Source organism: Streptomyces sp. NPDC047130, assembly GCF_040643475.1.
In the GTDB taxonomy this organism is placed as follows: domain Bacteria; phylum Actinomycetota; class Actinomycetes; order Streptomycetales; family Streptomycetaceae; genus Streptomyces.
In genome coordinates, this window is the sequence record NZ_JBEYUK010000027.1 from 1 (window position 1) to 57,671 (window position 57,671).

Here is a 57,671-nt window from a genome sequence, read left to right on the forward strand (position 1 = left end):
ACGAGGACGGTGCCGAAGGCGGCGTGCTCACCCAGCCAGGGCTGGTCCGTGAGGGAGAGGCGTCCGGTGAGGAGGTGGCCTTCACCGTCGGCGAGGCCGAGGGCGGCCCCGAGCCAGGGGTGGTCCGAGACCTCCAGGCCCACGGTGCGGACGTCGCCGGACGGCTTCGCCGTCTCGATCCAGAAGTGCTCGCGCTGGAAGGCGTAGGTGGGGAGGGCCACGAGCTCGCCGGTGCCAGCACCCAGGACCTTGTCCCAGTCCAGGTCATAGCCCTGGACGTGGAGGAGACCGAGGTTGCGCAGGAGCTGTGCCGGCCCGCCGTCACGACGGCTGAGGGAGCCGACCACGATGCCCCCGCGTTCCGCGCCGGCGTCGGTCAGCGGCATCGCCAGGACCGGGTGCGCGGACATCTCGACGAAGACGGTGTGGCCGTCGTCGAGGAGCTTGGCCAAGGCGCGGTCGAAGCGCACCGGCTGACGCAGGTTGCGGCACCAGTAGTCGCCGTCGAGCTCCATGCCGGAAGCCACGTCGCCCGTGACGGTCGAGTAGAGCGGCATGGTCGCCCGACCCGGAACCAGTCCCGCGTACTGCTCGGAGAGCCCGGGCAGGAGCGGGTCCATCTGGGCGTTGTGGGAGGCGTAGTCGACGTTGATCTTCCGGGCGTAGACGCCCTGCTCGCCCAACCGGTCGACCAGCCGCACCACGGCCTCGGCCTCGCCGGAGACGATGGTGGAACCAGGTGTGTTCACCGCGGCCACGGACAACGCGCCGTCGAACGGCGCGATGAACTCCTCCACCTCGCTGACCGGTCGTTCGACCAGCGCCATGCCGCCTTCGCCCGCGCAGGCGAGGACGGCCTGCGAGCGGCGGGCGACGACCAGTGCACCCTGTTCGAGGGTGAGGGCGCCGGCGACGACCGCGGCGACGACCTCGCCCTGGGAGTGCCCGACCACCGCGGCCGGCTCGACCCCGAGCGAACGCCACAGCGCGGACAGAGCCACACCCATGGCGAACAGCGCGGGCTGGACGACATCGACCCGGTCGAAGCCGGGGTGGCCGTCCTCGATCCCCTCCAGGACGTCGCGGACCGACCAGCCGGTGAACGGCAGCAGCGCCGCGTCACACGCCTCGACCGCCTCCCGGAACACCTCACTGCTCGCCAGCAGTTCCCGGCCCATGCCGACCCACTGCGAACCCTGACCCGGATAGACGAAGACGACCTTGCCGCGCCGTTCCGCGAGCCCGGTCACCACCGCGTCGTGCGCCTCACCCTCCGCCAACGCCCGCAGAGCAGCGCTCAGTTCGGCCGAATCGGCCGCGACGACGCTCGCCCGCGTCTCGAAGTGGGCGCGGTGCCGGGCGGCCGTGACCGCCACGTCGGCGACGGGCGTCCGCGGGTGCCGTGCGAGCCAGTCGGCCCAGCGGCCCGCCTGCTCGCGCAGGGCGGCCTCGTCCCGGCCGGAGACCACCACCGGCAGCGGGTGGCCGTCGTCCGTCTTCGGGTCCGGAAGCTCCGCGGTGGGCGGCTCCTCCAACACCACGTGGGCGTTGGTGCCGCTCAGCCCGAACGACGACACGCCCGCGCGGCGAACACGCTCCGCGTCCTGCTTCCAGGGGCGGGCCTCCTGCAGCAGTTCCAGCCCGCTGTCCTTCCACTCCACGAGCGGGCTCGGCTGTTCCGCGTGGAGGGTCTTGGGCAGCGTTCCGTGCTCCAGGGCGAGGACCATCTTGATGACGCCGACGACTCCGGCGGCGGCCTGGGCGTGGCCGATGTTGGACTTCGACGAACCAAGCCAGACCGGCCGGTCCTGCGGGCGTCCGGGGCCGAAGACCTCGGCCAGGGCGCCGGCCTCGATCGGGTCGCCCAGCGACGTGCCCGTGCCGTGCGCCTCGATCGCGTCGATGTCCGCCGGAGTGAGCCGGGAGGCCTCGAGTGCGGCCTGCACGACCCGCTGCTGCGACGGCCCGTTCGGGGCGGTCAGGCCCTGGCTGCGGCCGTCCTGGTTCACGGCGGAGCCCCGGATCACGGCCAGGACGCGGTCCCCGTCCCGCTCGGCGGCGGACAGCCGCTTCAGCGCCAGGACACCCACACCCTCGGCCCATCCGGCACCGTCCGCCGAGGCCGAGAACGACTTGCAGCGCCCGTCCGCCGCCATGCCCTTCAGCCGCGAGAACTCCACGAACAGGGAGGGAGCGCTCATCAGGGTCACGCCGCCGGCGAGCGCGAGGTCGCACTCGTCCTGGCGGAGTGCCTGCACGGCGAGGTGTACGGCCACGAGCGACGAGGAACAGGCCGTGTCCACCGTGATGGCGGGCCCTTGGAGGCCGAGGGTGTACGCCACCCGGCCCGAGACCACGCTCGATGCCTTTCCGGTGCTCACATAGCCGTCGAGAGCGTCGAGGTCCCGGCCCAGGTCGCCGTAGTCCGAGCTCATGGTGCCCAGGTAGACGCCGGTTCGGCTCTCCCCCAGCGACGAGGGGCGGATGCCGGCGCGCTCCAGGGCCTCCCAGGAGGTCTCGAGGACGAGCCGCTGCTGCGGGTCCATCGACAGGGCCTCACGCGGCGATATTCCGAAGAACGCGGCGTCGAAGTTCTCGATGTCGTCCAGGAAGCCGCCCTCGCGGGCATAGCTCTTACCGACGGCCTCCGGGTCCGCGTCGAACAGGTTCAGCCCGTCCCAACGCGACGGCAGACCACCCACGGCATCACCACCCGCCGCCAGCAGCTCCCAGAAGGCCTCCGGCGTGTCGATCCCGCCCGGCAGCCGGCACGCCATCGACACGATCGCGATGGGTTCCCGCTGTCGTGCCTGGCGGGCCTCCAGTTCCGACGCCCGCTTCTGCAGGGCCCGGATCGCGGGGAGTGCGGCTTCCATTGCGTTCTGGTTCGACATCGACACCTTCGAGCCTCTCTGCACTGTCACCGCGGGAGATCGGGCGTCCCGGGGAGCAGACCAGGGACACCACCACCCAACCGTTCGCGACTTGAGCGGCAGTCGACATGACCTGGTGTTCGGCAGAGGTGAGGCAGGGGCCGACGGGTGTCCGGCCCCTGCCTCGTCAGTGCTTGCGCGTCGGTGCCGCCCGGTCAGTCCAGGTCGAGACCCGACGCCTCGAACAGCGCGTTCAGTTCGGCGTTGATGTCGTCCACCGAGCGTTCCTCGCCGCCCGCCGTGGCCCCGACGGGCACGGCCGCGGTCGCGGCGTCCGCGGCGCCGGGGGTCTGCTCGTTGGCCAGCTCGACGAGGCGGTCGAGCAGGCCGCTGGTGCGGAGCCGGTCGGCGGAGAGCCGTTGGAGCGCCCAGCCGAGCAGCGCCTCGGGGTCGTCCGGGCCGGCCGTCGTGGCCGCGTCGGCGGTGCCGGAGCCCGCCGCGGGCAGCTTCAGCCGGTCGAGGATCAGCCCGGCGATGTGCTGCGGGGTCGGGTAGTCGAAGGCGAGGGTCGCCGGCAGCGACAGACCGCTCTCCGCGGCGAGGCGGCGGCGCAGCTCCACCGCCATCAGCGAGTCGAGGCCGAGGTCCTTGAGTACCTGGTCCGGCGCCGGCGAGGCGGACTCCGCCATGCCGAGCACGGTGGCGACCTCACGCAGGACCATGGCCGTGACCAGGTCCGCCCGCTGCTCCGGGGGAGCCGCCAGCACCTGCTCGCGCAGGCCGCCCTGGCCGGTCGTGGCGTCGCCCGTTCCTCCCGCGCGGCGCAGCCGGGGCCTCACCAGGGCCCGGAAGAGCGCGGGAACGTCGTCCCCGCGGTCCGCCTGCCGCTGGACGGCCCGCAGGTCGAGCTTGACCGGGACGAGGGTGTCCGCGGGTCGGGCCAGCGCCGCGTCGAGCAGGGCCAGTCCGGTCTCGAACGGCAGCGGCGCGATGCCTTGGCGTCGCATCCGCTCGAGTTCCACCGCGCCGAGGTGGGAGGTCATGCCGACACCGGCCTGGTGCCACAGGCCCCAGGCGAGGCTGGTGACCGGGCGGCCCTCCGCGCGGCGGCGGGCGGCGAACGCGTCGAGGTAGGCGTTGGCCGACCCGTAGACGCTCTGCCCGGCGGTGCCGAAGGTGCCCGCGGCGGAGGAGAAGAGGACCAGGGCGGCGAGGTCCAGGTCACCGGTCAGCTCGTCGAGGTGGTGGACGCCGGTGACCTTCGGGGTCATCACATGGGAGAGCCGCTGTGCGTCCTGGCCGAGGACGGTGCCGTCGTCCAGGACGCCGGCGAGGTGCAGGACCGCAGTCCACGGGTGATCCTGCGCAGCAAGACCGAGCACTTGCGCAACGTCATCTCGCCGAGCGACATCACAGGCCACCACTCGTACGCACTGTGCACCTTCTTCTTCCAGTTCGCGGATCAGTTCGGACGCGCCGGGTGCGTCGGGGCCCCGGCGGGAGGTGAGCACCAGGTGGCGCGCACCGTGGTGGCGTACCAGGTGCCGGGCGGTCTCCCGGCCGAGTTCGCCCGTGCCGCCGGTGATCAGGACGGTGCCCTCCGGGTCGAGCGGCCGCGGGGCGGCACCGTCCGACGCGCCGTCCGACACGTCGTCGGCCACGGCGCTGGTCGCTGCGTCCGACACGGCCTCGGCGCGGGTCAGGCGGGCGGCGAGCGGTTCGCCGGCCCGGACGGCGAGCTCGGGCTCACCGGTGGTGGCGAGGGCGCGGACGAGTCCGTCCCGGTCGGTGTCGTCGGGACCGAGGTCGACCAGGCGCAGCCCCCGCTCGGGGTGCTCGGCACGGGCCGAGCGCAGCAGTCCCCACAGAGGCGCGTGGGGCAGTCCGTCGAGCCGGTCGTCCGGTACGGCGGAGACGGCGCCCCGGGTCACCCAGACGAGTTCCGTCGCCGTGAGCCGTTCGTCGGCCAGGAGCGTCTGGAGCTGGGCGAGGGCGTGCTCGGTGGCCCGGTAGGCGGCCTCCGGCCCGCTGTCGAACGGGGGGCGGCCGGTGGCGTCGATGACGATCCGCGCGGGTGCCCCGCTCTCCGTGCCCAGCAGGGCCGCCAGTTCGTCGGTGTCGGCGAGGCAGGGCACGCCCAGGAGCCCGGCGAGCGCGCCGGTGCCGCCGAGGACGGTGGACGCGGCCGGTCCGTGCGGGCGGGACGACGGCACCGGCCGGAACTCCAGGCGGTGCAGTCCGTCCGCGGCCCCGCGCGCGGCGCGCAGTTGCGCCGCGGTGGCCCGGCGCAGGTGGAGAGCGCCGATCCGGGCGACGGGCTCGCCGGTCGTGTCGCACGCCCAGAGCCGGATCCGGAGCCCTTCCTCCGAGCGCCGGTCGCCCGATTCGGGCGGCAGCACGTCGATACGGACGCGCAGTTCCGCGCCGCCGGCGGCGTACAGCTCGACGTCGCTCCACTCGAAGGGCAGCAGTGCGCCCTCCGGCTCCGGATCGCCGGGCGCGGCGGTCACGGCCCGCATGATGTGCAGCGCCGTGTCCAGCAGCGCCGGGTGGAGCAGGAAGGTGTCGGCGGAGGCCGTCGCGGGGAGCTGGACGGTGCCGTAGGCGGTGTCGCCCTTGCGCCACAGCCCGGTCAGCCCCTGGAAGAGGGAGCCGTAGTCGATGCCCTGTGCGGCGAACCGCTCGTAGAAACCGTCGAGTTGTACGGGCTCGGCCGCTGCGGTGGTCGTCGGCCAGCCGCGCAGCTCGGCGAAGGCCGGGTCCGTGGTGGGAGCGGTGACCGGCGCGGCGGCGTCCCGCAGCTCTCCGCTCGCGTGGCGGGTCCATTCGGCGTGTGCCCCGTCGGCGCTGCTGTGGACGGCGATCGTGCGCCGGCCGGTGGTGTCCGGTGCGCCGACGGTGACCTGGATGCGCACCGGGTCGTCGACCACCAGCGGTTCGGCCAGCGTCAGTTGGGCGACACCGGCCGCGCCCGCCTCGTGGGCCGCGGCGGTGGCGAGCTCCAGCAGACCGGTACCGGGGACCACGGCCGAGCCGAAGACGGTGTGGTCCTTCAGCCAGGGCTGGTCCGTGAGCGACAGCCGCCCGGTGACCAGATGCCCCTCACCGTCCGCGAGCGGGGTGACGGCGCCGATCCAGGGGTGCGAGGAGGCCTCGAGCCCGAGCGACCCGGCGTCGCCGGACGGCTTCGGGGTCTCCAGCCAGTACTGCTCGCGCTGGAAGGCGTAGGTGGGCAGGGCCACGAGACCACCGCCGGTGCCACCGGTGCCGAGGACCTTGTCCCAGTCCAGGTCGTGGCCCTGGACGTGGAGGAGACCGAGGTTGCGCAGGAGCTGCCCCGGCCCGCCGTCACGACGGCTGAGGGAGCCGACGACGATGCCCCCGCGTTCCGCGCCGGCGTCGGTCAGCGGCATCGCCAGGACCGGGTGCGCGGACATCTCGACGAAGACGGTGTGGCCGTCGTCGAGGAGCTTGTCCAGGGCGCGGTCGAAGCGCACCGGCTGACGCAGGTTGCGGCACCAGTAGCCGCCGTCCAGCTCCTGCCCCGAGGCGACCTCGCCGGTGACCGTCGAATAGAACGGGATGGCCGCCTGCCCCGCGACCAGCCCCTCGAAGTGCTCGGCGAGGGCCGGCAGGAGGGGGTCCATCTGGGCGTTGTGGGAGGCGTAGTCGACGTTGATCTTGCGGGCGTAGACGCCCTGCTCGCCCAGCTGGTCGACCAGCCGCACGATCGCTTCGGCCTCGCCGGAGACGATGGTGGAGCCGGGTGTGTTCACCGCGGCGACGGACAGCGCGTCGCCGAACGGGGCGATGAACCCCTCGACCTCCGCGACCGGTCGTTCGACGAGGGCCATGCCGCCCTGGCCGGCGCAGGCGAGGACGGCCTGCGAGCGGCGGGCGACGACCAGCGCGCCCTGTTCGAGGGTGAGGGCGCCGGCGACGACCGCGGCGACGACCTCGCCCTGGGAGTGCCCGACCACCGCGGCCGGCTCGACCCCGAGCGAACGCCACAGCGCGGACAGGGCCACACCCATGGCGAACAGCGCGGGCTGGACCACGTCGACCCGGTCGAAGCCGGGGTGGCCGTCCTCGATCCCCTCCAGGACGTCGCGGACCGACCAGCCGGTGAACGGCAGCAGCGCCGCGTCACACGCCTCGACCGCCTCCCGGAACACCTCACTGCTCGCCAGCAGCTCCCGGCCCATGCCGACCCACTGCGAACCTTGACCCGGATAGACGAAGACGACCTTGCCGCGCCGTTCCGCGAGCCCGGTCACCACCGCGTCGTGCGCCTCACCCTCCGCCAACGCCCGCAGCGCGGCGATCAGTTCGGCCGAATCGGCCGCGACGACGCTCGCCCGGGACGGGAAGTGGGTGCGGTGACGCGCCGCGGTCACGGCGACATCGGTGACCGGTGCCTCCGGGTGCTCGGTCAGGAAGGCCGCCCAGCGGCCCGCCTGCTCCCGCAGCGCGGTCTCGTCCTGTCCGGACACCACCACCGGCACCGGACGGACCTCCTCACCGGCCGGGGCCGACGGCTCCCGGACCGGCGGTTCCTCGACGATCACGTGCGCGTTGGTCCCGCTCAGTCCGAACGACGACACGCCCGCCCGGCGAGGACGGTTGCCGTCCCGCTGCCAGGGCTCGAGCTGGTCGACCACGCGCACGGGCAGGTCGTCCCAGGCGATCGCGGGATTGCGGGGGGTGCTGCGCACGGTCGCGGGCAGCGCGTCGTGCCGGAAGGAGGCGAGCAGCTTGCAGACGCCCGCGATGCCCGCCGCGGACTCCAGGTGCCCGATGACGCTCTTCGCCGTGCCGAGGCCGAGGGCGCTGCCCGGCTCACGGCCCTTGCCGTAGACGGCGGCGAGCGCCTGGACCTCGATCGGGTCGCCCAGCGAGGTGCCGGTGCCGTGGCACTCGACGTAGTCGACGTCGGCCGGGGAGAGGCCGGCCGAGTCGAGGGCGGCGCGGACGACCTTCTGCTGGGAGGAGCCGTTGGGGGCGGTGATGCCGCTGCTGGCCCCGTCGTGGTTGACGGCGGTGCCACGGATCACGCCGAGCACCGGGCGGTTCTGGGCGAGGGCGTCCGACAGGCGCATGACGGCGATCACGCCGACGCCCTCACCGCGGCCGTAGCCGTCGGCGTCGGCGGAGAAGGTCTTGCTGCGGCCGTCCGGAGCGAGGGCGTGCGAGCGGCTGAGCGCCACGAACGCGCCCGGGTCGGCGAGCACCTGCACACCGCCCGTGAGGGCCAGTTCGCACTCGCCGGCCCGCAGCGCCTCGCAGGCCAGGTGCAGGGCGACCAGGGAGGAGGAGCAGGCCGTGTCGACGGACAGCGCGGGTCCCTGCAGGCCCAGGTGGTAGGAGAGCCTGCCCGCGTTGAAGCTGGAGAGGCTGCCGGTGAGGGTGTAGGTGTCGGCGCTGCCGCCCTGCCGGTACTTGCCGTACTCGCCCGCTCCGGCGCCGACGAAGACGCCGGTGCGGGAGTCCCGCAGGTCCCGCGGGCGGATCCCGGCATCCTCCAGGGCGTTCCAGGCGGCTTCCAGGAGCAGCCGGTGCTGGGGGTCCATGGGTTCGGCCTCGCGCGGGCTGATGCCGAAGAAGGCCGCGTCGAAACCGGCGACGTCGCGCAGGAACGAGGCGTGACGGGTGTAGGTGCGGCCCTCCGCGTCGGGGTCCGGGTCGTAGAAGGCGTCGATGTCGAAGCGGTCGGCGGGCACCGTGCCGACCGTGTCGCGGCCCTCGGAGAGGACGGCCCACAGGCTGTCCAGGTCGACGGCGTCACCGGGCATGCGCAGGCCGGTGCCGACCACGGCGAGCGGTTCGTCGCCGCGCGCACGGACGGCGGTGGCCCGCGGGGCGTCGGCGGTGGCGGCGGCCGGGGCGAGTTCCTCCAGCAGCCACCGGGTGGCCGAGGCCAGGTCGGGCCGGTCGAAGGCGAGGGTGCGCGGGGTGGTGACTCCGGTGCGCCGCTGGACGCGGGCACTGAAGTCGACGGACATCATCGAGTCGAAGCCGAGGTCCTTGAAACCCCGTTCCGGGTCGAGCGAGCGCGGGTCGCCGACGCCGAGCACGGCGGCGGCCTCCACGGCCAGCAGGTGGCGCACGTGCTCCTCGCGGGCGTCCTCCGGCAGGTCGAGCAGGGTGGAGCGCAGCGAGGTGTCCGGCTCGGCGGGGGCGACCGGGGTGGCCTCGGGGATGCCGCGCAGCAGGGGACGGTTGCGGCCGTCCGTGTAGGCGGCGGAGGCCTGCGGCCAGTCGACGTCGGCGACGACCGTCGTGGTCCGGATGTGCTGGGCGGCGAGGGCGGCGTCGAGGGCGGCCAGGGCCTGCCGTACGGGCAGCGGGGTCAGGCCCATGCCGCGCAGCTGGGTCTCGGCGGCGCCGTGGGTCATGCCGCCGTCCGCCCACGGTCCCCAGGCGAGGGAGATCGCGGGCAGTCCTTCGGCGCGGCGCCGGGCGGCCAGGGCGTCCAGGGCGGCGTTCGCCGCCGCGTAGTTGCCCTGGCCGGTGTTGCCGAGCACACCGATGACCGAGGAGTACAGCACGAAGGCGTCGAGGTCGCGGTGCCGGGTGAGTTCGTGCAGGTGCGAGGCCGCGGTCAGCTTGGGGGCCGCGCCGACCGCCAGCGCCGCCGCGTCGAGCCGGTTGAGCAGGCGGTCGTCGAGGACGCCCGCGGTGTGGAAGACGGCGCGCAGCGGGGTGTCGCCGTCGTCGATCCGGTCGAGCAGGCCGGCCAGGGCGGTCCGGTCGGTGACGTCGCAGGCGGCGAGGGTCACGCGGCAGCCGGCGGCCTCGATCTCGGCGGCGAGTTCGGCCGCGCCGTCGGCGGCCGGGCCGCGGCGGGACACCAGGACGAGGTGTTCGGCGCCGCGTGCGGCCAGGTGGCGGGCGAGGTGCCCGGCGAGGGCTCCGCTGCCGCCGGTGATCAGGACGGTGCCGCGGGGCTTCCAGGGCCGGGCGGTGGTGTGCCCGGCGCGGCGCAGCCTGCGCACGAGACGTCCGGCCGGCCGCAGGGCGGTGTGCTCCTCGGCAGCGGGGGTGCCGTGGGCGGCGAGGGTGGCCGTCAGCTGACGGACGACGGCCGGGTCGAGCGGGCCGGCGGGCGCGGTGCCGGCGGGCAGGTCGACGAGTCCGCCCCAGCGGTCGCCGTGCTCCAGGGCGACGACGTGCCCGAGCCCCCAGACGGCGGCCTGCTCGGGGGCGGGCGCCGGGTCGTCGGGGCGGGCGGCCACCGCGCCCTGGGTGAGGAGCCACAGCGGTGCCCGCACCCCGGCGTCCGACAGGGCCTGGACGAGCGTGAGGGTGTGGACGGCGCCGTTGCTCACGTCCGGGTGCGCGGGATGGGGGGCGGTGTCGGCGGCGGTGAGGGCGAGGACGGCGTCGAAGGTCTCGTCGCCGCGTGCCGCGGTCAGGGCCGCGGCGAGGGCGGCGCGGTCGTCGTCGGTGGTCAGCACGCGGGTGCGGGCGCCCGTGCCGGCCAGGGTCGTGGCGAGGTGGTCGGCGAGCGGCCGGGCGGCGGGCGGAGCGGCGATCAGCCAGGTGCCGTGCGCGGCGGGCGCGGTGCCCGGTACGGCGGACGGTTCCCAGGACTCCTCGTACATCCGGTCGACGGTGCCGGCGGACGTGTCCCGCTGCTCGCGCCAGGCGGCGAGGTAGGGCAGGGCGGTGGCGAGGTCGTCGGGGTCGTCGGCGCCGAGCAGCTCCGCGAGCCGCTCGGTCCCGCCCGCGCCCACGGCGTCCCACAGGGCGTCGTCGGCGTGGGACGCGGCGCGCCGGTCCCTGCCGCGGGAGGTCTCGAGCCAGTAGTGGTCCTGCTGGAAGGCGTAGACGGGCAGGTCGACGGGACGGCCCTGGGGCAGGGCCAGGTCCCAGGCGACGTCCTGGCCGCAGACGTGCAGGGCGGCCAGCGCGCGCACCAGGGCGCCCACCTCGTCCACCGGCTCCCCCGGCGTCCGGGGGGCCCGCTGCGAGGCGACGAACACGGCCTGGCCCTGCGCGCTGCCCGCGGCCATCGCCGACAGGACCGCGGCCGGACCGCACTCCAGGTAGCGGCCCACCCCCGACGTCTCCAGGGTGCGCACCACGTCGACGAAGCGCACCGCGTCCCGCACCTGCCGCACCCAGTACCGCGGGTCGGACAGTTCCTCCGCGGTCGCCCAGGTGCCCGTGACCGAGGACGCCAGCGCCACGCGCGGGGCGTGGAACGCGCACTCCGCCGCCACCTGCCCGTACCGCTCGAGCATGGCGTCCATGTGGGGCGAGTGGAAGGCGTGCGAGACCTCCAGGCGGCGCGTGCGGCGGCCCTGGGCGGCGAACCGGGCGCAGACCTCCTCCACGGCCTCGGCGTCACCGGACACCACGGTCTGCACGGGGGTGTTCAGCCCGGCGACCGACACCCGGCCGGTCACGGTGGCCAGGACCTCCGCGACCTCCGTCTCGGAGGCCTCCACCGAGGCCATCGCGCCGCCCCGCTCGCAGGCCTGCATCAGGCGGCCGCGGGCCGCGACCAGACGCGCCGCGTCCGGCAGGTCCAGGACCCCGGCCACGTGGGCCGCCGCGATCTCGCCGACCGAGTGCCCGGCGACCGCGTCCGGCTCGGCGCCCCAGGAGCGCCACAGCCGGAACAGGGCGACCTCGACCGCGAACAGCGCCGGCTGGGTGAACTCCGTCTCGTGCACCAGGGCCGCGTCGGCGCTGTCCGGCGCGGCGAACACCGCCGCCGCCAGCGGAACGCGCAGGTGCGGGTCGAGCGCCGCGCACACCTCGTCGAACGCCTGCCGGAACACGGGGAACGCCGCGTACAGGCCGCGGCCCATGCCCACGCGCTGGCTGCCCTGGCCGGTGAACAGCACGGCCAGGCCGCCTCCGGCCACGGCGCCCTCCACCACGTCAGGGTGGGCGCGGCCGTCCGCCAGCGCCCGCAGCCCGTCCACCGCCGCGTCCGCCGACAGGGCGGTCACGGCGGCCCGGTGCTCGAAGTGCGTGCGGTGCCGCGCCGCGGTGGAGGCGACGTCGAGGAGGTCGCCCAGGGAGGCTCCGGCGAGGCGGTCCGCGAGGTGGGCGGCGTTGCGGGCGCGGGACTCCTCGGTCCTGCCGGAGACGGTCAGGACGACGGGCGCCGTGAGGGCGGTGCGTTCCCGGCGGCCGTGCAGGGCGTGCCAGTCGACGTCGTGGCCCTCGCACCACAGCAGGGCGGCGAGCTCCTCCAGGCAGGGCCGGGCGGGCGCGTCGCGCCGACCGGTCGTCAGGACGCCGGAGCGGCTGTCGCCCAGGGCGGTGAAGGTCCGTTCGAAGGAGTGCCGCGCCACGGGGTGCGGGGCCAGCTCGACGATGCGCAGGCCGCGGGCGGCGGCCGGTCCCGTGACGGTGAGTCCGTGGACGGTCTCGGCCAGGAGCATGGGCTCGCACATGTTGGCGGCCCAGTACTCGGCGTCCAGGGCGTGCCCGGCCACGGGCTCGGCGGTCACGGTGGAGACGAAGGGCACGGACGTCGTCCGGGTGGCCACGGCGCCGAGGCGGCGGACGAGTTCGGGGGCCAGGTCCCGCAGGGCGGCGCTGTGCGAGGCGTAGCCGATGTCGACCCGCAGGGTGCGCACACCGTCGTCGGCGAGCCTGCGCTCGAGGGCGGCGACCGCGTCGGTGGGACCGGACAGGCAGACCTGCCCCGGAGCGAGGTGACCGGCGACGCCGACCCCGCCACCGGCCTCGCGGACGAGTTCGCCGGCCTCGTCGACGGTGAGGTCGCAGACGACGACGGCGCCGTGGCCGTCGGCGTGTTCGGCGACGAGCGCGGACCAGGTGGTGATGACCCGCGCGCCCTCCTCGAGGGAGAGGGCGCCCGCGGTGACGGCGGCGGCGACCTCGCCGACGCTCTGGCCGAAGACGGTGTCGGGTTCCAGCCCCCACGCGGTCAGGGTGCGGGCCAGCGCGATCTGCAGGGAGAAGAGGACGGGCTGGACGACGTCGGTGCGGTGCAGGCGCGAGCGGTCCGGGCCGGCGAGGAGTTCCTCCACGACCGACCAGCCGGTGTACTGCCGCACGGCGTCGTCGCAGGCGTCGAGGGCGGTGCGGAACGCGGGCTCGGTGAGCAGGTCACGGCCCATGCCGAGCCACTGCGAGCCGTGGCCGGAGAAGAAGAAGGCGAGCGGCGTGCGCGGCGCGGGCGCCAGCGGGCCCGCGACCAGGTCGGCGGCGCCCGGGCCGGTGACGGCAGCGACGGCGCGGTGGCCGTCGGGCGCGGCGGCGGCGGGCGTCGGCGCGGCCGCCGCGAGGGCGGCCGGATCGGCGACGGTGCGCAGCAGCTCCTCCTCGCCGGAGGCGGTGAGGGGCACGAGGCGGCGCCGGCGGTGCGGGGCCTCCTCCAGGGCGACGTGGGCGTTGGTGCCGCCGAAGCCGAAGCCGCTGACCCCGGCGTAGCGCCGCCGGGCCCGGGGCCAGGGCCGCTGCTCGGTGACGACGTCCAGCTTCGCGCCCTCGAAGTCGATGTGCGGGTTCGGTTCGTCGAAGTGCAGGCTGGCGGGGAGTTCGCCGTGGTGGAGGGCGAGGGCGGTCTTGAGGAGGCCCACGACGCCCGCGGCGGGCTCCAGGTGCCCGAAGTTGGTCTTCGCGGAGCCGAGGAGCAGGGGCCGGTCGCGTCCCTCGGCGAAGACCTCGCCCAGCGCCTCCGCCTCGATGGGGTCGCCGAGGAGGGTGCCGGTGCCGTGGGCCTCGACGTAGGAGACGTCCTGGGGGGCGACGCCCGCGTCCTGCCAGGCGGCCCGCACCACGTCCACCTGCGCCTGCGGGTTGGGCGCGGTCAGGCCGTTGGAGGCGCCGTCGTTGTTGACGGCGGTTCCCCTGATCACCGCGTAGACGCGGTCACCGGCGGCGAGGGCGTCGGACAGGCGGCGCAGGATCACCACTCCGCAGCCCTCGCCGCGGACGTAGCCGTTGGCGGCGGCGTCGAAGGCGCGGCACTGGCCGTCGGGGTTCATGCCGCCGAACTTGGTCATGGCGACGGTGGTGTCCGGGTGCAGCATGACGTTGACGCCGCCGGCGAGGGCGAGGTCGCTCTCGCCCCGCCGCAGGCTCTGCACGGCGAGGTGGGTGGCGGTGAGGGAGGAACTGCAGGCGGTGGCGACGGCCATCACCGGGCCCTGCAGGCCGAGGGTGTAGGCGATGCGGGCGGGGATGATGGAGTTGTCCCAGCCGACGGCGGAGTGGATGCCGATGCTCTCCGGGTCGGCGCCGGTGGCCAGGTGGTACTCCTGCGCCATCGCGCCCATGAAGACGGCGGTGCGGGTGCCGGCGAGGGCGCCGGGCACGATGCGGGCGTCCTCCAGCGCCGCCCACGCGACCTCCAGCGCCATGCGCTGCTGCGGGTCCATGTGACGGGCCTCGGCGGGCGAGATGTGGAAGAGGCCGGCGTCGAAGCGGGAGACGTCGTCGAGGAAGCCGCCCCAGCGCGTGGTCATCCTGCCGGGGGCGAGCGGGTCGGGGTCGAGCCACGCTTCGGCGTTCCAGCGGTCGGCGGGCACTTCGCCGATCGCGTCGAGGCCGTCGGTGAGGGCCCGCCAGAGGGCGTCCGGGGTGTCGATCCCCCCGGGCAGACGGCAGCCGAGACCGACGACGGCGATCGGCTCGTCGGCGGTGACGCCCCCCGTCCGGACCGCGGCGGCGGGCGCGGCCGCGCCGCCGGTGACGTGGGCGGCGATGGCGGTGATCGTGGGATGCTGCCACATCACCCAGCTGGGCACGGGCCGGCCGAGACGGTCCGCCAGGGCCGCGGCGACGGACAGCGTCCGCGCCGAGTCCAGTCCCAGGTCGCGCAGCGGCCGGTCGGCGTCGACGGACTCCGGGACGACGTCCAGCAGGCCGGCGACCGTGGTGCGCAGGAAGGCCACGACGTCCTCGGCGGTGGGGGCCTGCTCCTCGCCGCTGTTCACCTGGGCATGACTCATCTGCTCATCCTCGAAGCTCGTTGACGCCAACGACCGGCGCCCGCGGGCGGGCGCGTTCCGTGCACGGTGCCCGTCCCACCCTCGGACGCGGCCCTGGAGAAGGGCTGGAGCGGTGCTTCAATCCGGCCCCGGACGCTCGCGGGAGCGCGGGCCGGGCCGTCGTGTCCCGGGCCGCCCGGCCCGCCCCGCGGCGCGGTGCCGGGGGCGGGCCGGTGCGGGTCGGGAGCGGTCAGTCCCTGCGGCCGAGGACCGCCGTGGACAGGGCGGACGGGGCGGTGGAGGATCCGTCGCCGCCGGGCTCCGGGGTGAGCGGACCGGTGCCGCCGTACTCGGCGCGCACGGCCGGGCTCAGCCGGCGGGATTCGGCGATCTCCGAGTAGACGGACACGGCCTCGTTGGGGATCCGCTCCATGGTGGAGCGGTCGACCCCGTACAGCCCGAAGTTGGCGTTGTAGCCGTGGAGCCACTCGAAGTTGTCCATCAGGCTCCAGTGGTAGTAGCCGCGCACGTCGACGCCGTCGGCGCGGGCGCGGAAGATCTGCTCCAGGGCCCGCACGATGAACTCGGCACGCCGCTTGGGCGCGTTGGTGGCGATGCCGGACTCGCTGACCAGCAGCGGGAGGCCGGGGTAGCGGGCCCCGAAGTCACTGAGGACCGGGTAGAGGCCGGCCGGGTTCGACTCGTAGCCCATCGCCGGGATGAAGTAGGAGTCGTCCAGCAGCGGCAGGCACGGCGGGGCGCCGCAGTTGTCGATGTTGACGACCGGCAGGGTGCCGGGGCCGGGGGTGGCACCGGGGTCGGAGACGCCGGTGCGGTCGTACAGCTGCACGCCGAGCCAGTCGACGGTGTTCTTCCACTCCGGGTGGGACTCGTCGGGGGTGCCGTCGAGGTCGGCGTCGAAGCTGCCCTTCCACAGGGAGTCGATGAAGTTCAGCTCGAAGAAGCGGCGGAAGCGGTCGGCGGCGGCGATGTCCCTGGGCTCGTCGCTGATCTTGCCGTCACGCACCGGGACGTACTGCTTGACGCTCAGGGTGAGGCCCACGGAGGCGCTGGGGCGGTGCTTCTTGATGGCCCGGTACATGGCCGCGTGCGCGTCGATGTAGGTGCGGATGGCCGGCACGAACTTGGTGGAGTAGTTGGTCGGCAGGTTGGCCTTGCCGGGCGGGCCGGCGCCGAAGGCGTGCGAGAACAGCATGTACACCATCGGCTCGTTCAGCGTGGCCCACTCGCGGACCCGGTCGCCGAACCGCTTGGCGATCATCTCCGAGTACTTGGCCATCGCCTCGACGACCAGGGGACCGCCCTCGGGGTGGTCGAGCCCGCACAGGTTGGCGTCGGAGGGACCGTTCGCACAGGTCGGGTCCTCCGGGTTGTCCACCCACACCGGGTTGGAGAAGTGGTGCAGGACCAGGACCGGCTGGATGCCACGGGCGATCAGGGCGTCGATCTGCCTGCCGTAGTGGGCGAGGGCCTTCTCGTCGTACTGGCCGCGGCGCGGCTCGACGCGCGCCCACTCGATGTTGAACCGGTAGGAGTCGACGTTGAGGTCCTCCAGCAGGCCGATGTCCTCGATGGCCTTGGAGTAGCCGTGCACCCCCTCACCGACGAACGCGCTCCTGCCCATGCCCTCGGGCGCGGGCGCGGTCCACTTGTACCAGTCGGTGTTGGTGTTCCGGTCCTCGATCTGGGTGGCGGAGCTGGCCACGCCGAAGCGGAAGCTGCCCTTGCCGGAGGGGTGGCCCAGCGAGCCGGACCGGGGGAAGGACTCGGCCCGGACGTACCGGCGGTCCCCGGAGTCGCTCGTTCCGGCCTCGTCGCCGACGGCCGCGGTGGTGGTGGGTATCAGCAGGCCCAGGGCCAGAACAGCGCCCGCAATCTTCGACAGTCGCTTCACAATGCCTTCCAGGGTCGTGTCAGGAGCTAGGGCGGGGCCGCGCCGCAGGACGGACGCAGTCCCCCGCACGCCACACCCTGGGCGGGGCCGCTCGACGGCTGCTCGAACGGGCGTCCAGCCGCGGGAGACCTGAGGCGCGGGCGCACGACGAAGGGGCCTGCCGCCCGGTGGTACCGGGTGACAGGCCCCTGAAGGAGATCGCCGGCCGTGGGCCGAGGTCGTCGGGCCGGAGGCGTCCGGCCGGAGTCGTCGGGCCGGAGTCGTCGGGCCGGAGTCGTCGGGCCGGGGTCAGCGCGCCTCGGCGAGGAAGGACTCGATGGCGTCGGCGGCGATCGCCGGGCCGTCCGTGGCCCGCATGGCGCGGCTGAGGCTCTCCACGCGCTCCCGCACGGAGGGATCGCCGGCCACCTCGTCGACGGCCTTGCGCAGGGTCTGCGCGGTGGTCTCCTCCTTGGTCAGGTGGCGGCCCAGGCCCAGCTCCGCCACCCGCAGGCCGTTGGCCCGCTGCTCGTTCATCTGCGGCACGACCACCATGGGAACGCCGTGGTAGAGCGCCTCCATGGTGCTGTTCATGCCGCCGTGGGTGATGAACAGGCGGGCCCGGCGCAGCACGTCGAGCTGCGGGACGTGCCGGCTGACGTGGAAGTGGGAGGGCAGGTCGCCCAGCTCGGCGGGGTCGATGTGGTCGCCGACGGCCATCACGACCTCCCACTCGCTGTCGCGCAGCGCGTCGACGGCCGCGCCGAAGAACTCCGGCCAGCCGGTGGCGGCGGTGCCCAGGGAGATGAGCAGGACCGGGCGGTCGGACGTCGGCTCCCACGTGCCCTGGAAGGACCGGTCGCCGAGGCAGGGTCCGGCGAACACGAACCGCTCGTCGAAGGTCTCGCCGTCGTAGTGGAACTCGCGGGGCATGAAGACGATGCCGCGCCGCTCGATGCCCTGGAAGAACGCCATGGGGTCGGCGGGCAGACCGAACTGGGGAAGCAGCGCGGCCAGCTTCCCAATCATGTCCATGACCTGGGGGTCCGAGAACTCGGCCAGCGGGAACTTCTCCTGGATGCTGAAGTGCTCGTTCGCCGCGTAGGACGGGAAGAGCCGCACCACCGGGATGTCGTTCTTCGAGGCGTAGAAACGCGCCCCCCAGGCCATGAAGTCATGGGCGATCAGATCGGGCTTGTCGTTCTCGTAGAAGGGGCTCACCTGTTCGACGAGGGACGTCGCCTCGTTCAGACACCGCAGTCCTTCTCCCGCGTTGGCCTCCGCGGTGTACGGGCTCCGGTAGAAATCGCCGAACACCGATTCGTACACCACGGCTTCGGCGCCGACCCCCTCGACGGCCGGGGCGAAGTGCTCCGTGACGGTGCACGTGACCCGGTTGCCCCGCCGCACCAGTTCTTCGACCACACCGAGCGTCGGGTTCACATGGCCGATCGCAGGGAAATTGAAGAAGGCGATGTGAGACGACATGGGAATACCCCTCTTTCGAGCACCGGACGCTGCGAACAAAACTCATTCAACACCGTAGCAGCGCTCTTCGAGGCCGCGTTCTAGAACGGAACGTACTTCCCCAGGGCGACGCGCAGGCAACCGATCTGGCCACAGTGGTAGGCGTCGTGCATCTGAATGATCGCCAGTGCCTTTCCGAGGTTCTTCAGGCGGTCGTCGCCGACCGGCTCGAGCGGCGACTCGCGGTCGAGGTCGGCCGGGGTGATCTCCGCGACGAACTCGCGCATGCGGGCGTGGACGGCCTTGTAGAGGTCGATCATCTCCTCCAGCGAGGGCCCGACGGACCAGTCGGAGTTGTCGTTGCCGGCGTAGCGGCGCGAGAACTCCTCGGTCACCAGGGACTCCGTGCCCTGGTGCAGGGTGGAGAAGTAGTCGGTGGAGCAGGTCAGATGGCCCAGGAACCACACCAGCGGCTTGTGGGGGGCCGGCGCGAGACGCGCGGTGGCGTCGTCGAAGTCCTCGGCGAGCTGCAGGACCATTTCGTGGGCCAGGTCGAAGTGGTGCAGGAAGTGCGTGGTGAGCGACTGCGGGACGGTCTCCAGGGTCGCGGTCATCTTCGCGGGTCTCCGATCGGTCGTGTGCGCTGATTTCGAGCCAGCTCTTCTCTGCGGAAAGCTGTGCCCGGGGCCAGCTTGAGGGCCGTGCCTCAAGTGGCCCTCGAGTCATTCTGGAGGGGTTGTCGAGCGTTTCTCCAGCGAATGCCGGGGAGTTCTTCCGGTCTTTCAGTGGTCCGGGGAGGCGAATTCGCTCGTGCCGGGTCCGCGCACGGCGTCCAGACGGGCCCTGGACTCTTCCCAGGTCGGGAATTCGGCGGTTTCCTCGACCGTCCAGTGCGTGCCTTCCCAGTCGAACATCAGCTCGCGCACCCGGCGTGCCGCGGCGATGTGCGGCTTGGATTTCATGAATCCGGCGAGTGCCGCCTCGTCCTGCCAGATGCTGAGGCTCCTGGTGCTGTTGAAGTTGTTCTCCGATATGGCGAGGGAGACCGCGAGGAGACCGGGGCGCGTGTAGAGCTCCCGGAGAATCGCCTCGTTGAGTTCGATGGCCACCGGCTCGTGCCCCGGCTTGGGCCAGCCGACCGACGTCGCCACCAGGTGGCGCCCGCGGATCGGCTCCCGCAGCAGACCGGTTTCCGGGTCGACGGCGGGGCCGGCCCAGGGCGCCACCACATTCAGGTCGGATTCGTCGCCGCCGGCGAATTCCTGAAGGGTGGCCGGCGTCGGCCTGTGGTTCTCCGCCATGGTTCAGTTCCCCTTGCGTCGGACGATGAGCCGCTTGATCTCCGCGGCCTGGAGGTGCAGCACCCCGAACTCCGGCCTGCCCGTGATCTCCAGCTGCGGCAGCAGCGGGAGGATCGCCCGCAGGACGGCCCGCAGCTCCAGCCGGGCCAGGTGGGAACCCAGGCAGACGTGCTCGCCGTGCCCGCCGAAGGCGACGTGGGCGCGGGCGTCGCGGGTGATGTCGAAACGGTGGGGGTCGTCGAAGACGGACGCGTCACGGTTGCCCGCCGGATACCACATGGCGACGGTCTCGCCCTTGCGGATGCGCTGCCCGCCGATCTCGGTGTCCTGCCGGGCGGTGCGCACGAAGTTCACCGCGATCGACGTCCAGCGCAGGATCTCCTCCACGGCGCCGTCCACCAGCGACGGGTCCTCGACGAGCCTGCGCAGCTGCTCCGGGTGGTCCAGCAGGGCCTGGACGCCACCCGTGGTCGCGTTGCGGGTGGTCCCGATGCCCGCGACCAGCAGGTTGAAGATGGTGTAGAGGATCTCGTGGAAGGCGAGCGGCTCGCCGTCGATCCGCGCCCGGGCCAGCCGGCTGAGCACGTCCGTACCGGTGCCGTCGAGCTGGCCCATGCGCTCCTGGACCAGCCCCGCCACATAGCCGTTGAGGGCGGTCATGTTGCGGGCGAAGGTGGCCTCGGCGTCCTCGCCGTCCCGCTGGTTCTCCGGGTCGGCGGCCCCGGTGGTGCCCTCCGTCCACTCGAAGATGTCGTCCCAGTCCTTCAGCGGGGCGCCGACCAGCTCGCAGATGGCGGCGACCGGCAGCCGCGCGGACAGGTGGCGGGCCACGTCGGCGGTGCCGTCCTCGTCCAGGCGGGCCGCGAACTCCGCGGCGTAGCCGGCCGCCAGCTCGTGGAAGCGCTCCTCCAGCTCCGCGATCGCCTTCGGCGTGAAGCAGGGCGCCATCACCTGGCGCAGGTGGCGGTGGCGCGGCGCGTCCATGTAGGACAGGGCCGGCGGCAGGTCCGGGGCGTGCCCGAACATCTGGGCGCGCTGCTCGAGCTGGATCTCGAACATGTCGACGGCCTCGGGGGTGTCGAGGGTGACCCGCTGGGCGCTGGAGAAGATCTTCGGGTTGCGGGAGACCCAGGCGATGTCCTCGTGCCGGGTGAGCACCCAGAACGGCTCGAAGCCGGGGCGCCGGTACCAGAACACCGGCGCCTCGCGCCGCAGCAGGTCGAACTCGCGGTCGGGGTACCCGCCGTCGGCGGCGTAGGAGGACTCGTCGGTGATGTCGAGTGTGTCCAGGGTGAGCATGTCGGATCCTCGGGTCAGCGGGGAGTGTGGGAGGTCAGGAAGGAGACGATCGTCCCCACGGTCTGCGTGCGGCGGTCCTCGCTGTCGTGGCCGATGTCGAGGAGCCGGGCGCCGGGCACCTCGTCGGCGAGCCGCTTGGCCAGGCCCTCCGGGTGCAGCCGGTCGTCGCCGGGGAGGATCAGCAGCGGCCGGTCGAGCCGCGGCATCCACTCCTCGGGCACCGAGAAGTACGCCGAGCCCTCGGGCCACATCCCGTCCCGGAAGCGGACCAGCGAGACGACGTAGCGCTCCAGGCGGCGCGTCCGGACCTCCTCCCGGAACTCCTCGTCGCCGTGGAGGCGTCCGGCGTACGGACCCGCGGCCGGGTTGCGGGTGAAGCTGCCGTCCTCGGCGGCCGCCGCGATCACCCCGTCGAGGCCCTCGGCGCGGGCGTGGCGCATGGGCTCGTCGTAGGCGGCGAGGAAGTCGCCGAGCGTGTTGCCCTCGGCGAGGCCCACGGGCCGGTCGCACACCAGGGCCCGCACCCGCTGCGGGGCGTCGTGCGCGAGCCGCCAGGCCAGGGCCGTGCCCGCGCCGGAGGCGACCACGTGGGCCTCCTCGACACCGAGGTCGTCCAGGACCGCCTGGAGATCGGCGGCGTGCTGCTCGAAGGAGAACGGCTCGAAGGGGGCGGCGGCGCTGCGGCCGGCGTGCCGCTGGTCCACCGCGATCACCCGGAAGGCGCCGGCGAGTTCGGTGACCGGGTCGTAGAAGTGCCGCGACCAGGAGGCCGCCTCGCCGCCGCCCGCGCCGTCCGCCAGCAGCAGGACGGGGAAGCCGCTTCCGTGCACCTCGTAGTGGATCCGCGCTCCGTCGGGGCGCACTGTCTCAGGCATGCGGTTCCTCCGCTGTGGTGATGTCGTCGATCGTGTTCATGAGCTGGACCGCCATCGCCTCCGCGTTGACGATCGGCGCGGCGTGGGTGCCGGGGATGCTCGTCCGGCCGAAGGCGCCGTCGGTCAGGTCGCGCCACACCTCCATGGCGGCCGGCGGCAGCACGGGGTCCTCGCTGCCCTCCACCGCCAGGACGGGCGTCGCGAGCGGCGGGCGGGTCACGCCGCGCAGCACCGTGCGGTGGCTCTCGGCGAGCACGGTGTCGGCGCGCAGCCGGTCGACGTAGGCGGCCAGCAGCTCCTCGTCGTCGAGGACCTGGTCGGGCAGCAGGCCGCGGAAGACGACGGTGAGTTCGTCCAGGCGCACCTGGTCGAAGTCGCCGTCCGCGGTGATCTCGGCGAGCCGGCGCAGCCCGTCGGTGGGCTCGGCCAGCGGCGGCAGCGCGCACGCCGCGACGAGCGCCAGCGGCGGCACCCCGGGCCGGTGGGCGAGCCGGTGGGAGACCTCCCAGCACAGCCAGGACCCCTGGCTGTGCCCGTAGAGGACGGCCGGGACGTCGAGCCGGTCCGCCAGGGCGGCCACCACCTGGTCGGCGACGGCCATCATGTCGGTCATGGGGGCCTCGTCGGCCCGTTCCTCCCGGCCGGGGAGCTGGATGCCGACGAGTTCGACGTCGTCCGGCAGGTGGCGGGCCAGGGGCACGAAGCCGCCGGTGGTGCCGCCCATGCCGGCGACGCAGAACACCCGTGCCCGGGGCCGCTCGGCGGGCTTGAGCACCCGCAGCCACGATCCCGTGCCCGGCCCCACCGCGGCGGTGGACGGGCCGTCCTCCGGGAGGAGTTCCTCCAGGATCCGGGCGGCGATCCCGGCGCAGCTCGCGTGCCGCAGGATCATCTCCGTGGTCAGGGGCAGGCCGGTGGCCCGGATGAGCTGGTTGCGCAGGGTCACGGCCATCAGGGAGTCCAGACCCAGTTGCTGCAGCGGCTGCTCGGTGGGCAGGGTCTCCGCGTCGCGGCCGAGGACCGGGGCCGCCTCGTCGCGCACCAGGACGGTGAGCAGACCGAGCCGCCCCTCCGCGTCCCGCGGGACGAGCCGGGCCCGCAGCGCACGGCCGGCCGACGCCTCCGCCAGGGTGTGCGGCTCCTGCTCGGGCCGCGCCTCCTCGACGGTGTCGAGCAGCGGGCGCGGGCGGGCCGCCCGGTAGGCGGGCGCGAAGCGCGACCAGTCGATGTCGGCCACGCCGAGGGCGACGCTGCCGGCACGCAGGGCCAGGTCCAGGGCGTCCAGGGCGCGGGTGGGGGCCATGGAGCGCAGCCCGCGGGACCGGGCCGCCCGCTCCGCCTCGGCGGAGACCATGCCGCCTCCGGCCCAGCCGCCCCAGTGCACCACGGTGGCGGACAGGCCGAGGGAGCGGCGGCGCCGGGCGAGGGCGTCCAGCGCCGTGTTGGCGGCGCCGTAGGCCGCCTGGCCCGCGCCGCCCCACAGGCTGGCGCCGCTTCCGTACAGGAGGAAGGCGTCCAGCGGCCGTCCGCCCAGCGCCTCGTGCAGGTGGTGCGCGCCGAGCACCTTGGCCGCGGTCTCGTCGGCGACCGCCTCGGGGGTCAGGTCGCCGATGGCGGCGACACGGGAGACCCCGGCCAGATGGGCCACGACGGTCAGCGGGCGGGACTCGTCGGAGTCGGCCAGCCCGACCAGGCGCGCGGTCGCGGCGGGGTCGGTGACGTCGCAGGCCTCGACGCTCAGGCGGACGCCCAGGGCGGCGAGATCGGTCGCGAGCCGCTCGGTCTCCGGCGTCGTCCCGGCGCTCCGGGAGGCCAGCACGACGTGCTCGGCGCCGTGCTCGGCGAGGCTGCGGGCCAGGTGCAGGCCGAGCGCGCCCGTACCGCCGGTGATCAGCGCGGTGCCACGGGTGGTCCAGACGCCACGGCCGGCGGGCGGTTCGGCACGCCGCAGGCGGCGCGCGTACCGGCCGTCGGCGCGCAGCGCCGCCTGGTCCTCGTGGCCCGGATCGGCGAGGTGGGCCACGAGCTGTCCGGCCCAGCCGTCGTACGGCCGGGGCGCGAGGTCCACGGTGCCGCCCCAGCGCAGCGGGTCCTCCAGGGCGGCCACCCGGCCGAACCCGGAGACCAGCGCGGCCGCGGGGTCCGGGGCGTCGTCGGCGTCGCCGGTCATGACCGCGCCGCGGGTCAGCGCCCAGACGGGAGCGGTCGATCCGTTGTCCGCGACGGCCTGCAGGAGGGCGAGGACGGACAGCAGGCCGCGGGTCGTGCCGCCCGGCGCGGGCGTCGTGTCGAGCGAGGCCAGGGTCAGGACGGTGCCGGGCGGCTCGGGCAGCGCGGCCAGCGCGGCGGCCGCGGTCGCCCGGTCGGCGGTCCCGGGAAGGCGGTGCACCTCGGCGCCGGCGGCGCGCAGGGCCTCCTCGAGGGAGTCGGCCGCGGCCTCCTCCCCCTCGGCGGTGACCAGGGCCACGGCGCCCGCGGGACCCCCGGACGCCCCGCCCGACGGGGCGAGCGGAACGGGCTCCCAGGTGTCCTCGTAGAGCCAGCCCGCCACCTTCTCGTCGGTGCGCTGCTGTCTGCGCCAGGTGTTGAGCAGGGGGAGGAGCTCCTCGATGCCGCGGCGCAGTTCCTCGGGCGCCTGCAGCAGTTCGGCGATGCGGTCGGTCCCGCCGTCGGCGACGGCGTCCCAGAACGTCTCCTCCGCGGGCGAGGCGGCGGCCGGCGGCGGCTGCTCCTCGAGCCAGTACCGACGGCGCTGGAAGGCGTACGTGGGCAGCTGCGCCACCGGCGCGGCGGGCAGCGCCCGCCGCCAGTCCACGGGCTGCCCGTGCGTGTGCAGCGCGGCCAGGGAGCGCAGCAGTTCGCCGCTCCCGCCGTGACCCCGGCGCAGGGTGCCGGTCACGACCGCCCGGTCGTCGCCCTCGGTCAGCGGCATGGCCAGCACGGGGTGCGGACTGACCTCGACGAACACCTCCAGGCCCGCGTCGATCAGGGCGCGCTGCGCCAGGTCGAGCCGGACCGGCTCGCGCAGGTTGCGCGACCAGTAGGCGGCGTCCAGCGCGTCGCCCGGAAGGAGCCCGCCGGTGACGGTCGAGTACAGCGGGACGGTGCCCGCCCGCGGGGCCAGCCCGGCCAGCTCCGCCTCCAGGGCGGGCAGCAGGGGGTCCATGTGGTGGCTGTGCGAGGCGACCGGCGCCTCCAGCTTGCCGCACACCACGTCGTCGTCGTCGAGGTCGAAGAGCAGGTCCTCGATGGCGTCGGCCTCTCCGGAGAGGGCCACCGACGACGGGGTGTTGACCGCCGCGACGGAGATCCTGCCGTCGTAGTCGGCGATGCGCCGGGTCACCTCCTCCAGCGGCAGCTCCACCACCGCCATCGCGCCGACGCCCGCCACGCCCTGCAGGGCACGGCTGCGCACGGCCACGATCCGCGCCCCCTCGGCCGGCGTCAGGGCGCCGGCGACCACCGCCGCGGCGATCTCGCCCTGGGAGTGCCCGACCACGGCGGCCGGTTCCACGCCCAGTTCGCGCCAGGCGGCCGCCAGCGCCACGTACATGGTGAACATCACCGGCTGGATCACGTCGAGCCGCTCCCACGTCAGCTCCGGGGCGCCCCGGCCCAGCAGGACGTCGGTGACCGACCAGCCCGTCCACTGCGCCAGCGCGGCGTCGCACTCCCCGACGGCCCGCGCGAACGCCGCCGACCGGTCGAGCAGGTCGACCGCCATGGCGTCCCACTGGGCGCCCTGTCCGGGGAAGACGAAGACCGGCCGGCCGGCGGGCCGGGCCGTGCCGCGGGTGACGGCGGGGTGCGAGCGGCCCTCGGCCAGCGCGGCGAGCGCGTCCCGCAGCGCGGGCACGTCGGCCACGCAGACGGCGGCCCGCTCGCCGAAGTGGGCGCGGCGGGTCGCGGCGGTGGCGGCGACGTCCGGCAGCGGGGTCCGCGGGTTCCGCCCCAGCCAGTCGGCCCACCGGCCCGCCTGTTCGCGCAGCGCGGCCTCGTCGTGGGCGGACAGCAGCACCGGCAGCGCCGCGTCCCCGTCCGGGGCGTCGTCGCCGGACGGCTCCGGGCGCGCGGGGGCCTGCTCCAGCACCACGTGCGCGTTGGTGCCGCCGATCCCGAAGGAGGAGACGCCGGCCCGGCGCGGACCGGACTCCTCCCGCCAGGGCACGGTCTGGGTGTTGACGTGGAAGAGGTTGGGGTCCATCCCCATCTCGGGGTTGGGGTGCTCGAAGTTCAGGCTGGGCACCAGCTCGCCGTGGTGGACCACCAGGGCGGCCTTGATCAGTCCGGCGATGCCCGCGGTGGCGTCCGCGTGACCGATGTTGGTCTTCACCGAGCCGATCGCGCACGGCTCCTCGCGCTCCGACGCGCCGAACACCTGCTGCAGGGCCTGCACCTCGATCGGGTCGCCGAGCGCGGTGGCCGTGCCGTGCGCCTCGACGAAACCGATCGTCGAGGGGTCGACACCGGCGACCGCCTGCGCCTCGGCAACGACATAGGCCTGGCCGGCCACGCTGGGCGCGGTGAACCCGGCCTTGTCCGCGCCGTCGTTGTTCACGGCGCTGCCGCGCAGGACGGCGTAGACGGTGTCCCCGTCCTCGAGGGCCTCGGAGAGCCGGCGCAGCACCAGGACGCCCACGCCGCTGCCGAAGACCGTGCCGGCGCCCTTCTCGTCGAAGGCACGGCACCGGCCGTCCGGGGAGACCACCAGGCCCTCCTGGTGGACGAAGCCCTGCTTCAGCGGGATGGTCAGCGACGAGGCGCCGACCAGGGCGACGTCCGACTCGCCGCGCAGCAGGCTCTCCCGGGCGAGGTGGGCGGCCACCAGGCCGGTGGAGCAGGCCGTCTGCACGGTCAGGGCGGGGCCCCGCAGGTCCAGCTTGTGGGAGACGCGGGTGGCCAGGTAGTCGGCCTTGCCGCCGATCATGGAGCGGTAGAACGACGACATGTCGTCCGCGGCGGGCTGGGGGTAGCCGCCGAAGCCGGTCCCGCCGAAGACGGCCACCTTCCCGGTGAAGGCGTCCGGGACGATGCCGGAGTGCTCCAGCGCCTGCCAGGAGCACTCCAGGAACAGCCGGTGCTGCGGGTCCATGACCAGGGCCTCGGCCGGCGAGTAGCCGAAGAAGGAGGCGTCGAAGAGGTCCGGGTCGTCCACCAGGCCGCGGGAGCGCACGAAGTTCGGGTCGGTCAGCTCCTCCTCGGTGGCGCCCGTCGCGCGCAGCTCGTCGTCGGTGAAGTGCGTGATGGACTCGACGCCGTCGCGCAGGTTGCGCCAGAAGGTCTCCAGGTCGGGCGCGCCCGGCAGCTTGCAGGCCATGCCGACGACGGCGATCGCGTCCTGCCCGTTCTGCTCGCGCCGGGCCGCGGTCCGCTGCCGGACCAGGGTGTCCGGGGAGCCGTCGCGCAGGTGCCCGGCGAGCCGCCGCACCGTCGGGTGACGGAACAGGGCCGACAGCGGGAAGCTGCGGCCCAGCCGCGCGCACATCAGCTTGTGCGCCTCCAGGGCCGTCATGGAGGTGGCGCCGAGTTCGAAGATGCCCTTGTCCAGGTCGACGGGCGAGACGTCCAGCACCTCCGTCCAGGCGCCGGCGATCAGGCCCTCCAGGTCGTCGCCGGCGACCGGACCGCCCGCCGGGACCGCCGCCGTGGGGGCGTCGAGGGCGAGGAGCGCGTTGCGGTCGACCTTCTTGTTGGGGGTGTGCGGCAGCTCGTCCAGGCGGATCAGCCGGGACGGCACCATGTAGGCGGGAAGCCGGGCGGCCAGCAGGTCGCGGACGTCCTCGCTCCCCACGGCCTGCCGCGCCGTGTAGTAGAGGCACAGCCGCGGGTCGCCGGGGACGTCCTCGCGGACCACCGCGGCCGTCCCGGTCACGGCGGCGTGCTCGGCGGCGACGGCCTCGACCTCGCCCAGCTCGATGCGGTGCCCGCGCAGCTTCACCTGCGCGTCCGCCCGGCCGCAGAACTCCAGCGTCCCGTCGGCGCGGTAGCGGACGACGTCCCCCGTGCGGTACATCCGCCCGCCCGGGAGGAACGGGTCGGGCACGAACCGCTCGGCGTTCAGCTCGGGCCGGTCGAGGTAGCCGCGGGCCACCTGCAGCCCGCCGATCCACAGCTCGCCCCGCACGCCGCGCGCGACCCTGCGGCGCGCCTCGTCGAGCACGTAGAGCCGGTTGTTGGCGAGCGGTTCGCCCAGGGCGACGTCGCCGGGCTCCGCGTCCCAGGCGGCCGACCACACGGTCGTCTCGGTCGGCCCGTACATGTTCATCACGCCGTCCGGGCACAGCCGCAGCAGCTTGCGCGCCAGGCCCCGGTCCAGGGCCTCGCCGCCGACCAGGATCTTCTTCAGGCCCTGCACCAGCGAGCGGCCGTCCGGGTCGGCCAGCAGCATCCGCGCCAGCGACGGCGTGCACTGCAGGTGGGTCGGCGCGTACGGCACGTACCCGGCCCACGCGGCCGGCCCGCCCCGCGCGACCACCACCCGGTAGCCGCGGGTGAGGGTCCACAGCAGTTCCAGCGTCGAGATGTCGAACGACAGGCTGGTGACCGCCAGCCAGGTGTCCGAGGGCCCGCCGCCGACCCGCTCGTCCATGGCGGCGCAGAAGTTCGCGAACTGCGCGTGCTCCAGCTGCACGCCCTTGGGCAGACCGGTCGACCCGGACGTGTAGATGACGTACGCCAGGTCCGACGGAGCCGGCAGCTCGAGGTCCTCCGGCAGGGGCCCGGCGCCGGACGTGTCCAGGGCGTCGGCGAGGAGCACCTCGATCCCGTCGCCGGCGACGTCACCGGCGCCGTCGCGGGTGGAGACGACCACCCGCAGGCCGCTGTCGGTGATCACGTGCTCCAGCCGGGCCGCGGGGTACTCCGGGTCCAGCGGTACGTAGGCGCCTCCCGCCAGCCAGGTCGCCAGCACCGCCACCACCAGGTCCGCCGAGCGCGGCAGGTGCACGCCCACCAGCGACTCCCGGCCGACGCCCGCGGAGCGCAGGTGTCCGGCCATGGCCCACGCCCGGGCCAGCAGGTCGCGGTAGGCCAGCGGCGCGTCGTCGGCGATCAGGGCGGGGGCCTCGGGCCGGGTGCGCGCCTGGGCGACGATCCGCTCCAGGGCGCCCGGCGCGGTCACCGACTCCGCCGAGACACCGCCGTGTTCCTCCAGCCAGGCCAGCTCGGCCGCGTCCAGGACGTCGAGTTCGCCGATCCGGCGGGTGGCGTCCGCGGCGACGGACTCCAGCAGCGTGCGCAGCGAGGCCGCCAGCCGTTCGGCCGACGCCCGGTCCAGCGCCGCGGGCAGGTACTCCAGTTCGCCGCGCATGCCCTGGCCGCCGGGCGCGAGGGTGAGGCCGACGTCCGCCTTGGCCACGCCGCGGGGAGCTCCCCCGACGGCGCCGTCCTCGCGGGGGACCCAGGCGCGGTCGCCCTCGCCGAGGGCGGGCAGCTCCGAACTCCGGTAGTTGAAGACGGCCCTGAAGAGGGGGTTCTCGTCGTCGGCGCGGGCGCCGCCGACGACCCGCACGATCTCGGTCAGCGGGACGTCCTGCCGCTCCATCAGCGCCAGGACGCGCCGTCCGGTGGCCGCCAGCACGTCGGTGAAGGCCGGGTCGCCGGTCAGGTCGCAGCGCAGCGGCAGCGTGTTGACGAGGAAGCCGCTGATGTCCTGGGAACCCGGCAGCTGGCGGTTGGCCCAGACGGTGCCCACGGCGAAGTCGTACGTGCCGGTGGTCCGCGCGAGGAGCGCGGCGAAGGCGCTCGCGTACAGCGTGTACGGCGTCACCCCCGCCTCGGCGGCGATCGCCTCCAGGCGGGTGTGCAGCGCGGCGGGCAGGGTGAAGGGCACGGTGCCGCCCTCGGCGTCGCCGGTGGTGACCGGCGCGAACTCCAGGCGGTCGGTCCCCTCCAGCTCACCGCGGTAGAGGTCCAGGGCCCGGGTGAAGTGGCCGTCGGCGACGGCGTCCCGCTCCCAGGCGGCCCAGTCGCCGAGGTGGAAGGAGGGCGCGGAGCCGTCGGGCTCCTCACCGGCCGCGAACGCGTGGTAGGCGTCGAAGAGTTCGCGGGTGAGCAGGGACAGCGACCAGCCGTCGGTGACGGCGTGGTGCAGGGTCAGGCACAGCAGCTGTTCCCCGGCGGTGTCCAGCAGGGCGCAGCGCAGCAGGCTGGGGCCGCCGAGGTCGAAGGGCCGGAGCTCCTCCTCGCGCAGCCGCTCCTCGACCTGCCCGGGCGACGCGGCGGTGAGGTCCTCGTGGCGGAACGGCAGGGCGTAGTCGGTGGTGACGACCTGCACGAACTCGCCGTCGCGGGTCGCCAGGCCGGTGCGCAGCGCCTCGTGCCGGTCCATGACGTGGCGCAGGGCACGGGCGAGGACGCCGGGGTCGAGGGGCCGTGCGACGCGCAGGAACAGCGGCGTGTTGTACCGGGGGGTGCCGGGGGTGAGCTGCTCGAGGAACCACAGCCGCTTCTGGCCCTCGGTGGCCGGGTGGACGTCGCGTCCCCCGGAGCGTTCCAGGGGCCGGGACACGGGCGTGGCGAGGTCGAGCCCGTCGGCCAGCAGACGCGCCGTGATGTCGCCGGGGGTCGGGTGGGCGAAGGCGAGGTTGGTCGGCAGGGTGGTGGCGAGGAGCTCGGCGAGCCGGTTGCGCAGCTGGAGCGCCATGATCGAGTCGAGGCCGAGTTCCTGCAGGCGCTTGCCGGCGGGCACGGGCTCCGCGGCGCCGAGGACGGCCGCCGCCTCCTGCCGGACGACCGTGGTGAGGGCCTCGGCGCGTTCCTCCTCGCCGAGCGCGGCGAGCCGGGCGCGCAGGTCCGCGCCCTCGGTGGCGCCGGACCCGGTGCCGGCGGCGTCCTGCGACGCGTCGGCGAGGCGCTCGAGGTCGGCCGGGTCGAGGGTGCGCACACCGCTCACGCCGGTCCAGTAGGCGCGGCGCTGGAAGGCGTAGGTGGGCAGTTCGACGGCGCGCGAGCGCGGCAGCGCGCCCAGCACGTGGGCCCAGTCCACCGCGACGCCCTGGACGTGGAGGGCGCCGAGGGACCGCAGGAGCTGCTCGGCGCCGCCCTGTCCGCGGCGCAGGCTGCCGGCCACGGCGCCCTGGACGCCGGCGGTGGCGCCGGTGAGGGCCGTGCCGAGCACGGGGTGCGGGGAGATCTCCACGAAGACGTCGAAGCCGTCGGCGACGAGCGCGTCGAGCGCCTGGTCCATGCGGACGGTGCGACGGGCGTTGCGGCACCAGTACTCCGCGTCCAGCGCGGTGCCTTCCAGGACGCCGCCGGTGACGGTGGAGTAGAACGGCACGTTCCAGGCGGCCGGCCGCAGCGAGGCGAGCTCCTCGGCGAGCCGGGGCAGCATCGGGTCGATGTGCGCGCAGTGGCCGGCGGTGTCGGAGGCGATCCGGCGGCAGAAGACGTCCGTGCCGTCCAGCGAGGCGAGGAGGCGTTCCACGGCGTCGATGTCGCCGGACACCACCACCGAGGTGGGGGCGTTCACCACGGCCACGGACAGGGCGTCGCCGTAGGGGGCGATCAGGTCCTCGACCTGGGCGAGGGGCAGCTCCACCAGGGCCATCGCGCCACGGCCGCTGCACTCGCGCAGCTGGCCCTGGGACCGCAGGGCGGTCAGCCGGGCGCCGTCGGCCAGGGTCAGCGCCCCGGCGACGACGGCCGCGGGCACCTCGCCCTGGCTGGAGCCGACGACCGCCGCGGGCTCGACGCCCAGCGAGCGCCACACCTCCACGAGGCCGATCATCACGGTGAACAGGGCGGGCTGGAGCACGTCGATGCGCTCCAGGGAGAGTTCGGCGTCCGCCCGGCCGCGCAGCACGTCGAGCACGGACCAGCCGGTCCACGGCCGCAGGGCCGCGTCGCACTCCTGGGCGGCGGCGCGGAAGACCTCGCTGTCGGCGAGGAGTTCGCGGCCCATGCCGACCCACTGGGAGCCCTGCCCGGGGAAGACGAAGACGGGCTTGCCGCGCTCCTGGGCGAGGCTCGTGGTCACCGCCGGATGCGACGAGCCGTCCGCCAGTGCGCGCAGCGCCTCGGCGGCCTCGGCCGGGCCTCCCGCCAGCACGCCGGCCCGGGCCTCCAGGTGGGCCCGGTGCAGGGCGGCGGTGCGCACGGTGTCCCGCCACGGGGTGTCGCCGTGCGCGGTCAGCCAGTCGGCCCAGCGGGCGGCCTGGGCGCGCAGGGCCTGCCGGTCGTGTCCCGACAGCAGCAGCGGCAGGGCGCCCGCCCCGGCGGCCCCCTCCCCCGCCGTCGCGTCGGCCGTGCCGGAGGCAGCGGTGCCGGGGGCCGCGGTGCCGGGGGCCGCGGCGCCGGCGGGCGTCTCGGCGGGCGCTTCTTCCAGGACGACGTGGGCGTTGGTGCCGCTGATGCCGAAGGAGGACACGCCCGCGCGGCGGACGCGTTCGCCGCGCGGCCAGGGCGCGGCCTCCTGCAGCAGCGCGAGCCCGCTGTCCTGCCAGTCGATGTGGGGGCTGGGCTCCTCGGCGTGCAGGGTCGGCGGCAGCGTCTCGTGCTGGAGGGCCAGCACCATCTTGATGACGCCGGCCACTCCGGCGGCGGCCTGCGTGTGGCCGATGTTCGACTTGGAGGAGCCGAGCCGCACCGGGCGGTGCGGGTCCCGGCCGGGGCCGAACACCTCGGCGAGCGCGCCGGCCTCGATGGGGTCGCCGAGGGGCGTGCCGGTGCCGTGGGCGTCGACGGCGTCGATGTCGTGGGGTGCCAGGCGGGCGGCGGCGAGGGCGTCGCGCACGACCCGCTGCTGGGCGGGCCCGTTGGGCGCGGTCAGCCCCTGGCTGCGGCCGTCCTGGTTGACCGCGGAGCCGCGGACGACGGCCAGGACGCGGTCGCCGTCACGGCGGGCGTCGGAGAGCCGCTTGAGGACGAGGATGCCGACGCCCTCGGACCAGATGGCGCCGTCGGCGTGGGCCGAGAAGCTCTTGCAGCGCCCGTCGGGAGCCATCGCGCCGAGCCTGCTGGACTCGACGAACATGGCGGGCGAGCTCATCACGGTGACGCCGCCGGCCAGGGTCAGGTCGCACTCGCCGGAGCGCAGCGCCGTCACCGCGGAGTGGATGGCGACCAGGGACGACGAGCAGGCCGTGTCGATGGTCAGGGCCGGGCCCTGCAGGCCGAGCGCGTAGCTGACCCGGCCGGAGACCACGCTTCCGGAGATGCCGGTGCCCTGGTAGCCGTCGAGGACCTCCAGGGGCGCGTTCCCGGTGTCGTAGTCGGAGCGCATCGCCCCGAGGTAGACACCGGTGCGGCTGCCGACGAGGGTGTCGGGGCGGATCCCGGAGCGCTCCAGGGCCTCCCAGGAGGCCTCCAGGACGAGCCGCTGCTGCGGGTCCATCGACACGGCCTCGCGCGGGGATATCCCGAACAGGTCGGCGTCGAACAGCTCGAGGTCGTCCAGGAACCCGCCGCGGTCGGCGTAGCTCTTCCCCGGCGCGGAGGGATCCGGGTCGTGCAGGTCCAGTCCCTCCCAGCGCGCGGGGAACGGCCCGAGGGCCTCGCGTCCCTCCGCGAGCAGCTCCCAGAACTGCTCCGGCGTGGCGATCGCGCCGGGCAGCCGGCAGGACATGCCGACGACGGCCACCGGCTCGTGGAGCCTCTCCTCCAGCTCGGCGTTGCGTTCCTGCAGTCGCAGGACTGCGGCCATCGCCCGCCGCAGCCGGTCCTCGTTCGCCTGGGCGTTCATCTCCGCCATCCGTCTCGCCGTCTCGTTCCGTCGCAGGAGGGTCGCAGGGTGGGGTGGTGCGCTGGTGGATCAGCTCTCGACCGTGACGTCCATGTACGGCGGGAACTCCGGAAGCCGGGCGCCGTCGTGCTCGAGCACGGTCAGGCCGTCCTCGCGGGCCGCCTCGCGGAAGCCGGCGAACTTGTAGGTGACGTACATGACCCGGTTGCGGTCGGTGGGCACGAACTCCGCGCGCAGCGGCACGCCCGCCTCGTGGGCGGAGCGGATCAGGTGGCCCAGCAGCACCGTGCCGACACCGCGCGACATCACGCGGCAGGACATCAGCAGCAGCTTGACGGTCCAGGCGTCGGTGCCGCGCTCGACGAGGGCCAGGCCGATCTTGCCGTAGGTGCCGTAGCGGTCCTCCAGCCCGGCGACCAGCAGGTCGTGGTCCGGCGAGCGGCGGAAGGCGTCCAGCTCGTCGTAGGAGTAGGTGTAGCCGGTGGCGTTGAGCTGGTTGGTGCGCACGGTGAGTTCCTCCGCGCGCTGCAGGTCCCGCTCGTGGGCCGGACCGATGGTGAAGCGCATGCCCAGCGAGGCGAGGAACTCCTCGTCGGTGCCGGCGTGCGTCTCCTGCGCCTCCTTGCGGCGGACGTCGGCCCGGTACAGGAGACGGCGCTCGCGCGAGTCGGCGGTGACGAAGCGGGGCCGCATCCGGGGCAGCCCCGGGATGCCGGCGGCGTCCGCGGCGTCGACGCACAGCACCTCGGCGTGGGCGAAGCGCACCTCGTCCCGCTCGAAGGGCTGGTCGTCGACGAAGGCGAGGGTGTCGATGCCGATGTTGAACGCCTCCGCGACGGCCCGCACCGAGTCGGACTTGTTGCCCCAGTTGATCTGGGGGTGGAGGAAGTAGTCGGCGATGCCCAGCTCCTCCAGCTTCGCCATCGCCGCGTCGTGGTCGTTGCGGCTGGCGATCGAGTTGAGGATGCCGCGCTCGTCCAGGGTGCGGATCACCTCCACGACGGCGGGCCGCAGGGTCACCCGGGCGTCCTCCAGCAGCACGCCGTCCCAGACGGTGTTGTCGAGGTCCCACACCACGCACTTGACGGTGGGGGCGGACGTGACGGTCGTGGTCACGGTCGTGGTCATCGCGAACTCCTCGGTGCGCACTCGTGGAAGGCGTATTCGGCGAGGCCCACCTGGTGGAGCTGCGCGCTGCCCTCGATGATCTCCATGACCCGGGAGTCGCCCAGGAGGCGCTGGACCGGGTAGTCGGAGCTGCAGCCGTTGGCCCCGTGGATCTGCACGGCGTCGGCGGCCGCCCGGCCGGCCGCGGTGGCGGCGAAGTACTTGGCGGTGGAGGTGGCCGCCAGCGCGCCGGGGTCGCGCTCGTCGCGCAGGCGTCCGGCCTCCAGGCACAGCAGCCGGGCCGCCCGGGCGTTGGTGTACATGTCGCTGATCATGCGGCGCACCAGCTGGTGCTCCTTGATGAGGGCGCCGAACTGCCGGCGCCGGCCGGCGTAGTCGACGCTCGCCTCCAGGCAGGCGTCGAGGATGCCGACGCATCCCCAGCCGACGGTGTAGCGCCCCAGGTCGAGGGCCGCCCCGACGACGTGGGACACGCCGAGCCCCGGGCGGGCCAGCAGGTTGCCGGCCGGGACGCGGCAGCCGTCGAGGCGGACGTCCGCGGTCATGGAGGCGCGGATGCCGATCATGTCCTCGATCAGCGTGGTGGACAGGCCGGGGGTGTCGCGCTCGACGAGCAGCGCCGTCGGGCCCTCCTCACCGCGGCCGACGACGAGGAACAGGTCGGCGGTCTCCCCGTAGGTGATCCACCTCTTGCGGCCGTCGACCGTCCAGGTGTCGCCGTCGCGCTCCACGCGGGTGGTCACGCCGGCCGCGTCGCTGCCGGCGTCCGGTTCGGAGACGGCGAGGGCGGCGACGGTCTCGCCCCGGGCCAGCCGGGGGAGCCAGGTCTCCTTCAGCTCCCGGCTGCCCCAGCGGGCGATGGCGTGCGCCACCATGGTGTGCACGGTGAGAAGGCTGCGCACCGAGGAACAGGCCCGTCCCAGTTCGGCGGCGAGCAGGCCGAGCGTGACCGCGTCGCAGCCGCCGCCGCCGTAGGCACGCGGCACCGGCAGGCCCAGGAGGCCCTCGTCCGCGAGGAGGCGGACGATCTCGGGCGGGGTGCGCTGGGCGCGGTGCCAGGTGTCCGCGTGGGGTGCGACGCGGTGCTCGGCGAAGGCCCTGAACTCCTTGGCGGCCTGCCGCTGTTCCGCGGTGAGTCCTCCGGTCATCGTCGTGTCCGCCCGGCGCCTACTGGGGAACCGGCGCGGACAGCTTGCGGGCGACGAAGGCGTCGAGCGCGCGGATGGACCGGAAGTGCTCCAGTTCCAGGTCCTCGTTCTCGACCGTGATGCCGAACTCGTGCTCGACGAAGGACACCAGCTGCATCGCGAACATCGAGCTGACGAAGCCGAGCTCGAAGATGTCGTCGTCGTCCTCGAGGTCCTGGACCGGGAAGAAGCGCGAGAGGTACTCCGCGATCCGGGTCCTGTTGTCCGTGCTCATCTTCTGCTTCCGTCCTGTCGTCGTGGGAGTGAGGGTGATGGCGGTGGGGCGGGGGGTCAGCGGTACTTGTGGAAGCCCTCGCCGCTCTTGCGTCCCAGCAGGCCGGCGGCGACCATCTTCTTCAGCAGCGGGGCCGGCCGGTACTTGTCGTCGTTGAAGCTCTCGTAGAGCACCTCGACGGACTTGAGGATGGTGTCCAGGCCGATCAGGTCGGCCGTCTCGAGCGGGCCCATCCGGTGGTCGAAGCAGGTCTTGAAGATGCGGTCGACGTCGGCCGCGGGGGCGACCCCGTCCTGGACCAGGAAGACCGCCTCGTTGATGGTGAGCATCAGCACGCGGTTGGAGACGAACCCGGGCACGTCCTCGACGACGATGCAGTCCTTGCCCATGCCGGCGAGGAAGGCGCGCGCGGTGTCCAGGGTCTCGGGGGTGGTGTGGTAGCCGCGGATGACCTCGACCATCGGCTTCATCGGCACCGGGTTCATGAAGTGCATGCCGACGACCCGTTCGGGGCGGGTGGTGATGGAGCCGACCCGGGTGATGGAGATCGCCGAGGTGTTGACGGCGAACACCACCTCGGGGCGCACGATGCGGTCGATCCGCTCGTAGACGGCCCGCTTGACGTCCCAGTCCTCGGTGACGTTCTCGACGACGAAGTCGGCCTTGGCGAGCAGTTCGTAGTCCGTGGTGAAGTCGATCCGGTCGAACACGTCGGCCGGATCGACCGCGGCGCCCCTGTTGAACAGGGCGTAGGCGCGCAGGCTGGTCCGCAGCTCGCGGCGCGCGTTGTCCAGGACGTCCTCGGAGACGTCCACGAGCACCACCCGGTGACCCGTCTGGGCGAGGTTCTGCGCGACGCCGACGCCCATGACGCCGGCTCCGACGACTCCTACGGTCTGGAATTCCATCTCGAGCGTCTCCGTTAGCGTGCGCCGCCGCGCACGGCGTAGATGTTGTGGATGTCCGTGCCGACGTACAGCTCGTCCTGCTCCGCCGTGACGGTGAAGCCGTAACCGCGCAGCTGCTCGGCGAGCCGCTCGACCTCTCCGTCCGCGTCGTGCACCTCGAGCACCATCTGCTGGATCTTCGGCCAGTCCGCCTCGTCGATGCCGTCGATGACCTGGCGTTCGCTCTTCTGCACGTCGATCTTGATGAGGTCGATCCGTTCGATGCCCTGCTCGCGGATGACGGCGCTCAGCGGGCGCAGGGTGGCGGTGAACTCGACGGCCTCGAAGCGGACGTCGATCAGCTCGTCGGAGGAGGCGAGCCGGGCCGTCTCGGCGTCGGCGCCGTCCTTCTGCTGGTTGGCGATGATGGTGCGCAGGTTGTGCTTCTCCTCCGCCTCGTCCGGGTGGAAGGACGACATGCCGGAGCTGCGCGGGTAGAAGGTGAAGTTCGCCGTGGCCTCGCCGTCGGAGACGCCGATGTTGAACAGGGTGGCGTCGACGCCGTGCTCGGCGACGTTGCGGCTCAGCAGCTCGAACATCGGCGGGGCCGGCTCGAAGGTGAAGACACGCACGTCCTTCGCCTCGTAGTGGGCGAAGAGACTGAACAGGCCGATGTTGCCGCCGACGTCCACGACGGTGGCGCCGTCGGGGATCGAGATGCCGTTCTTGGCGTAGGTGCGGTGGTCGAAGATGTCCTCGTAGAAGTGCCGGGTCTCCGCCTCGTTCTGGTGCCAGACCGTCAGGCCGTTGGGGAGCCGGAAACGCGCCAGCGAGTTGCCGGTGTGCGAGGTGCCCTCGGCGGAGCCGAGTTCGCCGCCCTGCCGCAGCGTCTCCACGGCGGCCGCCATCCTGGGGAGCGTCGACCACTCGTAGACCTGCCGCAGCGTCATGTCGACGCCGAAGGCGCGCTTGACCCGCAGGATCAGCCGGGTGGCCAGGAGCGAGTTGCCGCCCATCTCGAAGAAGCTGACGTCACGGGGCAGCTGCTCGTTCTTCAGCAGCCGGGCCCACAGGCCGGCCAGCTCCCGCTCGGTGGGACCGGGCTCGTCCTGCCCCTCGGTGTGCCGGGCGGCCGTGGAGGCGCCGTGGGCGACCATGTCCAGCTCGTCGGCGGGGAAGCCGGTCCAGTCGATGTCGGCGCCGGCGAGCCAGAGCCGGCCCAGCGCCTTCAGGGCGACGGCCGAGTCCGAGTGGCTCTCCAGCGGGTGGCGCATCGAGGCGACGATCGTGCCGGCCTCGCGGCCCCGGCCCAGGGTGGCCAGGCTGCTGAGGGTCTGCCCGGGGCCGGTCTCCAGCAGCAGCGGGATCTCGGAGAGGTGCCGCAGCCCGTCGGCGAACCGGACCGGGCTGACCAGGTGGCGGGCCCAGTACGCGGGATCGGTGGCCTGGTCGGCGGTGATGGGCTCGCCGGTGACGTTGGAGATGTAGGGGATGCGCGGGGCGTTGAGGGTGAACGTCCGCGCCAGCTCGGTGACCTGCTCGGCGAGGGGCTCCATCATCGAGGAGTGGAAGGCGTGCGTGGTGCGCACGCGGCGGCTGACGACGCCCTGCTCGCGCAGGGACGTCTCGAGCGCCTGGACCGCGGGCACGGGGCCGGCCACCACGCAGAACTCGGGGCCGTTGACCGCCGAGAGCGACAGCTCCGCGCCGAGGTGGGCGGTGACCTGCTCCTCGGGCAGCATCACGGCGAGCATGGCGCCCTCGGGCAGCTCGTCGATGAGCGCGGCGCGGCGGGCGACCAGGGTCAGGGCGTCCTTCAGGCTCAGGACGCCGGAGATGGTGGCCGCGACGTACTCGCCGAGGCTGTAGCCGATCATGAGGGAGGGCCTGGCGCCCCAGGACTCCCAGAGCCGCGCGAGCGCGTACTCCACGACGAAGAGCGCCGGCTGCGCCAGGCGGGTGGTGTTCAGGAGGCGTTCGGCCTCGCTGCGCGGACCGGTGTCCCGGCCGAGCATCCGGCGCAGGTCGACGGTGGGCGCGGCACCGGCCGCGGCGCCGTCCTCCCGGGGACCGGCGAACACGATCTCGCGAATGTCCAGGCCCAGTTCGTCCCGGAGCTCCGCGGCGCACTCGTCGAGGGCGGTGCGGAAGACGGGGAAGTCCTGGTAGAGGTCCCGGCCCATGTCGAGGTAGTGGTCACCGAGGCCCGGGAACATGAAGGCGACCGGCGCGGTGTCGCCGGCCTCCCGGGAGCCGATCTCGGTGGCGGCGCCCGCGCCCGTCAGGACGGCGCCGCGGTGTCCTCCCTCGGTGCTGCCGACGGTGCGGATGCGCACCGGAACGTCCTCGCGGGTGTGACCCTGGGCGAAGCGGGCCTTGAGTCCGGCAAGTCCTGCGTCACGGGTCGTGCCGGTGGTGCCGCTGACCAGGGCCAGGTGCCAGGCGACCGGCTCGGTGATGTTCTTGGGGCTCATGCCTCTCCTTGAGGTGTCGGCCGTCCGGAAAAGGGTCGAGCGCCCGTTACGGCCCTGTGCCCCTTTCGAGGGTGTCCGTCGTCAGCCCACTTTCGAGGCGTCGGCTAGAGCGGAGCCGGAGCAGTGGTCGACACCGGCGGGCGCCTGCCCGGACCGCCGGGCCGCCTGCCCGCGGGCGCGCGGAAGGCTCCGGCGGCCTCCCGAGGAGGGAGGCGGCCGGAGCCTGCGGAGGGCGGCGCGCGCCGGTCTCAGCGCACGGCGAGCGCGTGCCGTGCGGCCAGCTCCATGGTGGCCGTGGAGTTGCGGCCGAGCGCCTCACGGACGTGACGGCGGGCCCGCGCCAGGTCGGCGCCCGGGCCGAGGACGCGTTCGACGGCCTCCTCGCGCAGCACCACGCTGTGCTGCGAGACGACCGTCGTGCCGCTCGCGTCGGACACCACCGACCACTCGCCGGTGTGCGCCTCCATCAGGGCGGGCGTGGTGGTCTGCTTGTAGACGATGCGGCCGGCGTGCGGGAAGCAGATCCGCACCGACTCGGTGGTGTGCGAGGCGCCGTCCGCGGTGAGCGTGTCCATCGCCATGACCTGGACGCCGGGGGCGCGTTCGGTCAGGTCCAGCCGTGCCACGTGCGGCACCAGGTCCGGCCAGTCCCCGGCCCGGTACAGGAACTCGTACACCGGCTCGGCCGGTCCGTCGACGCGGATGGAGTCCTCGAACGACAGCACCAGCTCGTCCAGCTTGTGCCAGCGTTCCGCGACGTGCTTGACGCCGGCCAGCTCGGACCGGGAGTTGGTGTCCACCGCCCGCTCGACCCAGGCCGCGTCCTGCGCCCGGTCGCCGTGGACGGTGAAGTCGTGGAGCAGGGTCAGCCGGGCGGCTCCGCCCGGCAGCTCCTCGACCGCCCAGATCCCGCGCATCGTGTCGATCGGCGCCTGGGGGTGCGACTGCCGGAACTCGATGCGCCGCGTCTGCGGGTCCTGGACGCGGTCGGAGGCCCAGGACCTCACCTCGCCCGAGGCCGTCGCCCACATCCGCAGCCGTTCGTGCGTCCCGTCGAACTCCAGGCGCTCGACGTGCACGTTGGGCGGGAAGAACAGCGGCCAGCGGACCGCGTCCGAGATCAGGCCGTAGACCACCGCGGCCGGGGCGTCCACGTCGATCGAGTGCGACGTGCGGTGCACGTGCTGACCCGTCACCACGAACACCTCCTCTCTTGTCCTGTCAGGAATCAGTAGTTGCCCAGTCCGCCGCAGACGTTGAGCGCCTGGGCGGTGATGGAGGCGGCGGACCCGGAGACCAGATGGCCCACGAGCGCGGCGACCTCCCGGGGGGTCGAGTAGCGGCCCAGCGGGATCTTCGCCTCGAACTGCTCCTGGACGGCCTCCTCGGTGGTGTCCCAGGCGGCGGCGTACCCCTGCCGGACGCGGGCGGCCATCGGCGTCTCCACGTAGCCCGGGCAGACGGCGTTGACGGTGACGCCGGAGGGCGCCAGTTCCCGCCCCAGGGCCTTGGTGAAGCCGACGACGCCGTGCTTGGACGCGCTGTACGGGGCGCCCAGCAGCACCCCCTGCTTGCCCGCCGTGGAGGCGATGTTGACGATCCGGCCGCCGGCGGCACCGGCGAGCCCGCCGTGCTTCAGGGCCTCCCGGGTCACCAGGAAGACGCTGTTCAGGTTGGTGTCGATGACGTCGTACCAGAGGTCGTCGTCGATGTCCGCGGTGGGTCCGCCGCCGCTGCGCCCGGCGTTGTTGACCAGCACGGTGAGCGGGCCGTACGTCTCGACGGCGGCGCTCACCAGCGCGGCCACCGAGGGCCGCGACCGCACGTCGGCGGCGATGCCGTCGACCTCCAGCCCCTCCTCGCGCAGGTCGGCCACGGTCTGCTTGACGTCCTGCTCGGTGCGGGCGCACAGGAAGACCCGGTGTCCGGAGCGGGCCAGTTCCCGCACCACCTCCAGGCCGATGCCGCTCGTACCGCCGGTGACCAGGGCGACGGGCCGGGTGTCGGTCATGCTCCTTGCTCCTTCGGCCGGTGGGTGGGGGCGGGCAGCACCAGACCCGGCTCGAGCCGGGCCATGCCCGCCAGGGGCTCGGACGGGGCCAGCGGGGCCAGCGCGCCGCGCAGCGCCGCGCGGGTGAGCAGGGCGCCCCGGGCGGCGACGTAGCCGTCCGGGCGGACCAGCAGCCAGCCGCCCGGCGGCAGGCCGAGCGCGGTGCGCAGCGCGCCGCCCGGGTCGGGCAGGGGGGCCGGTCCGGTACGGCCGCCGTCGTCCTCGACGGTGCGCACGGACAGCCATTCGCCGTACTGGACGGCGGCGGTCACCGCCACGTCGTCGGGGGTGTCGTCCGGGGCGTCGTCGCTGCCGGCGTGCGCGCCGCCCGGGGCGAACAGCAGCGACCAGCGGGGGTCGCGCAGTTCGTCCTGCAGGGCGCGGCAGCCGGGCGCCGCCGGGTCGTGGACCTGGCCAGCGGTGACCCGCTCGCCGGGGGCGGGGGCGTGCTCGGGCAGGGTGGCGAGGACGACGCCCTGGGCGGCCCAGCCGAGGTGCTCGCGCGTCTCCGCGGTGGTCAGGCTCGATTCGCGGTAGGCGATGCGCAGGCCGGACATGCCGCCGAGCACCTTGCGCTGGATGGCCCGGCGCAGGGCGGGCACGGTCCGGACGACGGCGAAGACGGCGGGCAGCGCGACGGAGGCGAGCAGGTTCTTCATCTGCACCAGGAACGTGGCGGTGCGGGTGGAGCCCAGCAGGGCGCGGCCGACGGGGACGCGTTCCTCGCCGTAGGTGTCGAGCAGCCGGCTGCCCGCGTGCCGGTGGTGGACCTGGGCCAGCTTCCAGCCCAGGTTGTACGCCTCCTGGATGCCGGTGTTCATGCCCTGCCCGGAGGCGGGGCTGTGCACGTGGGCGGCGTCCCCGGCGACGAAGACGCGGCCGACGCGCATGCGGGGCACCATCCGCTGCTGGAAGGTGAACACCGACGTCCACTCCGGCTCCCCGACCCGCACCCGGCGGCCGAGACCGGCGGACAGCTTGGCGCTCAGCCGCGCCGCCGCCCCGGCCTCGGCGCCGGCCCCGGTCCCGCCGGTCCGCGGGGCGGTGTCCAGGAGCCGCCAGTGCCCGTCGCGGGCGTAGGGCACCATCATCAGCGCCTGGCGGCCCGTGTGGGTCCAGTAGATGGTGTCGGGCGGCAGGTCGGTGTCGACCGGGGCGTCGGCGAGCATCCAGGTCTCGCTGGTCGTGCCGATCAGCTCCAGGCCGAGCAACTTGCGCACGGTGCTGTGCCCGCCGTCGCAGCCGACCAGCCACGAGGTGCGCAGGCTCTCCTCGGTGCCGTCGGCGCGGGTCAGGCGGACGTGGACGCCGTCGGTGTCCTGCCGGAAGCCCGTCAGGCGGGTGTTCCACTCGATCTGGACGCCGAGCCGGGCGACCGCGGCCCGCAGCACCGCCTCCGTGTCGGTCTGGGCGACGATCAGCGTGTACGGGTGCGAGGTGGGCATCGAGGAGTAGTCGGCCTCCAGGCGCACCAGGCGCCGCCCTCCGGCGAACATGGTGAACGCGCGGTTCTTGCGGCCGTGCGGCAGCATCGCGTCGACCACACCCATCTGGGTGAACGTCTCCAGGGTGCGCGGGTGCACGGCGACGGCCCTGCTGGTGACGGCGGGGGCCGGCGCGGCGTCGACCAGCCGGACCCGCAGCCCGCGACGGGCCAGCTCGTGGGCGGCGGTCAGCCCGACGGGGCCGGCGCCGACGACGACGACCTCGGGTGCGGCGGCCGGCATCACGCTGCCTCCTCGAGGGTCTCGTACAGGCCCGGATCGGGGGTGGCCAGCGGGCCGAGCCGCCGCACCAGCGCCTGGAACTCCTCGCCGCGCACGGCCCGGCGGTGCGCGTCGGCGTCCTGCCAGACGGCGAGCTCCAGGAAGACACGGGGGTCGGCGGCGTGACGGAGGGTGCGGTGGCTGACGTAGCCGGGCTGCGCCGCCATGTACGAGGTGAGCTTTCCCTTGACGGCGAGGAAGGCGTCCAGGTCGCCGTGCACGGTCAGCTTGTTGACGAAGGTCACCATGGTCTCGGTCTGCTCCTGTCGGGGCGGGCGGGGTGGACGGGACGGTCGGGACGGGCGGGGCGAGGGGTCGTGGGGCCGGCCCTCGGCCCGGGCGCGGAGCCGGTGCCGGACCTTGCGCCGCTCGGGCTTGCCGGTGGGGGTGCGGGGCACGGCGTCCAGTGCCTCGGTGCGGCGGATCCGTTCGAAGTCGGCCAGCCGCTCGTTGGCGCGCGCGGCGATCGAGTCGAGGACCGCGCGGGGGTCGTCGCCGGAGCCGGGCGGATCGCGCAGCACGACGCCCGCCCAGACCAGCCCTCCGTGCTCGGGATCCGGCCAGTCGGCGACCAGGCAGTCGGCGACCCGCGGGTCCTCGCCGAGGATCCGCTCGACGCGGCTGGGCGAGACGATCTCGTTGTCGTACTTGAAGACGTCGTCGACGCGGTCCACCAGCCACAGCGCGCCGTCGGCGTCGACGTAGCCCAGGTCCCCCGTGGAGTACCAGCCGTCCGGGTCGATCCGGGCGGCCAGGTCGGCGTCGAGGTAGCCCGCGGCCAGCTGGGGGCCCTGGACCTGCACCTCGCCGGTGGACCACACCTCGACGGGCCGGCGGGTGGTGAGGTCGACGAGCCGGCACCGGGTGGCGGGCACGGGGACGCCGACGGCTCCGGGACGGTACCGGCCGGGCTGCTGGCAGTGGGTGAGCGGGGACGTCTCGGCCATGCCGTAGCCCTGCACGACCGGCACCCCCAGCAGGGTGCCCAGGGTCCGCGCGGCGGCGGGCCGCAGGGCCGAGCCGCCGGACAGCACGGCCGTCAGCCGGGCGCCGCCGCGGGCCGCCCTGGGCGTCCGCGGGAGGCGGGGGTCGTCGGCCAGGCGGTGCAGGCGGGCGGGCAGCCCGTAGTAGTGGGTCGCGCCGGTGCCGGCCGCCACGGCCAGCGAGACCAGCGGGTCGGGATCCTGGCACAGCACCTGGCAGGCGCCCGCGTACAGCGCCGAGTTCAGGTGCATGACGTGGAACAGCGGCAGGTGGTTGACGGTCACGGAGTCCCGGCCCAGCCGGTGGGCGACCGCGGTCTGCCAGGCGTTGGCGACCAGGTTGCGGTGGGTGAGCAGCACGCCCTTGGGCCGGCCGGTGGTGCCGGTCGTGAACTGGACGCAGGCGACGGCGTCCGGGTCGCCGCGGTGGGAGGGCGCGACGCCCTCCGGCGTCCCCTCGAGCGCCGCGTGCAGGCCGACGCACCCCTCGGGGACCGAGCCGTCCGGTGCGTCGGTCACCACGACGGTGCCCAGCCGCGGCAGGTCGTCGCGCATCTTGGCGAGCCGGCCGGCCGTGGCGGAGGGCACGAACACGATCTCCGCGCCGGACGCGGCGACGACGTGCCGCAGCGCCTCCTCGCCGGTCAGCGGGTTGACCAGCACGGCGACGCCGCCACCGCGGAGGGTGCCGTGGTAGGCGGCCGCGAACGTCGCGTCGAGGGTGTTGGCGACACCGATCCGCCGGCCCGGCCGGTGGCCGGGGTACCGCTCGAGGAACACGGCGATCCGGTCGGCCAGCGCGTCGAGGTCGTGGAAGGTGAGGGACGTGTGCGGGGTGCGGACGGCGGCGCCCCGGGGGTCGCGGGCGGCCGCCGAGCGCAGCAGCCCGTCCACCGTCAGGTCCGGGAAGGAGTTGTTCGGCACGGGCTCGGTCTCCTCGGGGTCGTGGCGAGGTGTGTCCCACGTTCTGCCGGATCGCTTGAGGAATGTTCGAAGGGCGCTCGATCTGCGCCAGGGACAGTGAGGGCATCCGATGGAACGGAGGTCGGTCCCATGACCACCGAGTTGCTCGTCCGTGCCCAACCCCTGGGTGAAGCACAGGAGTTCGGTCATCTGTACGCGGAGGTCCAGCAGTTCTACTCGCGGCAGATGCAGTTGTTCGACGCCCATGACGCGGAGCGCTGGGCGGCCACCTTCACCGAGGACGCCGTCTTCGACGTCCCCACCCTGGAGGCGCCGGTACGCGGCCGCGAGGGACTGGTGGCGAACGTGCGCCGCAACGCGGCCCAGTACGAGCGCAGCGGGGAGCGGCTGCGGCACTGGATCGGAATGCTCGACGTCAGCCCGGGACGCGACGGGGAACTGCGCGCCCGCGCCTACGCCCTGGTGTACGTGACACCCCGCGGGGGCACGTCGAGGGTGCTCCGGGTGTGCGTCATGGAGGACGCGCTGGTGCGGGTGCGCGGCAAGTGGCGCACCCGGCACCGGGTGGTCACCCGCGACGACCTCGCCCCCTGAGGCCGTCGCCCCCGTCCGTCCCGTCCGCGCACCCGCTCAAGGGCCCCGCGCGTGCCGTCCTAGTCCGTGACACCCGGAGGTCCCGTTCCATGATCGACCACATCGCTCCCGAGCGGCAGCAGGCCGTCGACGCCGCGCTGTACGCCCAGGTCCAGCACTTCTACGCCCGCCAGGTCGGGTTTCTGGACGACCTGCGGGCGGAGGAGTTCGCCGCGACCTTCACCCCCGACGGGGTGCTGCGCCCCTCCCCCACCGGCCCCGCGGCCGTGGGTCGGCCGGAGATCGCGGCGGCGCTGCGCGCGGCCCACGAGCGGCGGTTCGGCACGGAGCCGGTGCGGCGGCGGCACTGGTACTCCATGCTGCGGGTGGATCACCGCCCCGACGGCGCCCTGGACGCCCGCTTCTACAGCACGGTGCTCGTCACCCGCCCGTGGGACCCCGCACCGGTGGCGGGGCCCAGCTCCGTGGTCCAGGACGTCCTGGTCCTCCGCGACGGCGAACTCCTCACCAAGGACCGCCGCGTCACCCCGGACCACCTGTCCTTCTGACGCGGCGGTTCAGGCACGGCAGGCCGGCAGTCCTCCGTGGTAGCGCGTCATCTCGGCGAACAGGGCCGGGATGTCCAGGGGGACTCCGGCCGCGGCGCCGCGTTCCTCGGCGTAGGCGCGGTGCAGGTTGGGGACGAGGCGTTCCGCGTCGAGGAGGTCCGCGAAAGGGCCGGGACCGGCGCGGCGCGCGGTCTGCAGCGGCGTCGCCCCGACCGCCAGCCCCTGGGCGGCCAAGCGCCGCAGGCGCCGCAGGTACTCCTCGTTGACGTCGAACAGTTCGGGCCCGCCGACGGGCCCGTGCCCGGGGACGACGACACGGGGATCCAGGGCGCGCAACGCGTCCAGCGCCGCGAGGGAGCCGGAGACCGAGCCCATGGGGCAGAACGGCGTCACGCCGGACATGACCAGGTCGCCGGTGAACAGCACCCGCTGCTCGGGCAGCCAGACGGCGGTGTCGCCGGTGGTGTGGGCCGGCCCGAAGTGCAGCAGCCGCACCTGGATCCCGCCCGCGTGCACCGTGGCCTCGTCCCGGTAGGTCAGGTGGGGCGGCACGACGTCGAGGTCGCCCCAGCACACGTCGGGCCACAGGCCCGTCAGGTGCAGGCCGGAGGCGAGGATGTCGTCGCGGGCGCGCTGCTGGGCGACGACGGTGGCCTCGGGGAAGACGCAGTTGCCGAAGGTGTGGTCCCCGTGGAAGTGGGTGGCGATCAGCAGGCGCGGCGGGGCCGGGGCGAGGCGCAGGGCCTCCCGGCGCAGGTGCAGGGCCCGTTCCCGCGTGGCGGCGGTGTCGACGAGGACGCTGTGGACGCCGTCGGTGATCAGACCCGCGTTGTTGAGGCACCAGCCGCCGTCGGGCTGCACGAACGCGTGGACGCCGTCGGCGAGCCGCGTCATCCGTCCGGGCGGCGCCGTCACCGGCGTGCCGGTCACGCCCTGCTCCCGGCGGGCGCGGCGGTGGCGCCGAACAGGTCGGTGCGCACGCCGACGGGCCGGGGCCCGTGGGCGACCGTCCGGGTGATCCGGGCGCCGACCGGGGTGCGGCCGGCCAGGGACGCGGCCACGGCGCGCAGGCGGGTGGTGACCGGGTTCCCGCGGCCCAGCAGCGCCTTGGCCTGCAGGCGCTGCACGCGGTGCACGGCGGCGGCCACCGGCAGGCGTTCCCGCTGGTAGGGCAGGAGCCGGTCCCGGCTCGCGTCGCCGGAGCGGACCGCGTCGAGCAGGACGGGATGGGCGGCCGCCGCGTCCTGCAGGGCCAGGTTGATGCCCTGGGCGCCGATCGGGCCGTGGGTGTGGGCGCTGTCGCCCACCAGCATCAGCCCGTCGTCCACCCAGGTGGCGGCCTGTGCGGCGAACACGTCGAGCAGGGTGAGGTCGCGCACGTCGCGCAGGTGGTCGTGGATCAGGTCCGCGTGCCCCGGAAGGGCGGCGGCGAGTTCCCGGCGGATGCCGTCGACGCCGTGGGCGGTCACCCGGTTCCAGCTGCGGTGCGGCAGTGTCCAGCCGACGCGCAGCAGGTCGGGGTGGGTGTCGTGGACGAGCAGGGCGCCGCGCGCCGTGCGGTGGACGCGCACCGTGCCCGTGCCGCGCCCGGCGGCCGGCAGCGTGAACCAGGCGACGTCCTGGTCGAACGCCTCGGTCCGGCCGGCGTCGATGCCGGCGAGCGTCCGGGTGCGGGAGTGACGGCCGTCCGCGCCGACGACGACCTGGGCGCGGACGGTGACGGTGCCCAGGCCGGCGCGGTGCGCCACGGCGTGCGTGACGCGCCCCCGCGTGCGCCGCAGGGCGGAGAGCCGGTGCCCCTCGTGGTAGGAGAAGCCGGGCAGAGCGCGGCAGGTGTCGAGCAGTTCGGTGATCAGGTGCCGCTGGGGCAGGGCGAGCAGGTGGTCGTAGGGCGCGGCGAGGCGGCGGTAGTCGATGTCGAGGAGCGTGCGCCGGTCCTGGACCACCTGGAAGCCGGTGAGGCGGCGGGCGCCGCGCGCCCGGGCCCCGTCCAGGACACCCAGCTCGTCCAGGATCCGCTGGCCGCCGGGCTGCAGGATCTCGCCGTGGAATTCCCGGCGCAGCGCGGTGGAACGTTCCAGCAGGGTGACGCGGACGCCGGAGCGCAGCAGCATGAGCGCGAGGGCGAGCCCGGCGGGGCCCGCCCCGACCACGCAGACGTCGGTGTGGAGTTCCTCGACGCGGCCCATGGCGGGCACGGGGGGCGAGATCATCGTCGCCGCCCCCGTTCAGGCCGTGGTGCGCTCGGACAGCGCCCGGTTGACGAGGTCGAGGTACAGGCGGGGGGTCTGCGCCTCGTCCAGTGCCTCCTCGTCGAGGAGCAGGTCGTGGTCGCGCTCGATGACGCCGGTGACCTGCAGCAGGGCGAGCGAGTCGTAGCCGAGTTCCAGGAAGGGGACGTCCAGGGCGGTGTCGTCCAGGTCCCTCCCCTCTCCCTCGCCGGCGTTCTCGCGCAGCAGGGTGGCGAGTTCGGTGAGCTCGAGCGTGTCCACGGTGGTCCCTCTCTTCCGGCGGGCTGGTGCGGTGACGGGCGGCCGCGGCGGTGCGGCGGCTCAGCGGGCGGCGGTGACGACGGTGGCGGAGTGGAACCCGCCGCGTCCTCGGGCGAGCACGAGCGCGGTGCGCAGCCGGGCGGGCCGCGGCCGGCCGGTCACCAGGTCGACGGGGCAGTCGGCGGCGGGCCGTGAGGCCACGGCGGTGGTCGGCGGGATCACCTGGTCGCGCAGGGAGAGCAGGGCGGCCGCCAGGTCCACGGCCGAACCGCCGGACAGCAGGCGCCCGGTCCTGGCCTTGGGCGCGGTCACCGGCACACCGCGGGGGCCGAACAGGGCGGCGAGGGCGCGGGCCTCGGCCCGGTCGCCGGCCCGGTCGCCGGCCGCGTCGGCGAAGACCACGTCGACCTGGTCGGGCGTGAGCCGGGCGTCGGCGAGGGCGAGGCGGGCGGCGGCGAGCAGGCGCCCGCCGTCGGCCCGGCCGGCGGGGTCGAAGGTGGCGGCGCAGCCCGCGACGACGCCGTGCAGGGTGGCGCCCCGCGCGCGGGCGGTGTCCTCGTCCTCCAGGACGAACAGCGCTCCCCCCTCCCCCACCACGTGTCCGCGGGCGTCCTCGTCGAAGGGCAGGTAGGCGCGGTCGGGGTCGGTGCCCGTGCTCATGCCGCCGGCGGCCAGGTGCGCGGTCCAGCCCCAGGGGCAGAGCGTCGAGTCGGCGCCGCCCGTCACCACCGCGGTGACGCCCTTGCGGATCTGCCGCCGGGCCTGGGCGACGGCGTCGAGGCCGCCCGCCTGCTCGGAGACCACCACGCCGCTGGGGCCGCGGAGCCCGTGCCGGATGGAGATCTGGCCGGAGTTGGCGGCGTAGAACCAGGCGAAGGACTGGTAGGCGCCGACGTGGCGGCTGCCGCGGCTCCACAGCGCCTGCAGTTCGCGCTGCCCGAACTCGAAGCCGCCGGCGGCGTTGGCGGTGATGACGCCCACCGCGTAGTCGGGCATGCGGGCCGGGTCCAGCGCCGCGTCGTCCAAGGCCTGCGCGGCGGCGGCGAGCGCCAGCCGGGTCACCCGGTCGGTCTGGGGCAGCAGCCGGGAGGGGATGTGCCGCTCGTCGTCGAAGCCGGCCACCTCGCCCGCCAGCCGGGCCGGCAGCCCGGAGGCGTCGAACCGGGTGAGCGGCGCGACGGCGTTGTGCCCGCGCAGCACGGACTCCCACCAGCTCTCGGTGGTCACGCCGCCCGGCGCGACGACGCCGATGCCGGTGACGGCGGTCCGGATCGCGGTGGCTCCGAGGAGGCCGCGCTCCTGCGCGGCGACGGCGGTCACGCGGCCCTGCCGGTGTGCGGGGCGGTGAGGACCATGGCGCTCTGGAAGCCGCCGAAGCCGCTGCCGACGCTCAGGACCGCGTCGGTGCGCTGCTCGCGGGCGGTGAGCGGGGTGTAGTCGAGGTCGCAGGCCGGGTCGGGGTCGTGCAGGTTCGCCGTGGGCGGGATGGTGTCGTACTCGATCGCCAGGGCGCAGGCGGCGATCTCCAGCGAGCCGATCGCTCCGAGCGAGTGCCCGATCATCGACTTGATGGAGCTGACGGGGACCCGGTGGGCGTGCCCGCCGAGGCTGCGTTTGAACGCGGCCGTCTCGTGCTTGTCGTTCTGCTTGGTGCCCGAGCCGTGGGCGTTGACGTAGTCGACGTCCTCGGCGTTCAGGCGGGCCTCGTCGAGCGCGACCCGGATGGCCTCGGCCATCTCCTCCCCGTCCAGGCGCAGCCCGGTCATGTGGTACGCGTTGGAGCGGCTGGCGAACCCGGCGATCCGCGCGTAGACGTGGGCGCCGCGGCGCAGGGCGTGCTCGTACTCCTCGAGGACGAACACCGCGCAGCCCTCGCCGAGGACGAAGCCGTTGCGGGTGCGGTCGAAGGGCCGGGACGCGGTGGCGGGTTCGTCGTTGCGCGCCGAGGTGGCACGGATCGCGTCGAAGGAGGCCAGGGTGATGGGGGTGACGGGCGCCTCCGAGGCACCGGCGATCATCACGTCGGCGCTGCCCTCGCGGATCAGCTCCACGGCGTGCCCGAGGGCGTCCAGGCCGGAGGTGCAGCCGGTGGAGATGACGGCCACCGGGCCCTGCGCGCCGGCGTCGCGGGCGACCTCGGCGGCCAGCGAGCTCGGCGCGAGATAGTCGCCGAGGCGTTCCTCGGCGCGGGAGGCGTCCAGCAGCCAGCGGCTCCCGTGGTCGCTGACCCGCGCGTACGTCTCGTCGAGGCCGCTGCTGCAGCCGACGGCGGTGCCGAGGGCCACCCCGGTGTGCTCGGGGGCGGCGTCCAGGTCGAGGCCGCTGTCGGCCACCGCCTCCCGGGCCGCCGTGAGGGCGAACTGGGCGGCGCGGTCGAGGCGGCGGACGTCGGCCGGGGCGAAGCCGTGCAGATACGGGTCGAAGTCGACCTCGGCGGCGATCCGCGACCGGAACGCGGAGGCGTCGAAGAGGGTGATGGACCGGGTGGCGGTCCGTCCCGCGGTCAGCAGGGACCAGTACGCCTTGGCGCCCACGCCCCCGGGGGCGACCACCCCGATCCCGGTGATGGCGACTCGTCTCATCGGCTGTCCTCCCTCGTGGTCATGGGCGGGCCCCCGCGGCCGGAACGGCGAGTGCCGCCGGGGCGGCCTGGGCGGCCTGGGCCGCGGGCGCCGCGGGGACGGTGCCGGTGCGCCGCAGGACGCGGCACGCGCGGCCGAGCAGCCGGGGCAGCGCGGGTCCCCGGACGAAGAAGTGGTCGCCGGGCACCGTGCGGGTGACGACCGGTCCGGTCGTCCACCGCGTCCAGCCGGCCATCGCCGCGGGCGCGGCCAGCGGGTCGTCGGCGCCCGCGACGGCGAGCACCGGGACGTCGGGGAGCCCGGCCGGCGACGGGGCCAGGGCCGCGGTGCGCAGGGCGTCGGCGAGGAGCAGGTCGTCCCGCAGGACGGGCAGCACCATGCGGTGCCACAGGCCGCCGGGGCGCGCGTCCGGCGGCACGGCGCCGAAGGCACTCAGGGCCCGCACCAGCCGTTCGTCGTCGTGGCGGGCGCCGTGGAGTTCGGCGGACAGGTCGGACAGGACGTCGGGCGGCGGACAGGCGCCCACGGCCAGCAGCGCCGGGCCGGGCAGCCCGGCTTCGCGCAGCGCGAGGGTGAGGGTGAGGGCGACGAGCGCCCCCAGGCTGTGCCCGTACAGGACGTACGGCCCGGCCGGTGCCCGGAAGCCGTCCATCAGCTCGTCGAGGAGCCCTCGGCGGTCCGTCAGGCGGGGCTCACGGCGCCGTCCGTCACGCCCCGGCAGCAGGTGCGGCACGACCGGCACGCCGGGGCCCAGGTGCGCGGGCCAGGAGTGGAAGGACGAGACACCGGCGCCCGCGTGCGCGAAGCAGTGCAGTGCCGGCGGCTGTTCCTCGGGCATGGCGAGGCCCTTCCTCCTGGGGGTCCCGGGCACTGCCAGGGTCGGTGGCCGGCCTCGACTCCCACTCGGGCGCGAGCCGCGCCACCGGCCGCACCTTCCTAGGCCGCGTACAGGTTGAAGGTGGAGGCGCGCCGGGGTCCGTTGTGCACGTCGAGCGCCGGGTCGACGGTGAGCATCGCCTGGTGCAGCCGCTGCAGCTGCGGGGAGGGCTCCACGCCCAGTTCCTCGATCAGCCGCGCGCGCAGTCTGCGGTAGATGTCCAGGGCGGTGGCCTGGCGGCCCGAGCGGTACAGGGCGACCATCGCCTGGGAGTGCAGCCCCTCGTGCTGGGGGTGCCGGGCCACCAGGTCGGTGAGCTCGGCGATGAGTTCGGTGTGCCGGCCCAGCCGCAGGTCGGCGTCGATGCGCCGCTCGACGGTGACCAGGCGGCTCTCCTCCAGCCGCATGACCTCGATCTCCAGGATCGGACCGACACGCACGTCGACGAGCGCGGACCCCTGCCACAGGGCGAGCGCGTCACGGAACAGGTCGGCGGCCCGCGCGTCGCAGCCCTCCTCGAAGGCGGCGCGGCCCGCCGTCACCATCTCCTCGTACCGGTGCACGTCGACGCCGGCGGGCGGCACCTGCAGCACGTAGCCGCCGTGCCGGGTGGCCAGCACCTCCTTGGCCGTTCCGGGCGCGTCCGGTCCCATCGCGGTGCCCAGGCGGCGGCGGAGCTGGAGGATGTACGTCTGGAGGGTGGTCATCGCGCTCTGCGGCATGTCGGTGCCCCAGATCTCCTCCATCAGCGTGGGCACCGGCATGACCCGGCCGGGGTAGAAGGCGAGCAGGGCGAGGATCTGCCTCGGCTTGCCGGCGGTCGGAACGATCGAGATGCCGTTGACGTGGGCGCTCAACGGGCCCAGAACCTGTATCTCCACGCTGTCTCTCCCTGTTCCGGTCGGGTTGCCTCGTGGTAGCACGAACGTCGGGCACGCTAGCCCTCTCCTGGCCGGACCCTCCGTTTCTCCGCCGGTGCTCCAGCGACTTTCCATCGTGGCCGTGCCGGCGCGAGGCCGCCTCGAGGACGCTTGCACGACCGCTGCAGCCCGGCTCAGGGAACGCCCCTTCGGAACGGGGCCGTTGTTACCGTCCGCAGCGGGGCGGGCGTGCCGCCCGCCAGGCAGGACCGACCGTCGAGGGAGCCGCCGTGCAGTCGTGCCCGTTCGTGTTCCACCGGACGCCCGTGGCGACCGGCCCGGCCGCCGCCGCCCCGGGACCGCGGTGACGGCCCCCGGCGCCGCGGGCGCCGAGGTCCGGCTGCTGGGACCGGTGGAGGTCCACGACCACGCGAGCCGGACCGCCGTCTCGCCGCCCGGCTCCAAACAGCGCTCCCTGCTGTCGGCGCTGGTGCTGCGCCACGGGCGGCCGCTGGGCGTGGACCGGCTCGTCGAGGAACTGTGGGGCGACCGCCCCCCGGCGAACGCCGCGAACGCCCTGCAGGCCCACGTGGCGCGGCTGCGGCGGGTACTGCCCCGTGTCCCGGGGACGCCGGCCGGCCGCGAGCTGATCATCATGGGACCGGGCGGCTACCTCCTGGTCCCCGACGAGATGGGCACCGACGTGCAGCGGTTCCGGCGGCTGTCCGCCGAGGGCCGGGCCGCCGTCGCGGCCGACCCCGAGGACGCCGTCCGGCTGCTGCGCGCCGCGTTGTCGCTCTGGCGCGGTCCCGCCCTGCAGGACAGCCTGCGCGGCCCGGTCTGCGCGGGCGAGGCCGACCGGCTGGAGGAGGAGCGGCTGACCGTGCTGGAGTCGCTGTACGAGGCGAACCTGCGCTGCGCCCGGCACGCCGAGGTCACCGGCGAGCTGGAGAAGCTGACGGCCGACCACCCGCTGCGCGAACGGTTCTACGACCTGCTGATGGTCGCCCTCCACCGCTGCGGCCGGCAGGGCGAGGCCCTCGGCGTGTACGAACGCGCCCGCCGGCGCCTGGTGCAGACGCTGGGCGTGGAGCCCGGACCGGCCCTGCGGGAACGGCTGGAGGCGATCCTGCGGCACGCCCCGCCGGGCCCCGGCCCGGCGGGACCGTGCGGGCGGTGCGACCCGTGCGGCTCCGCGGTGCCCGACCGCCTCGCGGACCTCGCGGCCGAGACGGCCCGCCTGCGGCGGCGCGTCGACGAACTGAGCCGCCGCCAGGACCTGCCGGCCCGCCGGACCGACCCGGCGGCCGCGATCCCGGCGCCCCGGTAACCGGTGGCCCGGCAGCCGGCGCCCCGGTAACCGGCAGCCGGCGCCCCGGCAGCCGGCGCCGGTCAGCGGCCCCAGCGCAGGAGGCTCGTCGCGCAGCTCATGCCGCCGCCGAACCCGGCGAGCAGGACCAGCTGGTCGTCGTCGAGGCCGCCGGTCCGGCGCGCCTCGTCCAGGGCCACGGGAACGGACGCGGCGCCGGTGTTGCCGTGCCGGCGCACCGGCAGGTGGACGCGGGCCCGGGGCAGACCGAGCCGGGCGGTGACGGCCTCCAGCATCTGCGCGTTGGCCTGGTGCGGCACGAAGTGGTCGACGTCCCGCGGGTCGACGCCGAAGGCGTCGAGGGTCTCCGCGACGGCCTGCGGCAGCCGGTCCTCGACGTACTGGCGGACCTCGCGGCCCCGCATCCGGAACCAGTGCCCGCCGTCGGCCACGGTCTCCCGCGAGGCGGGCCGCCTGCTGCCGCCGGCGTGCACACCGATCAGGCCGTGCAGGTGCCCGTCCGAGCGCAGGGAGGAGCCGAGGAAGCCGCGTCCCTCGCCCACCGGGCCGACCACCACCGCTCCCGCGCCGTCGCCGAACAGCGGTGCCGTCCTGCGGTCGCCCAGGTCGAGGATGCGGGAGTACACCTCGGCCCCCACGACCAGCGCCGGCCGGTGCTCGTCGGGGTGGGCCAGCAGCCGGGCCCCGGTGTGCAGGGCGGTGACGAATCCGGCGCAGACCGCGTTGACGTCGAAGGCCGCGGCGTGGTGGGCGCCGAGGCGGTGCTGCAGGATGGCGGCGGTGGCCGGCTGGGGGTGGTCGGGCGTCGAGGTGGCGACGACGATCCAGGCGAGGTCGCCGGCATCCACCCCCGCGTCGGCCAGGGCCCGCCGCGCGGCGTGGACGGCGAGGTCGGAGGCCGCCTCGTGGTCGGCGGCGTAACGGCGTTCGAGGATGCCGGTCTTCTGCTGGATCCACTCGGCGCTCACCCCGGCCCGCGCCCCGGCCACCTCGTTGCTGACGACGTGTTCGGGCAGGTAGGAGCCGGTGCCCAGGACGCCCAGCCGTCCCAGGGGCGGCGCGTGGACGGTCATGCCGCGCCCGCCGGGGCGAGGAGCCGTTCCTCGATCGCGGCGACGACGTCGTCCTGCCGGTCGACGAGGAAGAAGTGGCCGCCCGGCAGGACGTTCATCCGGAACCCGCCGAGCGTGTGGTCCCGCCACAGGTCGACGTCGGCGACCTCCGCCTTGGGGTCCCGGTCGCCGGTGAAGGCGGTGACCGGGCACCGCAGCGCGGGACCCGGGCGGTAGCGGTAGCGGCGCACCGCCCCGTAGTCGGCGCGCAGCGCCGGAAGGATCATGCGCAGGGTCTCCTCGTCGTCGAGGAGCGAGGACCCGGTGCCGTCGAGCGCGCGGATCTCCGCGACGACCTCCGCGTCGGTGCGGGGCCGCAGGTCGTCGGCACGGTCCAGGGAAGGGGCGCGCCGGCCGGAGACGAACAGCTCCGCCGGGGCCCGGCCCGCGGCCTGGAGGCGGCGGGCGGTCTCGAAACCGACGATCGCCCCCATGCTGTGCCCGAACAGGGCGTAGGGGCGGTCGGTCCACGGCCCGAGGGCGTCGGCTATCCGGTCGGCGAGCGTCTCCAGGTCGGTGGCGGCCGGCTCGTGGTGCCGGTCCTGCCGGCCCGGGTACTGGACGGCGAGCACGTCCACCCGCCCCGACAGGGCGCGGGCCAGCGGGTAGTAGAAGCTGGCCGATCCACCGGCGTGCGGGAAGCAGACCAGGCGCAGGGGGGCGTCGGGGGCGGGCAGGAAGTTCCTCAGCCAGGGGGTCGCGCCGGGGTGTCCCGTCATGGGTCTCTCCTTGGGTGTGGGCCGTTCCGTCGCCGGGGCGAACGGGGCGCGGCGTCGTCGGGCGGGCCGCGGCGGGGCGGGTGCGGTGGAGGCCCGGCGGGCCGCGGGCGCGCCTGTCCCCCAGGATGGGTCGGCTTCGCGGCGGGGCCCTCCCCTGACATCCCCCTGGTGGCCCCGGAGCCCCGACTCAGGGGGTGGTCAGGGGTGACCGCGGGCCGGTGCGGTGGGCGACGCTCGTCGCACGTGCCGTCTTGAGACAACCGGGGAACTCACGTGGACGAGATCATCAGCGCTGTCGAGTCCGAGGACGCGTCGGCCCGGGACTTCGCGGAGCTGCCGCTGCCGGAGTCGTACCGGGGCGCCGTGGTGCTGCGCGAGGACGTGGGGGCGTTCGAGGGAATGACCTCCGCGGAGAAGGATCCGCGCAAGACGCTGCACGTACGGGACGTGGCCGTGCCACTGCCGGCGGCGGGCGAGGCACTGGTGGCGGTGATGGCGTCGTCGGTGAACTACAACACCGTCTGGTCGTCGATCTTCGAGCCACTGCCCACCTTCGGGTTCCTGGAGCGGTACGGGCGGCTGTCGCCGGACACCGCGCGCCACGACCTGCCGTACCACGTGCTCGGCTCGGACCTGGCGGGCGTGGTGCTCCGCACGGGGCCCGGCGTGAACCGCTGGCGGCCGGGCGACCGCGTGGTGGCGCACTGCCTGAGCGTCGAACTGGAGTCCGCGGACGGCCACGGCGACACCATGCTCGATCCGGAACAGCGGATCTGGGGCTTCGAGACCAACTTCGGCGGCCTGGCGCAGCTCGCCCTCGTCAAGGCGAACCAGCTGATGCCCAAGGCCGAGCACCTGACGTGGGAGGAGGCCGCCTCCCCCGGGCTGGTGAACTCCACCGCCTACCGGCAGCTGGTCTCCCGCAACGGCGCCGGCATGAAGCAGGGCGACAACGTGCTCGTCTGGGGCGCCAGCGGCGGCCTCGGCTCCTACGCCACCCAGCTGGCGCTGGCCGGCGGGGCGACGCCGATCTGCGTGGTCTCCAGCGAGCAGAAGGCCGACCTCTGCCGTGCGATGGGCGCGGAGGCGGTGATCGACCGGGCCGCCGAGGACTACCGGTTCTGGCGGGACGAGCGGACGCAGGACCCGCGGGAGTGGAAGCGGTTCGGCGCGCGCATCCGTGAACTGACCGGCGGCGAGGACGTCGACATCGTCTTCGAGCACCCCGGACGGGAGACGTTCGGGGCGTCGGTGTTCGTGACGCGCAAGGGCGGCACGATCGTCACCTGCGCCTCGACCTCCGGTTTCCGCCACGAGTACGACAACCGCTACCTGTGGATGTCGCTGAAGCGCATCGTCGGGTCCCACTTCGCCAACTACCGCGAGGCGTGGGAGGCCAACCGTCTCGTGGTGAAGGGCCGGATCCATCCGACCCTGTCCAGGGTCTACCCGCTGGAGGAGACCGGGCAGGCCGCCCACGACGTCCACCGCAACCTGCACCAGGGCAAGGTCGGTGTGCTGTGCCTGGCCCCGGGCGAGGGGCTGGGCGTGCGCGACCACGAACTGCGCGCCCGCCACCTGAGCGCCATCAACCGCTTCCGCGTCGGACA

Annotated in this window: 31 protein-coding genes (1 of these 31 running past the window's edge); 4 read left to right on the forward strand and 27 right to left on the reverse strand. The window is 74.5% G+C overall.

Features of this window, described 5'->3' with window-relative positions:
- The 18 genes from ABZ836_RS25370 to ABZ836_RS25455 form a co-directional block, all read right to left on the reverse strand.
- The coding region (locus ABZ836_RS25370) for a type I polyketide synthase (protein ID WP_361145782.1) at positions 1–2,876 on the reverse strand (2,876 nt) is incomplete at its 3' end.
- A 212-nt stretch (positions 2,877–3,088) separates the two neighbouring features.
- The gene (locus tag ABZ836_RS25375) at positions 3,089–14,815 is read right to left on the reverse strand and encodes an SDR family NAD(P)-dependent oxidoreductase (protein ID WP_361145785.1); all 11,727 of its coding nucleotides are present in this window, start codon (positions 14,813–14,815) and stop codon (positions 3,089–3,091) included.
- Positions 14,816–15,044: 229 nt separating this feature from the next.
- Entirely contained in the window at positions 15,045–16,709 is a 1,665-nt protein-coding gene (locus ABZ836_RS25380) for a family 1 glycosylhydrolase (RefSeq protein WP_361145788.1), read from the reverse strand.
- Positions 16,710–16,997: 288 nt separating this feature from the next.
- Positions 16,998–18,176, reverse strand: coding sequence for a macrolide family glycosyltransferase (locus tag ABZ836_RS25385; RefSeq protein ID WP_356137451.1), 1,179 nt, complete (start codon positions 18,174–18,176; stop codon positions 16,998–17,000).
- 80 nt (positions 18,177–18,256) lie between these two features.
- Positions 18,257–18,769, reverse strand: coding sequence for a DinB family protein (locus ABZ836_RS25390; protein ID WP_361145791.1), 513 nt, complete (start codon positions 18,767–18,769; stop codon positions 18,257–18,259).
- A 168-nt stretch (positions 18,770–18,937) separates the two neighbouring features.
- The gene (locus tag ABZ836_RS25395) at positions 18,938–19,456 is read right to left on the reverse strand and encodes a DUF3291 domain-containing protein (protein WP_356137447.1); all 519 of its coding nucleotides are present in this window, start codon (positions 19,454–19,456) and stop codon (positions 18,938–18,940) included.
- A 3-nt stretch (positions 19,457–19,459) separates the two neighbouring features.
- The gene (locus tag ABZ836_RS25400; protein WP_356137445.1) at positions 19,460–20,755 is read right to left on the reverse strand and encodes a cytochrome P450; all 1,296 of its coding nucleotides are present in this window, start codon (positions 20,753–20,755) and stop codon (positions 19,460–19,462) included.
- 14 nt (positions 20,756–20,769) lie between these two features.
- Complete coding sequence (locus tag ABZ836_RS25405; protein WP_361145795.1) at positions 20,770–21,630, reverse strand: alpha/beta hydrolase; 861 nt, start codon at positions 21,628–21,630, stop codon at positions 20,770–20,772.
- Positions 21,623–33,313: an amino acid adenylation domain-containing protein gene (locus ABZ836_RS25410; protein ID WP_361145798.1), complete on the reverse strand. Its 11,691-nt coding sequence runs from the start codon at positions 33,311–33,313 to the stop codon at positions 21,623–21,625. Before ABZ836_RS25410 ends, ABZ836_RS25405 begins: the two co-directional genes overlap by 8 nt.
- Positions 33,314–33,382: 69 nt before the next feature.
- Positions 33,383–34,441 carry an HAD-IIIC family phosphatase gene (locus ABZ836_RS25415; RefSeq protein ID WP_356137439.1) on the reverse strand — a complete coding sequence of 353 codons (1,059 nt, stop codon included), beginning with the start codon at positions 34,439–34,441 and terminating at the stop codon, positions 33,383–33,385.
- Positions 34,438–35,589, reverse strand: a complete 1,152-nt coding sequence (locus ABZ836_RS25420) for an acyl-CoA dehydrogenase family protein (protein WP_356137437.1) — start codon at positions 35,587–35,589, stop codon at positions 34,438–34,440. The genes ABZ836_RS25415 and ABZ836_RS25420 overlap by 4 nt, the downstream gene beginning before the upstream one ends.
- Positions 35,590–35,608: 19 nt before the next feature.
- Entirely contained in the window at positions 35,609–35,863 is a 255-nt protein-coding gene (locus ABZ836_RS25425) for a phosphopantetheine-binding protein (protein WP_356137435.1), read from the reverse strand.
- A gap of 56 nt (positions 35,864–35,919) precedes the next feature.
- Positions 35,920–36,771 (reverse strand): 3-hydroxyacyl-CoA dehydrogenase NAD-binding domain-containing protein, encoded by an 852-nt coding sequence (locus ABZ836_RS25430; RefSeq protein WP_356137433.1) that lies wholly within the window; start codon positions 36,769–36,771, stop codon positions 35,920–35,922.
- Positions 36,772–36,785: 14 nt separating this feature from the next.
- Positions 36,786–39,224, reverse strand: a complete 2,439-nt coding sequence (locus ABZ836_RS25435) for an FkbM family methyltransferase (protein ID WP_356137431.1) — start codon at positions 39,222–39,224, stop codon at positions 36,786–36,788.
- 248 nt (positions 39,225–39,472) lie between these two features.
- The gene (locus ABZ836_RS25440; protein ID WP_356137429.1) at positions 39,473–40,420 is read right to left on the reverse strand and encodes an aromatase/cyclase; all 948 of its coding nucleotides are present in this window, start codon (positions 40,418–40,420) and stop codon (positions 39,473–39,475) included.
- 32 nt (positions 40,421–40,452) lie between these two features.
- A complete protein-coding gene (gene fabG, locus ABZ836_RS25445) occupies positions 40,453–41,235 on the reverse strand; it encodes a 3-oxoacyl-ACP reductase FabG (RefSeq protein ID WP_356137427.1) in 783 nt (260 codons plus the stop codon).
- Positions 41,232–43,001 (reverse strand): FAD-dependent oxidoreductase, encoded by a 1,770-nt coding sequence (locus tag ABZ836_RS25450; protein ID WP_361145804.1) that lies wholly within the window; start codon positions 42,999–43,001, stop codon positions 41,232–41,234. The genes fabG and ABZ836_RS25450 overlap by 4 nt, the downstream gene beginning before the upstream one ends.
- Positions 43,001–44,947, reverse strand: a complete 1,947-nt coding sequence (locus ABZ836_RS25455) for an AMP-binding protein (RefSeq protein ID WP_356137423.1) — start codon at positions 44,945–44,947, stop codon at positions 43,001–43,003. The genes ABZ836_RS25450 and ABZ836_RS25455 overlap by 1 nt, the downstream gene beginning before the upstream one ends.
- Before the next feature lie 129 nt (positions 44,948–45,076).
- Here ABZ836_RS25455 and ABZ836_RS25460 point away from each other — a divergent pair, with 129 nt between their 5' ends.
- Both ABZ836_RS25460 and ABZ836_RS25465 read left to right on the forward strand, forming a co-directional pair.
- Positions 45,077–45,541, forward strand: coding sequence for a nuclear transport factor 2 family protein (locus tag ABZ836_RS25460; protein ID WP_361145809.1), 465 nt, complete (start codon positions 45,077–45,079; stop codon positions 45,539–45,541).
- 89 nt (positions 45,542–45,630) lie between these two features.
- Positions 45,631–46,089: a nuclear transport factor 2 family protein gene (locus ABZ836_RS25465; protein WP_361145812.1), complete on the forward strand. Its 459-nt coding sequence runs from the start codon at positions 45,631–45,633 to the stop codon at positions 46,087–46,089.
- Between the two features lie 9 nt (positions 46,090–46,098).
- Here ABZ836_RS25465 and ABZ836_RS25470 read toward each other — a convergent pair whose 3' ends face one another.
- The 7 genes from ABZ836_RS25470 to ABZ836_RS25500 all read right to left on the reverse strand — a co-directional run bounded on the left by ABZ836_RS25470 (position 46,099) and on the right by ABZ836_RS25500 (position 52,921).
- Positions 46,099–47,019, reverse strand: coding sequence for an MBL fold metallo-hydrolase (locus ABZ836_RS25470; RefSeq protein WP_361145815.1), 921 nt, complete (start codon positions 47,017–47,019; stop codon positions 46,099–46,101).
- Positions 47,016–48,302, reverse strand: a complete 1,287-nt coding sequence (locus ABZ836_RS25475) for an FAD-dependent monooxygenase (protein ID WP_356137415.1) — start codon at positions 48,300–48,302, stop codon at positions 47,016–47,018. Before ABZ836_RS25475 ends, ABZ836_RS25470 begins: the two co-directional genes overlap by 4 nt.
- 15 nt (positions 48,303–48,317) lie before the next feature.
- The gene (locus ABZ836_RS25480; protein WP_356137413.1) at positions 48,318–48,581 is read right to left on the reverse strand and encodes an acyl carrier protein; all 264 of its coding nucleotides are present in this window, start codon (positions 48,579–48,581) and stop codon (positions 48,318–48,320) included.
- 60 nt (positions 48,582–48,641) lie between these two features.
- Positions 48,642–49,901: a beta-ketoacyl synthase N-terminal-like domain-containing protein gene (locus tag ABZ836_RS25485; RefSeq protein ID WP_361145819.1), complete on the reverse strand. Its 1,260-nt coding sequence runs from the start codon at positions 49,899–49,901 to the stop codon at positions 48,642–48,644.
- A complete protein-coding gene (locus tag ABZ836_RS25490) occupies positions 49,898–51,163 on the reverse strand; it encodes a beta-ketoacyl-[acyl-carrier-protein] synthase family protein (protein ID WP_356137409.1) in 1,266 nt (421 codons plus the stop codon). The genes ABZ836_RS25485 and ABZ836_RS25490 overlap by 4 nt, the downstream gene beginning before the upstream one ends.
- Positions 51,164–51,182: 19 nt before the next feature.
- Positions 51,183–52,001: a thioesterase domain-containing protein gene (locus ABZ836_RS25495; protein ID WP_356137407.1), complete on the reverse strand. Its 819-nt coding sequence runs from the start codon at positions 51,999–52,001 to the stop codon at positions 51,183–51,185.
- 98 nt (positions 52,002–52,099) lie between these two features.
- Complete coding sequence (locus tag ABZ836_RS25500) at positions 52,100–52,921, reverse strand: AfsR/SARP family transcriptional regulator (protein WP_356137405.1); 822 nt, start codon at positions 52,919–52,921, stop codon at positions 52,100–52,102.
- 277 nt (positions 52,922–53,198) lie between these two features.
- On the opposite strand from ABZ836_RS25500, the gene ABZ836_RS25505 reads away from it, so the two are divergent.
- Positions 53,199–54,230 carry an AfsR/SARP family transcriptional regulator gene (locus tag ABZ836_RS25505; RefSeq protein ID WP_361145823.1) on the forward strand — a complete coding sequence of 344 codons (1,032 nt, stop codon included), beginning with the start codon at positions 53,199–53,201 and terminating at the stop codon, positions 54,228–54,230.
- A 62-nt stretch (positions 54,231–54,292) separates the two neighbouring features.
- Here the strand turns inward: ABZ836_RS25505 and ABZ836_RS25510 are convergent, their stop codons facing one another.
- Together ABZ836_RS25510 and ABZ836_RS25515 are read right to left on the reverse strand one after the other, a co-directional pair.
- Positions 54,293–55,303 carry a beta-ketoacyl-ACP synthase III gene (locus ABZ836_RS25510; protein WP_361145825.1) on the reverse strand — a complete coding sequence of 337 codons (1,011 nt, stop codon included), beginning with the start codon at positions 55,301–55,303 and terminating at the stop codon, positions 54,293–54,295.
- Positions 55,300–56,061, reverse strand: coding sequence for an alpha/beta fold hydrolase (locus ABZ836_RS25515; RefSeq protein WP_356137399.1), 762 nt, complete (start codon positions 56,059–56,061; stop codon positions 55,300–55,302). The genes ABZ836_RS25510 and ABZ836_RS25515 overlap by 4 nt, the downstream gene beginning before the upstream one ends.
- A 273-nt stretch (positions 56,062–56,334) precedes the next feature.
- Here ABZ836_RS25515 and ccrA point away from each other — a divergent pair, with 273 nt between their 5' ends.
- Positions 56,335–57,671: the 5' portion of a crotonyl-CoA carboxylase/reductase gene (gene ccrA, locus ABZ836_RS25520; RefSeq protein ID WP_356137397.1), read on the forward strand. The gene runs 16 nt beyond the window's last position; the window shows 1,337 of its 1,353 coding nt (coding positions 1–1,337); it begins with the start codon at positions 56,335–56,337; the stop codon falls past the right edge of the window.

Coding starts and splice junctions, on each gene's coding strand:
- ABZ836_RS25385 (WP_356137451.1), bottom strand. CDS start 18,176: ATGTCGTCTCACATCGCCTTCTTCAATTTCCCTGCGATCGGCCATGTG.
- ABZ836_RS25465 (WP_361145812.1), top strand. CDS start 45,631: ATGATCGACCACATCGCTCCCGAGCGGCAGCAGGCCGTCGACGCCGCG.
- ABZ836_RS25490 (WP_356137409.1), bottom strand. CDS start 51,163: ATGAGACGAGTCGCCATCACCGGGATCGGGGTGGTCGCCCCCGGGGGC.
- ABZ836_RS25375 (WP_361145785.1), bottom strand. CDS start 14,815: ATGAGTCATGCCCAGGTGAACAGCGGCGAGGAGCAGGCCCCCACCGCC.
- ABZ836_RS25450 (WP_361145804.1), bottom strand. CDS start 43,001: ATGCCGGCCGCCGCACCCGAGGTCGTCGTCGTCGGCGCCGGCCCCGTC.
- ABZ836_RS25410 (WP_361145798.1), bottom strand. CDS start 33,313: ATGAACGCCCAGGCGAACGAGGACCGGCTGCGGCGGGCGATGGCCGCA.
- ABZ836_RS25460 (WP_361145809.1), top strand. CDS start 45,077: ATGACCACCGAGTTGCTCGTCCGTGCCCAACCCCTGGGTGAAGCACAG.
- ABZ836_RS25515 (WP_356137399.1), bottom strand. CDS start 56,061: ATGACGGGACACCCCGGCGCGACCCCCTGGCTGAGGAACTTCCTGCCC.
- ABZ836_RS25435 (WP_356137431.1), bottom strand. CDS start 39,224: ATGAGCCCCAAGAACATCACCGAGCCGGTCGCCTGGCACCTGGCCCTG.
- ABZ836_RS25400 (WP_356137445.1), bottom strand. CDS start 20,755: ATGCTCACCCTGGACACACTCGACATCACCGACGAGTCCTCCTACGCC.
- ABZ836_RS25475 (WP_356137415.1), bottom strand. CDS start 48,302: ATGATCTCGCCCCCCGTGCCCGCCATGGGCCGCGTCGAGGAACTCCAC.
- ABZ836_RS25415 (WP_356137439.1), bottom strand. CDS start 34,441: ATGACCACGACCGTGACCACGACCGTCACGTCCGCCCCCACCGTCAAG.
- ABZ836_RS25390 (WP_361145791.1), bottom strand. CDS start 18,769: ATGACCGCGACCCTGGAGACCGTCCCGCAGTCGCTCACCACGCACTTC.
- ABZ836_RS25395 (WP_356137447.1), bottom strand. CDS start 19,456: ATGGCGGAGAACCACAGGCCGACGCCGGCCACCCTTCAGGAATTCGCC.
- ABZ836_RS25495 (WP_356137407.1), bottom strand. CDS start 52,001: ATGCCCGAGGAACAGCCGCCGGCACTGCACTGCTTCGCGCACGCGGGC.
- fabG (WP_356137427.1), bottom strand. CDS start 41,235: ATGACCGACACCCGGCCCGTCGCCCTGGTCACCGGCGGTACGAGCGGC.
- ABZ836_RS25405 (WP_361145795.1), bottom strand. CDS start 21,630: ATGCCTGAGACAGTGCGCCCCGACGGAGCGCGGATCCACTACGAGGTG.
- ABZ836_RS25510 (WP_361145825.1), bottom strand. CDS start 55,303: ATGACCGTCCACGCGCCGCCCCTGGGACGGCTGGGCGTCCTGGGCACC.
- ABZ836_RS25425 (WP_356137435.1), bottom strand. CDS start 35,863: ATGAGCACGGACAACAGGACCCGGATCGCGGAGTACCTCTCGCGCTTC.
- ABZ836_RS25420 (WP_356137437.1), bottom strand. CDS start 35,589: ATGACCGGAGGACTCACCGCGGAACAGCGGCAGGCCGCCAAGGAGTTC.
- ABZ836_RS25430 (WP_356137433.1), bottom strand. CDS start 36,771: ATGGAATTCCAGACCGTAGGAGTCGTCGGAGCCGGCGTCATGGGCGTC.